50 protein-coding genes (2 of these 50 running past the window's edge) are annotated in these 57,671 nt (G+C 36.5%); 34 read left to right on the top strand and 16 right to left on the bottom strand.

Translation table 11 applies throughout. The features are described from left to right. The 14 genes from ACL9RH_RS15950 to ACL9RH_RS15885 form a co-directional block, all read left to right on the top strand. A protein-coding gene (locus tag ACL9RH_RS15950) for a patatin-like phospholipase family protein (RefSeq protein WP_422694355.1) crosses the window boundary here: on the top strand, positions 1-711 show its 3' portion. It extends 327 nt beyond the left edge of the window; only the last 711 of its 1,038 coding nucleotides appear in the window; the start codon falls outside the window, past its left edge; the stop codon is at positions 709-711. Between the two features lie 159 nt (positions 712-870). Then, the gene (locus tag ACL9RH_RS15945; RefSeq protein ID WP_422694354.1) at positions 871-1,116 is read left to right on the top strand and encodes a hypothetical protein; all 246 of its coding nucleotides are present in this window, start codon (positions 871-873) and stop codon (positions 1,114-1,116) included. A gap of 310 nt (positions 1,117-1,426) precedes the next feature. Next, positions 1,427-5,509, top strand: coding sequence for a hypothetical protein (locus tag ACL9RH_RS15940; RefSeq protein WP_422694353.1), 4,083 nt, complete (start codon positions 1,427-1,429; stop codon positions 5,507-5,509). A gap of 21 nt (positions 5,510-5,530) precedes the next feature. Further along, the gene (locus ACL9RH_RS15935) at positions 5,531-5,893 is read left to right on the top strand and encodes a hypothetical protein (protein ID WP_422694352.1); all 363 of its coding nucleotides are present in this window, start codon (positions 5,531-5,533) and stop codon (positions 5,891-5,893) included. Next, the gene (locus ACL9RH_RS15930; protein ID WP_422694351.1) at positions 5,886-8,519 is read left to right on the top strand and encodes a hypothetical protein; all 2,634 of its coding nucleotides are present in this window, start codon (positions 5,886-5,888) and stop codon (positions 8,517-8,519) included. Before ACL9RH_RS15935 ends, ACL9RH_RS15930 begins: the two co-directional genes overlap by 8 nt. 8 nt (positions 8,520-8,527) lie before the next feature. Further along, entirely contained in the window at positions 8,528-9,061 is a 534-nt protein-coding gene (locus tag ACL9RH_RS15925) for a hypothetical protein (protein WP_422694350.1), read from the top strand. A gap of 50 nt (positions 9,062-9,111) precedes the next feature. Next, positions 9,112-9,624, top strand: coding sequence for a hypothetical protein (locus tag ACL9RH_RS15920; RefSeq protein ID WP_422694349.1), 513 nt, complete (start codon positions 9,112-9,114; stop codon positions 9,622-9,624). A gap of 80 nt (positions 9,625-9,704) precedes the next feature. Continuing rightward, on the top strand, positions 9,705-10,043 hold the full coding sequence (locus tag ACL9RH_RS15915; RefSeq protein WP_422694348.1) for a hypothetical protein: 339 nt from the start codon (positions 9,705-9,707) through the stop codon (positions 10,041-10,043). Between the two features lie 155 nt (positions 10,044-10,198). After that, complete coding sequence (locus ACL9RH_RS15910; protein WP_422694347.1) at positions 10,199-10,417, top strand: hypothetical protein; 219 nt, start codon at positions 10,199-10,201, stop codon at positions 10,415-10,417. Between the two features lie 9 nt (positions 10,418-10,426). Next, a complete protein-coding gene (locus ACL9RH_RS15905) occupies positions 10,427-10,738 on the top strand; it encodes a hypothetical protein (protein WP_422694346.1) in 312 nt (103 codons plus the stop codon). A gap of 33 nt (positions 10,739-10,771) precedes the next feature. Next, positions 10,772-11,110, top strand: a complete 339-nt coding sequence (locus ACL9RH_RS15900) for a hypothetical protein (RefSeq protein ID WP_422694345.1) — start codon at positions 10,772-10,774, stop codon at positions 11,108-11,110. Positions 11,111-11,291: 181 nt separating this feature from the next. Then, entirely contained in the window at positions 11,292-12,212 is a 921-nt protein-coding gene (locus ACL9RH_RS15895; protein ID WP_422694344.1) for a helix-turn-helix transcriptional regulator, read from the top strand. Between the two features lie 53 nt (positions 12,213-12,265). Further along, positions 12,266-12,886, top strand: a complete 621-nt coding sequence (locus ACL9RH_RS15890; RefSeq protein ID WP_422694343.1) for a hypothetical protein — start codon at positions 12,266-12,268, stop codon at positions 12,884-12,886. An 81-nt stretch (positions 12,887-12,967) separates the two neighbouring features. Further along, entirely contained in the window at positions 12,968-13,399 is a 432-nt protein-coding gene (locus ACL9RH_RS15885) for a nucleoside deaminase (protein WP_422694342.1), read from the top strand. Positions 13,400-13,549: 150 nt separating this feature from the next. On the opposite strand, the gene ACL9RH_RS15880 is transcribed toward ACL9RH_RS15885, so the two are convergent. Further along, a complete protein-coding gene (locus ACL9RH_RS15880) occupies positions 13,550-14,083 on the bottom strand; it encodes a GNAT family N-acetyltransferase (protein ID WP_422694341.1) in 534 nt (177 codons plus the stop codon). 71 nt (positions 14,084-14,154) lie between these two features. Next, positions 14,155-14,913 carry a type III pantothenate kinase gene (locus tag ACL9RH_RS15875; RefSeq protein WP_422694340.1) on the bottom strand — a complete coding sequence of 253 codons (759 nt, stop codon included), beginning with the start codon at positions 14,911-14,913 and terminating at the stop codon, positions 14,155-14,157. A 197-nt stretch (positions 14,914-15,110) separates the two neighbouring features. On the opposite strand from ACL9RH_RS15875, the gene ACL9RH_RS15870 reads away from it, so the two are divergent. The 3 genes from ACL9RH_RS15870 (at position 15,111) to ACL9RH_RS15860 (ending at position 18,571) form a co-directional block, all read left to right on the top strand. Next, complete coding sequence (locus ACL9RH_RS15870; protein WP_422694339.1) at positions 15,111-15,713, top strand: hypothetical protein; 603 nt, start codon at positions 15,111-15,113, stop codon at positions 15,711-15,713. A gap of 416 nt (positions 15,714-16,129) precedes the next feature. After that, on the top strand, positions 16,130-18,139 hold the full coding sequence (locus ACL9RH_RS15865) for a hypothetical protein (RefSeq protein WP_422694338.1): 2,010 nt from the start codon (positions 16,130-16,132) through the stop codon (positions 18,137-18,139). Between the two features lie 15 nt (positions 18,140-18,154). After that, positions 18,155-18,571, top strand: a complete 417-nt coding sequence (locus ACL9RH_RS15860) for a hypothetical protein (RefSeq protein WP_422694337.1) — start codon at positions 18,155-18,157, stop codon at positions 18,569-18,571. Positions 18,572-18,660: 89 nt separating this feature from the next. Here ACL9RH_RS15860 and ACL9RH_RS15855 read toward each other — a convergent pair whose 3' ends face one another. Both ACL9RH_RS15855 and ACL9RH_RS15850 read right to left on the bottom strand, forming a co-directional pair. After that, positions 18,661-20,499, bottom strand: a complete 1,839-nt coding sequence (locus ACL9RH_RS15855; RefSeq protein ID WP_422694336.1) for a M1 family metallopeptidase — start codon at positions 20,497-20,499, stop codon at positions 18,661-18,663. 202 nt (positions 20,500-20,701) lie between these two features. Then, positions 20,702-21,172 carry a DUF1572 domain-containing protein gene (locus ACL9RH_RS15850; RefSeq protein WP_422694335.1) on the bottom strand — a complete coding sequence of 157 codons (471 nt, stop codon included), beginning with the start codon at positions 21,170-21,172 and terminating at the stop codon, positions 20,702-20,704. 167 nt (positions 21,173-21,339) lie between these two features. Between ACL9RH_RS15850 and ACL9RH_RS15845 the strand changes: the two genes are divergently transcribed. Continuing rightward, positions 21,340-21,975 (top strand): hypothetical protein, encoded by a 636-nt coding sequence (locus ACL9RH_RS15845; RefSeq protein WP_422694334.1) that lies wholly within the window; start codon positions 21,340-21,342, stop codon positions 21,973-21,975. Positions 21,976-22,065: 90 nt separating this feature from the next. On the opposite strand, the gene ACL9RH_RS15840 is transcribed toward ACL9RH_RS15845, so the two are convergent. Next, a complete protein-coding gene (locus ACL9RH_RS15840; protein ID WP_422694333.1) occupies positions 22,066-23,757 on the bottom strand; it encodes a DUF6909 family protein in 1,692 nt (563 codons plus the stop codon). 330 nt (positions 23,758-24,087) lie between these two features. Here ACL9RH_RS15840 and ACL9RH_RS15835 point away from each other — a divergent pair, with 330 nt between their 5' ends. From ACL9RH_RS15835 to ACL9RH_RS15800, 8 genes are all read left to right on the top strand, one after another. Next, positions 24,088-24,453: a hypothetical protein gene (locus ACL9RH_RS15835; RefSeq protein WP_422694332.1), complete on the top strand. Its 366-nt coding sequence runs from the start codon at positions 24,088-24,090 to the stop codon at positions 24,451-24,453. Between the two features lie 148 nt (positions 24,454-24,601). Next, positions 24,602-26,797, top strand: a complete 2,196-nt coding sequence (locus tag ACL9RH_RS15830; protein WP_422694331.1) for a glutamine synthetase III — start codon at positions 24,602-24,604, stop codon at positions 26,795-26,797. A 168-nt stretch (positions 26,798-26,965) separates the two neighbouring features. Further along, complete coding sequence (locus ACL9RH_RS15825; protein WP_422694330.1) at positions 26,966-27,658, top strand: response regulator transcription factor; 693 nt, start codon at positions 26,966-26,968, stop codon at positions 27,656-27,658. Further along, positions 27,655-29,007 (top strand): sensor histidine kinase, encoded by a 1,353-nt coding sequence (locus ACL9RH_RS15820; protein ID WP_422694329.1) that lies wholly within the window; start codon positions 27,655-27,657, stop codon positions 29,005-29,007. The genes ACL9RH_RS15825 and ACL9RH_RS15820 overlap by 4 nt, the downstream gene beginning before the upstream one ends. 79 nt (positions 29,008-29,086) lie before the next feature. Next, positions 29,087-30,478: a TolC family protein gene (locus ACL9RH_RS15815; RefSeq protein ID WP_422694328.1), complete on the top strand. Its 1,392-nt coding sequence runs from the start codon at positions 29,087-29,089 to the stop codon at positions 30,476-30,478. A 32-nt stretch (positions 30,479-30,510) separates the two neighbouring features. Further along, positions 30,511-33,780, top strand: coding sequence for an efflux RND transporter permease subunit (locus tag ACL9RH_RS15810; protein ID WP_422694327.1), 3,270 nt, complete (start codon positions 30,511-30,513; stop codon positions 33,778-33,780). Between the two features lie 27 nt (positions 33,781-33,807). After that, positions 33,808-34,914: an efflux RND transporter periplasmic adaptor subunit gene (locus tag ACL9RH_RS15805; protein ID WP_422694326.1), complete on the top strand. Its 1,107-nt coding sequence runs from the start codon at positions 33,808-33,810 to the stop codon at positions 34,912-34,914. A gap of 306 nt (positions 34,915-35,220) precedes the next feature. Continuing rightward, positions 35,221-35,931 carry a C40 family peptidase gene (locus ACL9RH_RS15800; protein WP_422694325.1) on the top strand — a complete coding sequence of 237 codons (711 nt, stop codon included), beginning with the start codon at positions 35,221-35,223 and terminating at the stop codon, positions 35,929-35,931. A gap of 188 nt (positions 35,932-36,119) precedes the next feature. On the opposite strand, the gene ACL9RH_RS15795 is transcribed toward ACL9RH_RS15800, so the two are convergent. The 6 genes from ACL9RH_RS15795 to ACL9RH_RS15770 form a co-directional block, all read right to left on the bottom strand. After that, positions 36,120-36,695, bottom strand: coding sequence for a pentapeptide repeat-containing protein (locus tag ACL9RH_RS15795; protein WP_422694324.1), 576 nt, complete (start codon positions 36,693-36,695; stop codon positions 36,120-36,122). 102 nt (positions 36,696-36,797) lie between these two features. Then, positions 36,798-38,027 (bottom strand): rod shape-determining protein RodA, encoded by a 1,230-nt coding sequence (gene rodA, locus ACL9RH_RS15790; protein ID WP_422694323.1) that lies wholly within the window; start codon positions 38,025-38,027, stop codon positions 36,798-36,800. Then, a complete protein-coding gene (locus ACL9RH_RS15785) occupies positions 38,024-40,069 on the bottom strand; it encodes a penicillin-binding transpeptidase domain-containing protein (RefSeq protein WP_422694322.1) in 2,046 nt (681 codons plus the stop codon). Before ACL9RH_RS15785 ends, rodA begins: the two co-directional genes overlap by 4 nt. Further along, positions 40,066-40,572: a rod shape-determining protein MreD gene (locus tag ACL9RH_RS15780; protein ID WP_422694321.1), complete on the bottom strand. Its 507-nt coding sequence runs from the start codon at positions 40,570-40,572 to the stop codon at positions 40,066-40,068. The genes ACL9RH_RS15785 and ACL9RH_RS15780 overlap by 4 nt, the downstream gene beginning before the upstream one ends. Then, positions 40,565-41,419 (bottom strand): rod shape-determining protein MreC, encoded by an 855-nt coding sequence (gene mreC / locus ACL9RH_RS15775; RefSeq protein WP_422694320.1) that lies wholly within the window; start codon positions 41,417-41,419, stop codon positions 40,565-40,567. Before mreC ends, ACL9RH_RS15780 begins: the two co-directional genes overlap by 8 nt. Positions 41,420-41,447: 28 nt before the next feature. After that, the gene (locus ACL9RH_RS15770; RefSeq protein ID WP_002982450.1) at positions 41,448-42,473 is read right to left on the bottom strand and encodes a rod shape-determining protein; all 1,026 of its coding nucleotides are present in this window, start codon (positions 42,471-42,473) and stop codon (positions 41,448-41,450) included. Between the two features lie 491 nt (positions 42,474-42,964). On the opposite strand from ACL9RH_RS15770, the gene hemA reads away from it, so the two are divergent. The 5 genes from hemA to ACL9RH_RS15745 all read left to right on the top strand — a co-directional run bounded on the left by hemA (position 42,965) and on the right by ACL9RH_RS15745 (position 47,226). After that, complete coding sequence (hemA, locus tag ACL9RH_RS15765) at positions 42,965-44,239, top strand: glutamyl-tRNA reductase (protein ID WP_422694319.1); 1,275 nt, start codon at positions 42,965-42,967, stop codon at positions 44,237-44,239. After that, a complete protein-coding gene (hemC, locus tag ACL9RH_RS15760) occupies positions 44,226-45,134 on the top strand; it encodes a hydroxymethylbilane synthase (RefSeq protein WP_422694318.1) in 909 nt (302 codons plus the stop codon). Before hemA ends, hemC begins: the two co-directional genes overlap by 14 nt. Before the next feature lie 78 nt (positions 45,135-45,212). Further along, positions 45,213-45,896, top strand: a complete 684-nt coding sequence (locus ACL9RH_RS15755; RefSeq protein ID WP_422694317.1) for a uroporphyrinogen-III synthase — start codon at positions 45,213-45,215, stop codon at positions 45,894-45,896. 45 nt (positions 45,897-45,941) lie between these two features. Beyond that, positions 45,942-46,973, top strand: coding sequence for a uroporphyrinogen decarboxylase (hemE, locus tag ACL9RH_RS15750; protein WP_047376227.1), 1,032 nt, complete (start codon positions 45,942-45,944; stop codon positions 46,971-46,973). A 127-nt stretch (positions 46,974-47,100) separates the two neighbouring features. After that, a complete protein-coding gene (locus tag ACL9RH_RS15745; protein WP_422694316.1) occupies positions 47,101-47,226 on the top strand; it encodes a GNAT family acetyltransferase in 126 nt (41 codons plus the stop codon). A 56-nt stretch (positions 47,227-47,282) separates the two neighbouring features. Here the strand turns inward: ACL9RH_RS15745 and ACL9RH_RS15740 are convergent, their stop codons facing one another. The 5 genes from ACL9RH_RS15740 to ACL9RH_RS15720 all read right to left on the bottom strand — a co-directional run bounded on the left by ACL9RH_RS15740 (position 47,283) and on the right by ACL9RH_RS15720 (position 53,305). Next, entirely contained in the window at positions 47,283-48,503 is a 1,221-nt protein-coding gene (locus ACL9RH_RS15740) for an aminotransferase class V-fold PLP-dependent enzyme (RefSeq protein WP_422694315.1), read from the bottom strand. Positions 48,504-48,768: 265 nt separating this feature from the next. Beyond that, on the bottom strand, positions 48,769-49,416 hold the full coding sequence (locus tag ACL9RH_RS15735) for a 50S ribosomal protein L25/general stress protein Ctc (protein WP_422694314.1): 648 nt from the start codon (positions 49,414-49,416) through the stop codon (positions 48,769-48,771). A 56-nt stretch (positions 49,417-49,472) separates the two neighbouring features. Next, complete coding sequence (locus tag ACL9RH_RS15730; RefSeq protein WP_422694313.1) at positions 49,473-50,411, bottom strand: ribose-phosphate pyrophosphokinase; 939 nt, start codon at positions 50,409-50,411, stop codon at positions 49,473-49,475. 85 nt (positions 50,412-50,496) lie between these two features. Further along, positions 50,497-52,059, bottom strand: coding sequence for a G-D-S-L family lipolytic protein (locus tag ACL9RH_RS15725; protein WP_422694312.1), 1,563 nt, complete (start codon positions 52,057-52,059; stop codon positions 50,497-50,499). Positions 52,060-52,069: 10 nt separating this feature from the next. Beyond that, positions 52,070-53,305, bottom strand: coding sequence for an OmpP1/FadL family transporter (locus ACL9RH_RS15720; RefSeq protein ID WP_422694311.1), 1,236 nt, complete (start codon positions 53,303-53,305; stop codon positions 52,070-52,072). A gap of 466 nt (positions 53,306-53,771) precedes the next feature. Here ACL9RH_RS15720 and ACL9RH_RS15715 point away from each other — a divergent pair, with 466 nt between their 5' ends. The 3 genes in view from ACL9RH_RS15715 to ACL9RH_RS15705 are tightly spaced (each overlapping or abutting the next) and all read left to right on the top strand, a layout consistent with a single transcriptional unit that may run on beyond the window. Further along, entirely contained in the window at positions 53,772-55,166 is a 1,395-nt protein-coding gene (locus ACL9RH_RS15715) for a PSP1 domain-containing protein (RefSeq protein WP_422694310.1), read from the top strand. Next, positions 55,159-55,656 (top strand): gliding motility lipoprotein GldH, encoded by a 498-nt coding sequence (locus ACL9RH_RS15710; protein WP_422694309.1) that lies wholly within the window; start codon positions 55,159-55,161, stop codon positions 55,654-55,656. The genes ACL9RH_RS15715 and ACL9RH_RS15710 overlap by 8 nt, the downstream gene beginning before the upstream one ends. After that, on the top strand, positions 55,625-57,671 hold the 5' portion of the coding sequence (locus tag ACL9RH_RS15705; protein ID WP_422694308.1) for a penicillin-binding protein 1A. It continues 332 nt past the right edge of the window; the window shows 2,047 of its 2,379 coding nt (coding positions 1-2,047); it begins with the start codon at positions 55,625-55,627; the stop codon falls past the right edge of the window. The genes ACL9RH_RS15710 and ACL9RH_RS15705 overlap by 32 nt, the downstream gene beginning before the upstream one ends.

Raw genomic sequence — 57,671 nt, 5'->3', positions numbered from 1 at the left:
GAAGCTCTTGAGAAAAACTTAAATGATTTTTTTGGAAATTTAGAATTAAAAGAATTAATAAAACCATGTCTAATAACAAGTTATGATATAGAAAACAGAAGAGCAAAACTTTTCAACTCATGGGAAGCCAACCTCAGCACTGATAATTTTTATGTAAAAGATGTTTGCAGAGCGACTTCCGCAGCACCTACTTACTTCAGCCCGGTTCAGATCAAATCTATGTATGGGCAGATATTCAGTTTGATTGATGGAGGAATGTTTGCCAATAATCCGGCATTATGTGCCTATGCAGAAGCAAGAAAGATCCCTTTCGCAGAAGTATTGAAAAATCATCAGAAAGCAAATCATCCTGGTGTAAATGATATGATCATTATTTCCATAGGAACAGGAATCGAAGCACGCCCTTATCCTTTTAAAAGATTGGAAAAAGCGGGGAAAATAGGTTGGGTAAGTCCAATCATTGATATTTTAATGTCTGCCAATGCAGAAACAGTAGATTATCAACTGGGTCAGATGTTTCAGACTCTGGGACTTAGAAATCAGAAAAATTATATCCGACTGAATCCTTCTCTTAAAAATGCCTCTCCCGCAATGGATAACGTAAGAAGATCAAACATTGAAAACCTGATCCAGGCAGGACTAAGCTATATTGACGATAACAGAGAAACATTGAATCAAATTGTTCAGAAACTCATCAAAAATAAAATATAAGCTTTTAACCTTATAAATAGATAATATAAGTTCTAAAGATTATATTAAAAAAAATGGAAAACATTTTTTAACACGTCAAGTTTTGACGCTTCGCTCCACTACCTTTGGAGTATCAAAAAAGACACAAAATAGCAATCTATAAAAACTTTTAAAACGCCTTTGAATTCACCATTCACCTATGTTGAACAGCATGAAATATGTTCAAACTATAACCAAAATCTCACAACACATACTATGGAAACGCCCAATCAAAAAACAGATCACCTCTTCGATGAAGATCTCTATACTATAGAATGGAGCGACATTGAAAATGCAGAGATAGACTATGAAAACTATCTGAACGACATTGAAAACTTCTTTCGAGAAGATTTTGATAATGATATCCTGGAAGAAGACTCATTATAAAATAAAAACTTAAAACACGACAAGTTCTGCCGCTGTCTGACATACCTCTTGAAACCTTTATAATATACGCTCAACAGTCTCATTAAACATTCTCAACACCTTTGAATTCACCATTCACAAAATGTTGGACAGCCAGAACTATGTCTGAAAAATTAGACAGAAATATCAATATATAAAGTTGGAAATCAAAACCAAAGGTGGATATCTCTTGCCGGAAACCACCGAAAAAAATAAGGTAAAACCAAGAAAAAACTCTATTGAAAAGAAATTCTCAATCAATCTTAATTAAAACACTTAACAAAATTACAAAATGGACAATACTGAAAACAAAGCAGCTAACTCATCGGCTGATAACACTCCATCACAAACACTTTTTAGGTTTGTAAACCTGAGAAGTCCTCAATTACCTGATGAAGAAAACAAAAACGAAAAATTCATCACGATTCCGGATAGCTTAAAAACCGATGATTCTTTCTATAGACCGGTAGCCGCAAGTTCTTCTAAACAAAGAGTATTAAAAGAAAGAGCTGAACTTTATAAGCAAAACAGCAATTTTATTCCAAATGCTCAAACTTTGAAACAAGTATATGCAGTAGTATATGACTATGCTTTATGGCTTGCTAAAAACAAAAACACATGTTCTTATAATCAATTCAATGAGAAAAAGAATCAGGTAAAATTTTCCTCTTCTTATGTATTTCCAAATCTTATCAATTTATGGAATAACTTAATTTACCAGATTGTTACTCAAAAAGACTTTTATGTTAAAGAGGGATTGATGCAGCTTTTATTAGCGGCCCATACTCTTGATCCTAAAAATTCAGCCCCAGGTGGAGATGAATACAAAGATCTATTATCTGCAAAAGTTGTAATTCCTAAAGAATTAATGCTGGATACTCCGGATGCTAATCCTATTGGTATTGCTTCAAAAATGGCAGAAAAAGAGTCTGGAGCAGAAACCGCGCCTTCAGCTTATATGGAAAAGCAACAAAAAATCCAGGAAGCCCAAGCCTTATTGAGCAGATACAATGTCTTAACTAAAGAACTTTCTCTTATTGAAACACAATACAAGAAAGAATATGCAAAACAATATAAATCTGAAGAAAAAGAGTACAATAACGCCAATCAGAATATTATTGATGATTATTATGCTCGTGTAGAGGAAGCAAGAAGAAAATTCTGCGAAATCAGAAAACCTGATCAGCCTTATAATCCACTTGACCCTTGCCAAAGGCCAGAAGAAATTCCTTATCCAAAACTTGATAAATTCGATTTCTCATTCCGTTCTGAAATTGATGGAAAAACACTTGCAAATACTTTAAAACCAGATAGTGTTGATACCGTGCTATCACTTCTAGAATATGATTTTTCAGGGAGAGACAAAGGAAGAATTGATAACAGCGGAATGATCGACAGCTTATTAGCAGGCAGAAATACCTTCAATGAGGTAAAAGATCTTATCTCAAATGCCTCTGAAAAGGCCAATAGAATCATCCTGGACAATATGATGGATAATTCTGAAGCCTACACAAGCATTGGTGGAGTTATTCTTCCTGTTTCAAGAGTAGAAACCATTCCTTTTACCTATCAGCTATGTCCGAAATTTATCATGAGATTCACCTCTCTGGATCTATCTATTGATGTACCTGATGCTTCATGGAATGTAGCCAGCATGAGCTATACTTTTTACACCAACGCAGGCCCTATTTCCGGAACTTATTTTGAAAAAAGCCGCGTCGGAAATAAAATCTTTTTAAGTAAATTATTAGCAAGCCCAACAACAGACGGTGTATACATCACTCAGACAGAAAACTTTACAATGGATGTTAAAATTACATTCACCAACGGTAAAGTAACTACTTTCCAACCAAGGATTATTACGATGAAATCCTGCTACTCTTCATCTTTTGAATTGGTAAATGAAGTTAAAGACCCTGTTGAGCAACCAGATGATTCTTATATCCCTTCAGGATTCGGGTTCAAGCAGATCGGTATTGCAGATTATCTTAAAGTAGAGCAAACTACCCATGCCTATGTAGAAGGAGAAGTCGCTCACATCGAAAATGTAATGGCACGTGAATATCGTGAAAAAGCGACCAGAAGATTAAGAAGAAGCGAAAATACAAGCACTACTTCTTCAGATACTGAAAGAGAAAAGCTTACAGATACAACTACTGCTACAAGATTTGAAATGCAGAGTGAAATCGCCAAAATGCTTCAGGAATCCAGAGATACCAATGTACAGGCACATTTCGATGCCAAATGGGAAATGACCGGAGGAGCTTCATTTAGCACAGGAGTCGCAGGCGGATATGCCAACCATTCTTCTAAAGAGGAAAGTACAAGACAGGCAGTAACTCAGGCACAGGATATTACCGCAAGAGCATTAGACAGAGTGGTGACCAAAGTTCATGAAGAAAGAATTGAAAAAATCATTGAAGAGTTTGAAGAAAACAACAAACACGGATTTGATAACACGAAAGGAGACAAACACGTTGTAGGAGTTTTCCGTTGGGTAGACAAGCTCATGAAAAACCAGATCTATAACTATGGAAAACGTCTGATGTTTGAATTCATGGTTCCTCAACCTGCTAAACTTCATACATTGGGAATGACATTGGATAGCTCTCCAACAAAAAGTGATCTTGTAAAGCCTGAAGACCCAAGAAAAGCAAGCACTCTGACCATGGAGAATTATGCTTCTTTAAATAATGATGCTACCTTAAAACACTGGGTAAGTAAATATAATGCCGAAATTGATGAAAGACCAGCAGATGCTTTTGCGATCAGTAAATCATTCAGTGGGCGTGACGGGAACTTCGGAGGAAAAGATGATGACAAAGTTCAGATCGTCAACGGAAACGGAGAAGTAGAAGTTCCAGAAGGTTATTTACTGAAAACTGTTGACTACACTTTCCAGACTTATCCACATGGCTTCAAAGGAGCTCACCAGGCCTTCATGACTATTGGAGGACAGGGAACCAACTGGATTACTTCACCAAACAGCACTCAGATAAGCGGAACAACGACAACGCTAAATATCAAAAATAAACTGGAATTTAGTTTTGCAACCGGAGAAAGTCCAATTATGCAGGGAACGTTAAAACTGAACCTGGAATTAACTACTGAAGCAAGAAATGCGTGGTTACAGAAAACATTCAAAGCAATTATTGACAGCTATGAAAAAGCATTAGCCATCTATGAGCAGAAAATAGCCGAAGAAAAAGCGACAGGCATCCAAATCAAAGGAACCAACCCTGGATTCTACCGTCAAATCGAAAATACAGTGCTTCGTAAAAACTGTATCTCCTATATGATCAACAGAGCAGCCAATTCTACCCATGGATATGGTATGGCAGGATTAACTACAGGAAGTACCTTTACAGACTACGAAACAGATTTATCTTCAACACTTGATAAATATACAGCCTTCCTGAAATTTATGGAACAGGCCTTCGAATGGGAGAATCTTTCTTACTATCTGTATCCTTACTATTGGGCAAACAAAACAGAATGGGCAAATCTTTACCAGGCTGAAGATGTAGATCCTCTGTTCAGAGCATTCTTACAAAGTGGTATGGCAAGAGTTGTTGCCACAGTTCGTCCAGGATTTGAAGATGCAGTACAATTCTATATGGCAACCGGAAAAATCTGGAATGGCGGTGAAGTACCTGTAATTGGAGATTCACTTTACATGTCTATTGTCGATGAAATGAAGCAGCCTAAAGGAGTAAAACAAGGAAAAGCTTGGATTACAAGACTTCCAACTCCATTAAACATTTTACAGGCAGAAAGTATCGGCTTAAAAGTAGGTCACGCTTTACCTTTCACGGCTGAAGATCCTAACGAATTTGAAGTTCCGGGAGATGTGATCACTGAAAGTAATTTCGTAAAAGATAATTCTTTAATGGGAACTAAATCAAGCACTAAGCAGATCCAGTTTTCACTAAAACAGTTAGACAGTACGGGATCCTATAATACTATTAGTGATCTTGATGATGCCAATGAGTTTCCTAGAAAATATGAGTGTATGGGACAAACCATTGAAGTCGTAAGAGATGCAAAATGGTCTAAAACAGATTCTCTGGTGAAACTTTATGGCGATTTGGCTGGTGGTCTTTCCAGAATAGAGGGTATTGAAGCATTTGCCAATCCAGAAAATGGAGTTACAATCCGAGTAGATATAGACAAAATCAAAAACTTCAAATTTGTAAAACCTCCGTATTCAGAAATGTCAGACACATTAGCCTTTACAACGGATGGTATTAATTTCCTAAAGTTTGCGGATGATTTCTTCACAGGTTCATCAAACCGACTTTTTGACAAAGATGACAGACTCGTTGAATCTCAAGAATATACTGAAAAGCTGCCTCTATCAAGATTCTTAATTTAATTCTCTAAAAACATACAAACCATGAGTCGAGTAAAACTCGAGGCTATTTGGCAGCACGATCAAGTGCTGCCTTATATCCTCACAACCTTAAAGGAAAAGATTGATGATATTACTGCTGTTGAGAAAATATTTCTTTTCGGAAGCAGAGGCCGAGTTCCTTTTGATGAATGGGATACTCTGGAAGGAAAAGATTGGGATGTTCTGGTACAGGCTAAATGCAAACTTAAAAATGCCTATGTATTAATTGATCAAGATTATTATCTGGATCTTCTCGTACTGGATGAAGAGACGATAAAGGAACATTACTCCAACAATAAACTTACAATGATTTTTCCCGAGAATGAATTATCATCCATAAACTCTAAAACCAACAATAATGGCTGATTTCGAACAAATTATTGAGTTTCTCAGACTCTATCGAAGGTCTGAAGAAGCCGCGCAAAACGCACTACCTCCCACCGAAGTTTTGTTAACAACTTTAGATGATGGTGAAGCTTATAATGTCAATAAAAATACTTTCGAAACAGATTTTAGTAAATACAAACGAATTTTCGGTATTCTTGATAACCATCATGCTGAAGCAATTTATCTGTTGAAAGACAATGGAAACAATAAATATTATGTAAAGAAATCCACAGGAGAATATGTCAACCTTTTAGATGAAACGACAGAAACAATACCTGATGAATGGCTTATAGAATTTCCTATAGAATTTGGAACAAGCTCGTATATTTATGATACTGTTAAAAACTTAGTAGTCATTTATGCTGAAAGTTTAAAAGCAGTAGCCATTTTCCCAGACAATATATATTATGATCCTAAAGGGAAATATCTGAAAGATATAGAAACTGACACCTACACTTATGATTATACCGATCATGTGACCACTTTTGGAAAAATTATAAAAATATTATTTGAGGATGCACAATATATATGGAACAATCCGGAAAAGAAAGTTCAGGTTCTTAAATCCGAGAAAGAAGGCAGAATGACTTTAATTCCCTTTCTTCAGATAGAATACGGACTGAAAAACTTCATCCTCAAATACAGATATTATGAAAAAGGATATAGACCAAAATTCCTTCTGCCTGACGATGAATGCTCCATTATATTAAAATTCACAAGTATTGGCGGAATACTGACTTTCTTAGATCAGACTTTATTTAGCGAAGGATTTTCTTTACAAAAAGGAGAAAATAGCAATCCCCAGAGAGATTCTTTCAGAGATCAGTTTATGAATCAGGTTATTCATAAAATAGAAGACAGCATCAAAAGTAAAAGTACACTGGCTTACTATGATGCCATGAAAACCTTGTTCTACTTGCCTGAGTCTGTAGCAGCAATGTTTAATGAAAACTTCCTATGGACTCTTATGGAAATGGCGATGAGTAGAGACAGCCTTACCAATACAAGAAATCTTGCCGAAGAAAATATTTTTATAAAACTCATAAAAATTATTCTGCAAAAAGAAGGACAGGAAGTAAAACTCATGAATTGGTTCCTTGAAAGGATAAAAGACGGCGACAAAAATATTTCCAAGTTTGAATTTATTTATGACAGGATCAATGGAGATAATTTCATTGAATTTGCAAAACTAATCAGCCAGGTATGGAAAAAATCAAGATTCATTTATCCTGATACAGAAAAAAATCCTGAATTTGCAACTACGGACGGACTTTTATTCCTTCCTTATTCTTCTGAAAAAGCTCTTGGGTTTTATTTCAGCAATGTAAGTATGACTTTTGATACCCATCAGCAAAAAGGAAGGTTATTAAAAACATTATACGATACGGGGAAAACCACCACTGAAATGAGGCCAGGCTTGAAAACAGATAATTTGGTGCCTACACAGGTCCCAATTATAGATCAATTCTGGTATCATCCTTTCTACCCTATTTATCTCAAAGATATTGAAAACCAGGAAACAGAACTGAAACTGGATTCTGTGGTCCCTGCCTTTATGCTAAAAGCCAATCGTGATAAGCAATTCTGGAGCAATGTCATAACAACTGCAGAATATGCCGCAGATATTCTAACCACCGTTTCCGGAGTCGGGAACATTGGAAAATTCAGATATCTGGCAAAATTTGCAGCAAAAGCAGAAAAGCTTAGCTTTGTAAGTAAAGCAGGAAGAGCCGTAGCCAATGTAAGAAAGGCTGTAGCAGCAACGGCAGCTATAGTAGAAATTACAAGTGGTACAGTAAACACCTTACTGAAACTTTCCGGAGCACGAGATGCTGCTTGGAGTAAGTCATTATCTGAATATTTATTTTGGCTGGAATTATTATCTTTATCCGGAGAATTGAGTGTCGCTATCCATAATGGATTGAGAAAAAGTGCCAAAGAAATTCTTGAACACGAAGATGACATCAGAAAATCGGCTAAAAATGCTGATGAAGCCAAAGAAATCGATGACATTATTGAAGAGCTAGAAAGACTAGCTGGACGCTCTGTAGCCGAAGGAGGTGGGTCAACAAAATACGTTATAAAAGCAAAACATCTTGATGATACAGGAGCTTTGGAAGGTATTTCAAAAATTGAAAAGGAAATAATCGAAGAGCCAGTAGAATATGGAGCCTTTGTCAACCATGAAGGAAAAGTAATTAGTGAGAAATTTACCGATAACTCACCAAAAGGATTAAGTATTCCAGCAATGCTAGATTTAAGTACTAGAAAGTATATAAGAATATTTACCCATAATCACCCAACAAGTACTCCCTTAAGCTCTTTTGACATTATGACTTTTATTAAGGGAAATATGCAGGAAATGCGAGCTGTTTGTAAAAATGGAGATATTTATGCTCTTATCAAGAAGGGAGATCTTCCTTCTGAAGAAAACACTTGGAGCCATTTTCTTAAAGGTGTTATTAAAAGAATAAAAGAAGAGAATGTAGAATTAATAATTAAAGCTCAAAAAGATGAAAATGCTAAACTATTGTATGATCAAAAAATAGCTGACACATTTATAGATGAACTTGGGGAATTAGTAGAATATATTAAATATCAATAATCAATATTATGAAAAGAGAAAGTTTAGATTTTGAAGTCTTCTATTACGTAGAGCCAATGAAGATAATAGATGATCCTATAGAAAGCATCAACGAACTTATGAAATATGACAACGAAAAAACAGAAATAGAAGTATTTTTAAAAAGTTGTAGTTTAAAAGATTTTATCAGTCTCATTATTAGCATCTTTAAAGATAAATATGCAAATGGGTCGTTATTAAGTGCTCTTATTTCCCATACAATACAAAAACAAAAAAAATCGGAGGGTATATTATATACAAAAACATTTCTATACAGAAGTGATCTAAAATCTCTTAAGTTCAAATATAATAGGAATGATCATTTCGAGTATATTGAATTTAATATGATAACTCCTTTTACACAGATTAATCAAACTATTGAAGAATCTTTAGCGGGAAAAAACTATTCAAAAAATGGAGATAAGTATATATTACATTCTAGTAGTGGAATAGAATATTTGGAAGCCACTCCTACCTTTTTTAAATTAGGTGCAAATATGAAAATATCAAAAAAATTCCATTGATAATTATAACCACCTTAAGGTGATTTTTTATTTCTGCCTAAATAAAAAACATGGAATACGAAGGAACAAACCTAGGATTTTTATGGAATGACATCAATGAAAAAATATTAGATGGACCCAATCCCTTTGATATTATTAAATACGGAGATTTCAATAAAACCGGACCCTTAGAAAAAGTTTTAGAGCTATTGATTATAGCTTATAAAAATGATTCCCCAAGAGATTTTTTTTATATTGGTAAAAATGGGGATGCTATTTATAAAGATAATGTAACGATCCAATTGAAAGAACATCTTTTAAGAACAGATATAGAAAAAATTACTGAAACTCAAAAAGATCCTGACGGGTTAGCAATATATTTAGAAAGGTTTTTCGAATTTACGCATTCTCATGATTTCATTCCCATGGTTGAAAAAACATTGAAAGGCAAAGATTTCACAAAAACTATCCAGGAGAATAAAACGATATTTACCATAAACAATAGCCCGATTGACAGCATAGAACTTACTCCGAAAAGCTTCAGGCTTAAACTTAATGATCAAATTTACAAGTATAAATATTAGCTTTGAATAACAATTTAATTAATATAACAAGAAGCCGCACTATCAATCCCTAATCACTATCTTTTAAAAAAGAGTAAAATATGTTAACAGACAAAGAAATGCTACAAATAGCAGAACGTTTTATAAAAAAAATAGTTGCAAAGAATATTGAGACGATGATTATTCCTAATGCCACTTTAAACAAGCCATATGGCAATATTTATTTTTTCAATTCTAAAAAACATATTTTAAAAGGAGATCCTACCGCAGCTCTTGTGGGTTCAGGGCCTTTTATAGTGGAAAAAGAGATGGGAAGAGTCGTAAATTTTGGTTCTTTGGGAACTTTAGAGGACAAGATAAAAGCCTATGAAAATGGAACAATGAAACGAAGTTTAGATCGTTATTGGTACCCAGACGAAGACCGTTTTGACTACAAATAATCAAAGTACTTTACAAAAAAAAACACAGGAAGTAAAAACTCTTGAATGAAACAGCAGTAACTTTACTGCTGTTTTTATTATTTTGCTCATTAGAAAGCATATCTTATATGGGTTATATAGTATCAACTCATTTTAATATATGCAACTCGATAATCATGAAACATACAGAAGATCAAATCAGAAAAATCATAGCAAAAAAGGTTTATAAATATTTAAAATTAGATCATAATGAACAATATTCCATAAAATTAAACTTTTGGAAAAAAGACGATCCAGACAATAGATTTAATATGGATTACTGGTCTGGAAAATATGATTATTCAAAAGGATTTTCCTCTGATGGAATGTATGAAAATTATATAATCTCCATTTAAAGAATAAATATGAAAACAAAAATTATAGAAATTGTTCAAGGAATTAGAAATAAGCATGTGAATGACCCTACGGTTTCGGAAGACAAAGATCAGATCGTTAAAATATTACTTTCAAATGTAAAAGAGTCAATAAAAACAATAAATACCCTTGATGAAGATACTTTAGAATGGATATCTTCAAGATTCGAAGACATTTCTTATAAACTTCAAAGTAAAGAATTTATTGAGTGTTTAAAAAATCTACTTATTAAATTTCCTGCCAATTTAACACTCAAAGAAGATGTTGAAGATGCTATTGAAGCATACTATGGAGATGAATAAAAATCTAGTTAAGCTTTTAAGAAAGAATAAATTATGTTAACAGACAAAGAAATGCTACAAATCGCAGAACGTTTCATAAGAAGAATAGTTGCAAAAAATATTGAGACGATGATTATTCCCAATGCTACTTTAAACAAGCCATATGGCAATATTTATTTTTTCAATTCTAAAAAACATATTTTAAAAGGAGATCCTACTGCAGCTCTTGTAGGTTCAGGACCTTTTATAGTGGAAAAAGAAACGGGAAGAGTCGTAAGCTTTGGTTCTTTAGGAACTTTAGAGGACAATATAAAATCTTATGAAAATGGAACAATGACACCAAGTTTAGACCTTTACTGGTACCCCGATGAAGACCGTTTTGATTACAAATAGTCAAGATATTATATACAAAAAAACACCAGAAGTAAAACTTTGGGACAAAAGCAGCAGCAACTTTACTGCTGCTTTTATTATTTCATTGAGATCCTCATTGCCTATTTTTAATGACATAAAAAATAAAACACGACACCTTTTGTCGCATTAAGCACATATATTTGTCTTACAAAACTTTACTATGAAGAAAGACTTTTATCTGACGAGATATGCCTTAATTATTAAAAGATTAGAAAGTTCTCCCGCTACCTATTCCCAGCTGGAAGACTATCTTTTAAACTCTTTTGAATTCCAGGATGCGGATATCAAGAGCTACTCTATTCGTACCCTGCAAAGAGATATCCGTGAGATTTCCGACCTTTTCAATCTTTCCATTCACAACAAAAAAAAGGGTGACAACCGTTATTATATCGAAAGTCGCCCCATTATGGAAGTGGATGAATACAACCAAAAACTATTAGAATCTTTTCAGGTAAGCAACGCCATGAATACCCATCCGGATTTTGCCAACTTCATCTTTTTTGAAAGCAGAAAACCAACCGGAGTGGAGAATTTTTATGACCTATTTTTTGCCATCCGTAATAAAAGAATTGTTTCCTTCGAGCATTACAACTACAAAAACAAGCTGATGACCTCCCGCAAGGTTCATCCTCTTGCCCTGAAAGAATCCAAAGACAGATGGTACCTCATCGCTATTGATACCAAAGATAAAGCCCTGAAATCTTTCGGACTGGACAGGATCAATTACCTCGATGTAGGCAAAAACCAATACCGCGAAAAATACAAATACAACTTCAGAGAACATTTTAAGAATGCTTTCGGTGTCATGAATCTGACAGAGCAGAAACCCGAAAAAATTGTTTTAAAGTGCAGCCGACATCAGGGAGAATACATCAAAAGTTTTCCGCTTCATCAGTCTCAGAAAGAAACTAAAGAAACGCCGGAAGAGATCTATTTTGAGTTTTTCCTCCACCCTACTTACGACTTTATGCAGGAAATTCTTTCCTATGGAAAAGAAGTTACCGTACTGGAACCTAAATGTTTAGTTGATGACATCCGCAATCATCTGCAAGAGTCTCTGAATCGCTATCTTGAGAATTGATAGATAATCATTCTGTCTGATATTTTTTGTTATATTTACATAAATATACCTTATTGAAAACTTTATTCATCATCCTCTCCTGCTTTATTTCTTCCTTTTGCCTGTCACAGCAGAAAGAAGAATTCAGGCTTGTGAAAAACTATTACAACCAGCACAGAAGTATGCTGAGTAAAGAATTTAAGAAAAAATTTGACGCAGAATCCAATACGACAAAGAAGACTGAAATAAAAGGAGATTTCCTTTTTTTCATGAAAAAAATGGACAGCATTGAAAACACCGCCCTTATTGGAGCTTTACTGCGAGTAAGAAATCTGGAAGACCTTCAAACCCTCAAAAAGGTAAAAGAAAACGTCTCCGAAAAATCTCTCAATCCGCAAAAAGCAGCCGACTATCCCGGCGGACTCAATTCTCTGAGACAGGAAGTGGTAGATCTTCTCTACGTAGACGGAGTATATTCTAAAGAAAAAACCATAAAGACCGATGTAGCATTCATTGTAGAAAAAGACGGAAGCATCAGCAACGTACATGCTCAAGGGGATAATTTTACGTTCAACAGACAGGCGGAAATTGCGTTGTACTCACTGGCCGAGAAATTCTCACCCGCCACATTCAACGGAGATCCAACCTCCTATCGGTTTAAGCTTCCTTTAACTTTAACGATGGATGAAAAATAAAGAAGAGCACCCTGGTGTTTACCCTTCTATTCAATGGATAAAAAACATTAACGACGATTTCTTATACTAGCTTTTAATTCAATGTTTACGGACGAATATTATATGAAAATGGCCCTGCAGGAAGCACAAGCCGCTTTAGAAAAAGATGAGGTTCCTATCGGATGTGTAGTCGTATCCAACAACAGGATTATCGCAAGAGCCCACAACCTTACTGAAACCTTAAATGATGTCACTGCTCACGCAGAAATGCAGGCAATCACCGCAGCTGCTAACTTTCTGGGCGGGAAATATTTAAAAGACTGTACTCTATATGTAACCATGGAGCCTTGTGTGATGTGTTCCGGGGCGTTATCCTGGTCGCAGATCTCCAAAGTGGTAATAGGCGCAAGAGATGAGCAGAGAGGGTTCATCAACAAGCACCTCACCCTGCATCCAAAAACAGAAATCATCACAGGAATTATGGAAAGTGAATGCTCTTCTATTGTGAAAGATTTTTTTAAAAGTAAGAGATAATTTCATCCTTATTTTATCATTACAGGCAAAGCTTATCTTAAAATCTTCACAGTTCTTCCGTTCAGGAATGATTATAAAAGAAAAAAGTCAGAAAATACCGGGATATTCTCTGACTTTTTATTGTATTGTAAGACTATTCAGATCAATAGACTAGTCTCTGTCATTAAAAACAGAATACATCGTAAGATCATAATACTCCCCGTCTTTCTTTATATGCTGCTTCAAAACGGCTTCCTTTTCCATTCCTATTTTCTCCATGATTCTTCCCGAAGCAGGATTATGAGGAAAATGGGTAGCAAAAATTTTATTGATTTCCAGCTCTTTAAAGCCAAAATCCACAATAGCTTTTGCCGCTTCCGTTACGTAGCCTTTGTTCCAGTAAGAAATTCCGATCCAATATCCCAGCTCTGCCTTATCATCTTCTCTGTCGTGAAGTCCGATAGCACCAATAATATGATCTTCCTTATCGCGAATGGCAAAAGTATATCCGCTATTGCTTTCAAAAGCTTCTCTGGATATTTTCAGCCAAAATTTCGCATCATCCTCTGTATAGGGATAAGGAATATTGGAAGTAAGATCAGAATAAATCCTATGCTGAAGGTATTCAACAATAAAAGGAATATCCTTCTCCTGCAGTTGGGAAAGAATAAGTCTTTCTGTTTCTATTGTAGGGAACTTTTTCATGACAGTGAAGGTTAAAGTTGAGAATATGATGCAGTCTCATTTTGAGAGAACCTCATCTTCATCTGATAAATTTATAAATCTTTTCCCAGAAAATAAAGACCTTTCAAGGTATGAAGCCTGTCCATCAGGTGAATTTTATTCGTCAATGGCTTATAAACATGAGAAACACCTCCGGTAGCTATCACAAAGCAGTCATCATTCACTTCCTCGTTGATCCTGTCGATAAAGCCTTCTACCATTCCTAAGAAACCATATACCATACCACTTTGCATGCAGCTTACAGTATCCAGTCCAAGAACCGTTTTAGGTTTCTTCAATTCAATTTCCGGAAGTTGGGCAGTCTGGCTGATCAGAGAATTCAGAGAAGTAATAATTCCCGGAGCGATAATTACCCCTAGAGATTCCCCCGTTTCAGAAATGCAGCTTGCAGTAAGCGCTGTTCCAAAGTCCAGTACTATTTTCTTCTTTCCCGGGTAAAGCATATGTGCTGCCACAAGGTTTGCAAAAATATCGGTTCCTCTGGATTTGGATTTGGCCTGAACAATGGAGGGCGTGCTACTGTCTACAATCACAGGAGTCATCCCGTGGATCTTTCTTATGGCCGCACTCATCACTTTAGTAAGCTGAGGTACTACGGAACCTATAATTACTTTTTGAATTTCGCTGGGTTCAATTTTGTAGGTTTGATAAAGCATCAGCATCTGAACATATAACTCGTCTGCAGTTCTGTATGGCTTTGTATTGATTACCCACGATATATCACAATTGTCATCATCAAAAAGACCAAATCGGATATTGCTGTTTCCTACGTTGATTACGATTGAATTCATTCACCTATTTTTCAATTCAATTTCCGGTCGTTCTGTAATAGAAAGAATAGAAATTCTCTGTTATTTTGCTGCCCTAAAATTAATCATTTTAGGAAAATAATCTTTGATTATAAACTAAATTACCATGTTCCTCTCATTTCTTTTTTCTTTCTTGGAACAAATACCTATATTTAAACAGAAAACTTTAGCAACCCATTATGAAAAATCTGATTCTGGCAATTTTCTTATGCTTCAGCTTCTTTGCTTTTGCACAGTCAGGTCCACAAATAAAAGAAACTTTTCAGAAGATAAAAAGCCAGACGGCTATTGATGCTAACGATAAAACCGTCTACGATCTGATGGATGAGTTTTACCAAAAAAGCCTGCAGGCGGATGATGATGAAATGACCCCGGAAACGGTGCATAAGATTGAGAAAACTTTTTCTGATCCCAATACGAAAAACCTTCATCTTCTTTTTCTTTTTCTGATGTATCAGCAGCATATCAGCCAGACTGTAATGGCAGGAAGACCCTCCAATCCGGAGTTCCAGATAGAAACTATGACTCTGCTGGAAAACGAGGCTAAAAGTGTATACGGAAAGATTCCTGCAATTATTTATATCTATAAAACAGAAGCCCTAGATGCCGGTCAGAAGAAAGTGGAAGCCCAGGCTACCGTTACCAGCGGATTAAAGGAATACCCGGACTCCATTCCTTTAAAAGTATATGGCTATCTGCATACCAAGGATGAGGTGTTGAAAAAAGACCTTATCAAGAACCATCCTCATCACTGGATGGTACAGCAGTTCGGTATCCAGTAATTTTTAAAGAAAGCTATCGTAAAGAATTCTCTATTTTTTCCTTATTTAAAACAAGACTGTTTGTAACCTACACAACTCCTCCGGAAGTTACAAACAAGGTTGATTCTCTCTTCCGGAGATATCCGGAGGTTTAAAACAGACTTGTTTATGAGTTCCGGAGGACTCCGGAAGTCTTCTGCAACTTGCGGGAAACCAAACAAGGGCTCCGTTGGTTTCAAACAACATTGGGTGTAACCAAACGACTATTATTTTTCACTGAAATAGACTTATTTCAAAAACATCACATTCACAATAAAACCCTTTATTAATTGAATATTTACGACACATTAAGGATATTTAAAAACATTTTTATTGAAAATCAATAAAATATTCGCAGAAAAACTCTATACTTGCGAAAATAATAACCCTTAAAAACCATGAAAAAACTCAAACTTCTAATGTTATTCACATTAGCCTTTCTCACGTTGGGCTGTCGTGAAGAATTAGATTACGTCAATTCAAACAATCCCAGCCAAAATCAGAATGTCTTCACGAAAGATAATATCGTAACGAAGCGACTCTTTAAGCACGATTATGAGACCAAATTCGGACTTAAAACAAATGTAGAGGCGGTAAATGATTTCTTAAAGCAAACGAATCTTTCTTCGTCGGTAAAGAATACTTCAAAAAGTACCATCATCAATGGAATTGAAGTATATACAGATGTTTTTGAAGAGGTAGATTATTTGAATGCCAAGTATTATTCTTTTTATATTCTGGGAATAGCTCCTACTGACTATGAACAGAAACTGGTATTAAAATATGTAGATAATCAAATTGCAGAAAAGCATATTATCAAGTACAAGCGACTTCCGAATATGCAAATTGATCCCAAGTCTTATCAACTTGAAAAGCTGGTTGAAAATACAGCAGGAGGAGGCCTGAATTCTAAAATAATGTATGTAGATACATTTTCTGTAGGATGTACCACCTACATGATCACGACGTTCAACTGCGGGCATTCCGGTAACCATACCAACGGACAGTATTGCGATGTAGAAAACTCTTATATGCCTGAGGATATTGTAGTTTCTTATAATAACCCAAACTGTAACGCTGGCGGCGGTGGCGGTGGCGGCGGAAACCCAGGAAGTCCTGGTGGCGGAGACGGATCTCCGGGAGGGGGCAGCGGTGGCGGTGGTGGCATCGGTGGTGGCGGAATAGATGATCCTTCCACTCCTACCACTCCTGTTGTTATTACGATCCCTACGGTTGCACCGATATACAGTATTAAAGGCATCAAGACCGGTACTGTAAAGAATCCGCCTGATTTTAACCCACTAGGTCTTAGTACAGAAGAGATCACTCAAATAAACAGTAATGATCAGTTCAGATTAAAGATCTACCAGTTTTTAGCCGTGAAGCAACTTTATCCTCTTAATTTCTTTTTAAATGAGGAGCAACAAACTTTTGTGAAAGCAACTTTAAAATATATTAAAGATAATCCTAGTATTCAGGTGAATGATTTAGGCCATGAATTCTTAAATATGGTATATGAGTTTCTGCAATCGGATTATATTGATATTGATTCTCCGTTAGAAATATTCCAGCGTTTTAAAACTCTCGATAATGCGGTTACACAAAACCCGAATCTGCTATTGGACATCCCTTGCAGCCAGTTACCATTCTGGCAGGATGTAGCCACTCACCAGGTTCCTCAAAGTGTAAAGTCAAAACTTGAAAATATTAAAAACCAGACCAGCTGGTGGAGCAACTGGAAAATCACAGATCTGGATGATGCTGCAAGTGCCAGAGTCAATATGGATTTGTTCCCTGTTAAAATAAGCAACTTACCTAACAAGCCTAATAGTAATGAGAAATATACTCCTGCAGAGTTTTTCAACTTTTTCAGACTTAACATCAATTTATTTGCAGAGAAGTTCACCCCAATCGTGGATAGTAATTATGGTATAGATGATACTGCTTTATGGAATTCTTCCAATCCTTTAGGAGCTCTTATCCATATTGAAATTCCTATAGATGACGGAACTGTGGTGTGCTCAGGGGTAAGCAGCAATGCATGGATATTTTCCACAATAAAAGCTCCGATGGGCATGGATTATGATGGTATACATCCGGTAGCAGGAAACAGACTTTTCAGTTATTATATGGAGGGAAACACCATGTATATTTACACCAGAGGAGTTGACAGGGTATCTAAGAAAGTTACAGATACGCCAAACCTTGCCAACTATATTATGGAAGCGACTGCTTTTCTGGGAGCCGACCAGCTTTGGACAGGAATGCAGGATAAGTTATCGGCCTATGTCAATCAGAAAGGAGGCTCTGCTTCAAAAGTACCAGAAATTACCTATAGACCGAAATATTCGAAAATAAGAGACTATCTTAGAAATAAAGTACCATTAAGTTCTTTAGGATGTAATTAATTATTTGTAATGATTATGAAATTCAGTAAAGCCATTCCAAAATTAATAGGAACAATGTACATTTTTATATTCTTTAAGAATATATTACAATTGTTGTTCGGGTATCTATTCAGTGAGAATACGGATATTAAGTTTTATAAAATTTATGCTATTTCAAAAACTCCCTATGGTTTAGATTTTATTCTTCTGTTGGTTCTCACTTATGAATGTCTGCTGTTTGCTCTGATCTATTTCTGTGTTTTCAGTATTCTGTATTTTATTACAGTAAAGTATGGTAATACCCTATGGATACACATTGTTTATTTCATGAGCATCTATTCTGTAATTGTTTTGGCCACCCATACTGAATTCGATATTTATTTTTCTCTAATCATGATCATTTCAGGAATATTAAACTGGTGGCTATTTAAGAAATGGATTAAAGAACCTTAGAAAGGATCGTATTCTCCAAAGAATATTAAAGAATTTGATAACAAAAAAACCGCAACGTTGTTGCGGTTTTTTATATTTTTTCCGAGAAATTATTTCACTTCTACGAAGTTGTCTTCCATATTTACATCAGCAAGTCTCTGGCTGAAATCTATTCCTAATACAGATAACTGAGATTTTGTATAAGGAACCGTAATGGTATACTCTTTCTGAGTCCAAGGCCAGTAAGGCATTGTTTTGAATTCTCCGTAAGCATCTTTTTCTTTCCAGGTATGTGTCATATTAAGAGGAATCTGATAAGTAACGACCTTCTTATCTTTTGTCAGCACACTGAAATCAATTGGCATTGGAACCTGACCTTTATTGATCAATGTAATGGTGGTAGAATTGGCTTCATACTTCACATCTTTGATTCCGTAATCGATCGTTTTGGTTGTATTAATCCAATAGTTCTGAAACCACTTCAGATCCATCCCGGAAACTTTCTGAGCAATATGAAGGAAGTCTCTGTCTGAAGGGTGCTTCATGCTCCACTGATCGTAATATTGTTTCAAGGTTTCTGCCAGTTTCTCCTCTCCCATAATATATCCTAACTGAACAAGGAACAATTCTCCTTTCACATAGGAAGCGTAGGTGTAAGCAGTTCCGTTATCGTGGTGATCTCCCAGCCATACTGCAGGCTCTTCAATTCCCTTTTTAACAAATTTCCTGTAGGCATCCAATCTTTCCATAAAAGGATTCGGTAATTGCTCCGGGAACAGCTGATACATGGTATATCCTTCTGCATAGCTCGTAAAACCTTCATCCATCCACGGGCGCACCGATTCGTTGGTAGCAAGCATCTGCTGATACCATGAGTGAGATCCTTCGTGAGCCATTAATCCTAAAAGGTCTTTAACGCTTTTCGCTTCTCCAAGGATCATGGTACACATCCCATACTCCATTCCGCCATCACCACCCTGAATGAAAGCATAGGTTGGATATACATATTTCCCAAAGTGGGAGTTCATGATTTGAAAGTATTTCGTAACGTAAGGCTGTGCTTCTCCCCACGCTTTTGTTTTATCATTCTTCTGGTAAACGAAATAAACTTTCGGTCCATCCGGAACATTGAAGCTTTCTACAGAATAGTCTCTGTCTGCACTCCAAGCGAAATCCAGGATGTTTTTAGCCGTCCATTTCCAGCTTACTTTTTTATCTTTTTCTGCTTTTATTTTAGCGTTGGCATCGTATCCTTTTACCTCAGAAGGGTTTTCAAGGATTCCTCCTGCTCCTACTACATAGTCTTTGTTGATTTTAATGGTAACATCAAAGTCTGAGAATGGTGCATGGAATTCTCTTCCCAAATAATCAAAAGTTGCCCAGCCGTCATAATCGTACTCTGCAATTTTCGGGTACCATTGCGTCATGGTCATGTCTACTCCTTCTTTGTTATTTCTTCCGCTTCTTCTGATCTGCTGAGGGATAACAGCATCCCAATCCATCGTAAAGGTCGTTGTTGAATTGGGTTTGATAGGTTCAGCCAAATAGACTTTCATGATGGTTTCCTGAACTTCAAATTTCAGGTCTTTGCCATTCTGTTTAATCCAATGGATATTTTGAGCTCCTTCCTGATCTTTTGGAATGGAAGCCAATCTTGAAATTCCGTCTTTTTGTAATCTGGAGTCTCCGTTTTTTCCCTGGGAAGCCACTCTCTGGTCCATCATGGAATTGGGTTTAAAAGCGTTCCAGTATAAGTGGAAATACACGACATTCAGCTCATCCGGTGAGTTGTTGGTGTATTCTAAAGTCTGTTTTCCCTGGTAGGTAAATTTTTCAGCATTAACATCAATATCCATCTTGTACTTCGCAGCCTGCTGATAGTAAGCTCCTTGCTGAGCCTGAAATTGTGAAATGATAAACGCAAAAATGATTGCAGCCGATTTTCTCATTTAAAATTTTATTTTTTCTAAAGGTAGGTAATTTAAACAAAACCCTCAAATGTGGAGTTATAAGAGGGTTTTTATTCTTTTTTATAGGGTTTTAGATGAATTTAAATGTGGATTGTTAAATTATTTTTTTCACCACAGATGACACGGATTCTCGCAGATGATTGGGGATATTTTTTGAGAGGGGAGAGAAAAACTATAATCGTTATGGGGTTTTGAGAAGTTTTTTGATTAGGGTGATTTGTCCCAGATGGTAGTAGCAGTGTTCGATCATTCCATCGATGTTTCTTCTGTAGTTTCCGTATTTTTCGTCAACGAAAACCTCATCGAGTTTGGAGTTGGGCATCTGTTCCAGTAAGGATGCAAATTTTTCGGAATCTTTCCAGAGCTTATTTAAAAGTGTTTCCCATTGTTCCTGAGATTCTATAGCAGGGAGATCAAAACTGAATTTATCTTTTATTTCAAGGGCTCCTCCTTCAAAAACATTTATGAGCCCCGCTATATAATAATCAATATGAAAGGTAAGCATGGCAATAGTATTTAAAGAATCTATTTTGGTGACAGCCTGCTCCCAGGTAACGGCTGAAAGTTGATCTTTAAAATTGGTATTGGCGATCCACAGACCATCCAACATAACTTCTCTGAATCTTTTTGATAATTCTGATACTGAACTCATAAGTCATTATTTTTATTTTTCAAGAGTCACAATATAAGATTTTTTCAGCAAGATTTTGTGATCCTTGTCAAGGTTTAAAACCTTGACAAGGATAAAAGAAGAAAGCGAAAAAAATCGTTCCTATTATATTAATTTATATATTTTAGTGAAAATAATTCATAATCCTTTTGAAAACATTTATTTACTATACTCTTATTTTCTGTTCTTGCATTTCCTGTACAGCGAAAAAACATATTTTATCTTCACATGATAAAGCTATCATAGAAAATGAAAAACTTAATATTTTATACAGAGGCGTAAAGAATCCTCTGACAATTTATATCCCTAAGTCTGATAGTATTAAAGTAAGTGGGCCTGGAGTTTATAAAGAAAGTGAAAGTAAGTATTTCATTACTCCAGGTACAGGTTCTTCTATGGAAATTACAATAACAGGTTTTATTAAAGGGAAAGAGATCGTTGATAAAAGAGAATTCCGAATACTAAACATTAGCAATCCTTTTGTAAGTATTAACAACAAAATTGAAAAAATTTCTTTGTCAAAAGAGGAGCTTGCTAATTCTAAAATAGAATTTTTCATCCCTCAATTAGTTATGGAGCTAGGAAAGGTCTCAAAATTCCGTTATCAAATCAACGAGGGAAAGCCAATACTTAATTATGGTAACTCGTTTGATCATATTGCTAAAGAAAAGATTTATAATCTGAAATCTGGTGATTATATGATTATTGATGAACTCAAATCTGACGTAGAGTTAGATAATGTTGATTTAAAAAAAGTAACGGAATTGATAGTATATATTAAATGACAATTGTGGTTTACTATTATTAATTGGCTTATCAAAAAAAACCTCAGATGCCAATACATCTGAGGTTGATATTATAATTTTACATTACAATTATTTTTTAGCTGAAGCTTCTTTTTTTCCGCTTCTTAAAATCTTTTCAAGGATTCTTAAGGTGATCAGATAAGTTGGTTTTACTCCTGTAAGTCCTAATCCTCCTGAGGATAATGTACTTCCTGTTTCCAACGGGTTATCCGATGCATAATACGCGTAGCATACAAACAGATCCGGTGAAATGTGATGTCTGATCTTAGACGCAACCTGAATGGCTTTCTGATAGTGTGCTCCTTCCATTTCAAGACCAATGGCCTTCCATGAAGTATTCATAAAGTAGGAAAGGATATCTTTATTCTGAAGGGATGTTCCTAAAACGGTAATCATTGGCCCTTCAAAAGCTTTCAGTTCATCATCTTTGAAATCTTCCAGCTTTAATGCATTTTCAAAAGGATAGTTATCTGCCGTACCTTCAAAAATATGAGAGGTAGGAATCATAATATCTCCTTTTTCTCCTGTAAGAATACCTGCTTTCCCCATAATGGAAACAGATTTTACATGCATCATATATACTTCTCCTTTATGCTCGAAGGGTCTTAGTAATTCGTCCATTACTTCGAAAGCCTGTTCTCCGAATGCATAGTCGAAAACCATTACCACATCATCTCCTCCAAATTTGCAGTCTGCGAATGGTGTATTCTTAAGGTCTGTTTTGCTGAGGTCTATGATCTGTACATCGATATTACTTCCGCTCTTGTCGGCAATATGGATCATACCTTCATCCAAAGCATATTTCAAGACTTTATCACGAAGTTCTTTTTTGTTTGAAATTTCTTCGTACAGTTTGTAATCTACCTCATTATGCTGCTTCTTTTTAAGTGCATTATTGGAATACAGCATATTTTTCACCGAGTGCATATTGGCAGAAATAATGTGTAGCGGACGCATATGAAGATTGTTTTCAAATAAAACTTCCTTCACTTTGTTGGCCCATTTTTCTCCAAAATAGTGGTGTCCTACTCTTTCTTTTAATATAGAACTGAAATGAATTTCTCTTTCTCTACTTCCTTTCGCATCATCAAGACTTACTTTTCCTAAGTTGTAGATGATTTTGAATAAACGGTCAGGATTCTGATCATCTCCAAAAGTATTGTAAGCTCTTAGCGTTTCATCAAAAGATCTTCCTATAAGGGAGGAAAGGTGAATAAGCGCCACCTCTTTTTCTTTTCTGCTGAATTTTTTCTCTCCTTTTACTACTTCTTCGATAATCTTGAAAGCACGTGTCGGCTTCCAGTTTTCATCCTGAATGAATGCCAAATTACGGATTTTATCGGCTTCTATAAATAAGAAGGTAAGGTGGGTAAGAATGTCATAAATTTCGGAACGGCCCAAAAGAACCTCAATATTCATCTGGTGTTCGTCTATTCTATAACAGTTTCTTCTTCTTTTCTTCGGAACAATAGGTTCGAAACTTCCTTTATCAAACCCTTCATCGGATGTAAGATGAATAAAAGCACACTCCTCAATCCCTTCCGGAAGTCTGTCTAAAACATACATCAACCCGTCAAGTTCCAATTTGCTTGGAATATTCATGGTTCCGTAAATTTCCGGATTGATGATCTTCAACAAACTTCTGATACTTTCTCCTGAAACCCCTCCCGGCTTGAAAAATCCTCTATAAAATAAATGTCTCATAGAGATGTATAATCTTTCAATAGCCTCTGTGGTTTCTCTTGCTCTAGAATTTGTCATAAAATAAATTTCACACAAATATACAAAATCTCCGTTCAACTTATTTTAACTATCTTTTAATAAGTTGTTTAATAGCCATGGATAAAGCAAACTGAACAATAAGACAGAGCATTAGTTTTTCTTCTGTTCCGAATAATAACTATTTCTTTTTTTAATCTTATATTTATAGAACCTTAGTTATAGGATTTGAGATAAAAAGGCAGTTCAATTCAAAGAGCCATAGTCATGATATTATCAAGAATATTGAGCCAGATAAAATACAGGGTACATCAAGTTTCTCTTTTTTGGAAGGTATGGATCTGTCATATTCTGCTTTATTTCTTAGTGCTTATGTTTTTTTTAATTATAAAAGAAGGGAATTCGGATGACAATATTCTTCGTGACAATATCTTTCTATTGCTTCTAAAAAGTTCTGTTATAGGATTGTTTGGTTTTCTGGACGGAATAGGTCCTTTGATCTTCGTCTCTGTGACAGTTATGTATCTGATCAATTTATATTTCCGAAAGCTCTATATAAGTTATATATTATCCTTAGCTTTAACGTATCCTGTTTTCATGCAATTTTGTAATGAGGGATATGGATCCAATACTATTACGGTGATGAGTCTAGCGATTACAGTAATCATTACTATGATTATTTTTAGAAAAAGCATTCATACCAACCCGGTTCAAGAGGATGAAGAAACCATTTTCTGATTCAGTATAAATAGAGAATGACCCCTCTTACAAATAAAACCATTGTTTAAATTTTAGTTAAAATTCGAAATACCCCTAAAAAAATTAGGGGTAAAATATTTTCAATTCATTTTTTTTGTAAATTTGCCCTGTAAAAAATCACCCAAATATGTCAACCTTAAGATTCAAAGCATTAGAAACCCTACCATTTAAGGATTTCAGAAAAGACAACTCTGTTGAAATCCCTGCAAAATTATCTGAACTGTTCTGCAAAAATGTTTTCTCTGAAGAAACGATGAGAGAGTATTTAACAAAAGAAGCATTCGGTTCTATTATGGATGCGATAAAAAAAGGAACTAAAATCCAAAGACACATCGCAGACCAGGTAGCGGTAGCAATGAAAGACTGGGCAATGAGCAAAGGTGTAACACACTATACTCACTGGTTTCAGCCTTTGACAGGAACCACTGCAGAAAAGCACGATTCTTTCTTTACGCCAATTGAAGGGGGAAGAGCCATCGAAAGATTCAGCGGAAATATGCTGATCCAGCAGGAACCTGATGCATCATCTTTCCCGAACGGAGGAATCAGAAACACATTTGAAGCAAGAGGATATACGGCTTGGGATCCAACTTCTCCGGCATTTATCATGGGAACTACACTTTGTATTCCTTCGATCTTTATTTCTTATACTGGAGAAACTTTAGATTATAAAGCACCTCTTTTAAGAGCTTTGAATGCTGTAGATGAAGCTGCTACGAATGTAATGCAGTATTTTGACAAAAACGTAACGAAAGTAACTCCTACTTTGGGTTGGGAGCAGGAATATTTCCTTGTAGATTCAGCATTATACCAGTCTCGTCCAGACCTTGTATTAACAGGTAAGACATTATTAGGACATTCTCCGGCAAAAGGACAACAGCTGGATGACCACTATTTCGGTTCTATTCCAACAAGAGTAATGAACTTCATGAAAGAGTTGGAAATTGAGTGTATGAAATTGGGTATCCCTGCAACAACAAGACACAACGAGGTTGCTCCTAACCAGTTTGAGCTTGCTCCAATGTTTGAAGAAGTAAACGTTGCTGTAGATCATAACTCTTTATTGATGGATATCATGGCAAGAGTAGCTCACAAGCACCACTTCCATATCCTTTTCCACGAAAAACCTTTTGCAGGTGTAAACGGAAGTGGAAAACACAACAACTGGTCTTTAGCAACTGATACCGGTGAAAACCTTTTAAGTCCAGGAAAAAATCCAAAGAAAAACTTACAGTTCCTAACATTCTTTGTTAACACGATTAAAGCGGTTCACGAATATGCGGATCTATTAAGAGCAAGTATTGCTTCTGCAAGCAATGATCACAGATTGGGTGCTAACGAAGCTCCACCGGCTATTATCTCTGTATTCATCGGGAGTCAGTTATTCAGTGTTTTAGAGGAACTTGAAAAAGTAACGAACGGAAAATTATCTCCAGAAGAAAAAACAGAATTAAAATTAAATGTAGTTGGAAAAATTCCTGAAATCCTGTTAGACAATACAGACAGAAACAGAACTTCTCCATTTGCATTTACAGGAAATAAATTTGAAATCAGAGCGGTAGGTTCTTCTGCAAACTGTGCGGAGTCTATGACCGTAATGAATACTATTGCTGCAAAACAGCTTAATGATTTCAAGACAGAAGTTGACGCTTTGATTGAAACAGGTCTTAAGAAAGATGAAGCGATCTTCAATGTATTAAGAGAATACATCAAACAGTGCAAAAGCATCATGTTTGAAGGTGACGGATATTCTGATGACTGGGCGAAAGAAGCTAAGAAAAGAGGATTGAACAACCTTAAAACAACTCCGGAAGCATTAAAGCAGGAAATGGATAAAAAATTCTTAGATCTTTATGAAGAAATGGGAATTTTCAACCACAGAGAAGTTGAAGCAAGAAACGAAATCAAGTTAGAAAAATATTCTACTGTTATCGATATTGAAGCAAGAGTGTTAAGTGATATCGCAAGAAACCACATCATTCCTTCTGCTTTAAATTATCAAAACAGGTTAATTGAAAACGTAAAAGGTCTTAAAGAAATCTTTGGTGACAAAGAATTCAAATCTTTAGCGAAAGAACAAATGAGCTTAATTACCAGCATTTCTGAAAATGTTTCTAAAATTAAGCTTGGTGTTGAAGATCTTCTTAAAGCCAGAGAAGCTGCAAAAAGCATATCAGACAGTCAAAAACAGGCAGAAGGCTATTGTAATACAGTAAAACCATTATTTGATCCTATCAGAGAAGCTTCTGATGCATTGGAAATGATGGTAGATGATGAGCTTTGGCCAATGACAAAATACAGAGAAATGTTATTTACAAAATAACGTCCTGTAAAGTTCCATATTAGTTTAAATTCCCCGGTTTTCCGGGGAATTTTTTTGATTCAAATGGTTTTTAAATCATTTAAAAGATTTTAACTTAAAATATTAATAGACAAAGACTTCAACAACTTCAAAATTGGTACAGAATTTAATTATAATTTTGCATCAATTATGAAAATCCTGATCATAGAAGACAACAGAGAACTTGCTCAAAGTATGGAATTTTACCTTGAAGGCGAGAACTATATCTGCGAATGTGCTTACAATTATAATGAAGCTCTGGAGCGACTTACTTTCAATTCTTATGACTGCATATTGCTGGATATTATGTTGCCCGACGGAAACGGATTAAATATTCTGAATTACATCAAAACCGAAAAAATCAGCAGCGGAATTCTCATTATTTCCGCTAAAAATGCATTGGACGATAAAATCAACGGATTGGAAAAAGGAGCTGATGATTACATCACCAAACCCTTTCACCTTCCGGAACTGCACGCCAGACTAAGAGCGGTTTACCGTAGAAAAAAAATGGATGGTTACAACGAGGTTAAATTCAACGAAATAGCCTTAAATACAGATACCTATGAGGCTATCATCGGTAACACGAGATTAGAAGTTACTCAAAAAGAGTTTGAACTACTGCTTTATTTTCTTGTGAATAAAAACCGCGTATTATCGAAGCAATCCATTGCCAATCATCTTTGGGGTGATTATACGGACAATTTAGCTAATTTTGATTTCGTTTATCAGCACGTTAAAAATCTAAGAAAAAAAATCGGGGTTGCGCAGGGAAACGATTATATCGAAACGATCTACGGTTTAGGCTACAAGTTTAATGCTTTAAAATATAATGGTTCATGAATTTATTGAATAAAATATCAGTCTGGTTTATTGCCATTGTATTGCTTGTAACGCCTGTCAGCATGTACATCTCGTACAGCAGTATAAAAAAGCGTATTGATACTTTTGAGACCGAAAGACTGAAAAACGTCAATAATTACGTTATCAATCAAATAGAAAAAGGAGAAGCACCTGCAAAAACGACTCAGGGCCTACCCATTTCTATCGGCTTATTTAATGGGAAAAAGCTTCCTTCCCAACCGGAGATTTTCCATACTTGCCTACAAGACAAAGGAGTTTCTAAGAATGAGTGTAAAATTCTGGTTAATTCTTACGCAAAGGTTAATGATAAAACCTATAAGATATCATCATACGGCTATATTACAGCCAGCCATCAGATTATTGACGGAATGCTTGTCGCTTTTGTGTGGAAAGTTCTTCTAATCACAACGATTGTTTTAATTACAGCAAGAGTTTTGTCAAAATTTATCTTAAAACCTTTTCATCACGCCATTAATGAACTTCAGCAATTCAGTATTCAGAAAAAAGAACGCCTACAGCTTTTACCAACAAGTACAAAAGAGTTCAAAAAATTAAATGAATTTCTGAAAACAATGACAGATAAAGCATTGGAAGATTATGCCTCCGTTAAAGAGTTTTCCGAAAATGCCTCCCATGAAGTTCAGACTCCTTTGGCCATTATCCAAAGTAAAATAGAATTGTTGGCAGAAACAGAAATCAATGAACGTCAAGCGATTCTGTTAACTGACATTCAAAATTCCATTGATAAGTTAAGCAGAATCAACCGTTCATTAATTCTTCTTACCAAACTGAATAATAATGAATTTCCAACCAAAGATGAACTAAAATTCTGCCGTGTAGAAAGAGAAGCGTTATGTATGTATGCCGATCATCTTGCACTGAAGAACATCACTTTAAACAGAACCTGTGAGAAGAGCGTTTATGTAAAAATACACCCAACATTGGCGGAGATTCTTTTGAGCAATCTTCTGTCTAACGCGATTCGGCACAATTTGGAAGGCGGGAAAATTGAAATCAATTTAACACACAATTATTTTCAGATCAACAATACGGGATTACCACCTCATGTTCCGACGCAGGAACTTTTCAAAAGATTTAAGAAAAACAATCAGTCGCAGGAAAGTATCGGGCTGGGCCTTTCTATTGTAAAACAGATCTGCGAAGTCAATGATTTCGCTGTACATTATGATTTTAACGATGGATGGCACAGCATCACCATCTATTTCGACAATACCGAAATGCACGAGTCGTCAATCAGCGAAAAGATATGCTCGGAAAACGCAGTTCTATTTGAACCTGTAGAGCAGGTGATTAATTTTGCTAAATAATTGATTTCTAAATTATTTTTATAACTTCAAATTTGCTTCAAAATGTATTTTTTACTTTGAAAAAAGAAAAATACGTTAGATGCTTTCAAGAGTTTTTATCCTCGCATTATTATCCGTTTTTTTTGTCAACACTACGAAAGCACAGCAAGTTCTCACACTTCAGTCTGCGCTGGAAACAGCCGTTCAAAACTACGGATCTATCAAAGCCAAGGAGTCTTATCGTTTATCATCGAAAGAATCCATAGAACTGGCAAAACGGCAATACCTGCCTAATCTTAACATCAGCCTCCAACAGGATTACGGAACCGTCAACGGACAAAATGGTCCTCTGTATGGTTTCGGAGGATATGGTGTCGCTTCATCCGGGCTTCCCCTTCCTGACCAGAACTGGAATGCTTCTTTCGGAGCCCTGTATCTGGCCAATGTCAACTGGGAATTTTTCTCTTTTGGAAAAGCCAAACAAAGAGTAAAAGTGGCTGAATCTAAAAATCAGAGAGACACCAAAGATTTATCTGATGAAATTTTCCAGCACAAAGTGAAAGTTGCGGCTGCCTATCTGAATGTTTTAGCAGCCAACAAATTAAAACTTTCCTACGCCCGAAATCTGGGAAGAACCGACACCATCAGACGAATTGTTGAGGTGAAAGAACGAAACGGAATTGTTCCTGGTGTTGATTTATCACTGGCAAAAGCAGATTACGCCAATGCCATGATTACTTACACCAAAGCAAAAGACAATGAGCAGGAGCAGGAAAACAAACTTGCCCAATTATTGGGAATTCCCGCTCAGGAGTTTGTACTGGACAGTACTTTATTAAAAAGAATTCCAGATGAATTTCCTTCCGAAAAAAGTTCTTCTTTAGACAGTCACCCTTTATTAGCTTTATATAAAAGCAGGATAAATGTAAGTGAACAGGAAAAACAGTTTCTGAAAACCCAATATTATCCTTCATTTTCAATGGTAGGAATCTTCCAGACGAGAGGTTCAGGATTCGGGAACAGCTATGCACAGAATCAAAATGATTACTCTACCTCTTATTGGGATGGAATTCATCCTACAAGAAGTAATTACCTGGTAGGGCTTGGTGTTTCATGGAATTTCACTCAAACCTACAGATTATCAAAGGAAATAAGCGCTCAGGATTATGTAAGCCAGGGTTTACAACATGAATATGATCTGGCAGAACAACAGCTAAAGGCTCAATTGAATCTATCTGATAATAAATGGAAAAATGCCATTACTGTTTATGATCAGGTTCCTATTCAGCTGAAATCTGCTACTGATGCTTACATTCAAAGGTCTGTTCTTTATAAAAACGGCTTAACCGATCTCGTTGATTTATCTCAGGCCATTTATGCATTAGTAAGAGCAGAAACCGACAGAGATATCGCTGTAAGCAATGTTTGGAATGCTTTACTATTAAAAGCAGCTGCATTGGGTGATTTTTCTGTATTTGAAAACGAACTCTAAGATTAGTATCAATTATTATCAACATTATCTCAATGAACCTAATAAGATTTGCATTAAGAAAACCCATTACGATTTTAGTGATCGTTGCCGGTCTGTTCTTCTTTGGAATACGATCTGTAAACTCCATCAAAGTCGATATTTTCCCTAAACTGGATTTACCCGTGATCTATGTTTCTCACCCTTTCAGCGGATATACCCCGCAACAGATGGAAGCATTTTTCGCCAAACAATACATCAATATTTTCCTCTTTGTGAACGGGATTAAAAGTATTGAAACCAAAAACATTCAGGGACTGACTTTAATGAAAATTAATTTCTATCCCGGAACTGACATGGCCCAGGCTGCGGCAGAATTAAATTCCTTTTCCACAAGGATTCAGGCCGCCTTCCCGCCCGGTTCCAATCCACCATTCATTATACGTTTCGACGCATCTACCCTTCCGGTCGGACAGCTTGTTTTAAGCAGTGATAAAAGGTCAAACAACGAGTTGCTGGATCTTGCCAATGTATATGTACGTTCAACCTTCACCTCTATTCCAGGGATTGTTTCTTCTCCGCCTTTTGGAGGAAATATCCGTACCGTGGTTATTAATGCTAATCCAGATCTTCTGCGACAGCACAATATGACCCCGGATCAACTTGTTGAAGCATTACGTCTGAACAATCAGACAGCTCCTTCCGGAAACGTAAGAATCGGAGATAAATACTATATCACTCCAACTAATACGATGATTAAAAACGTAAAAGATTTTGGGAATATCCCGCTGTATAAAGGCAGTGTTCAGAATCTTTATCTGAGAGATGTCGCCACGGTTACAGACGGAGCAGATATGACTTCTGGATACGCATTGGTTAATGGCCGTCGCTCCGTTTACCTGAGTATTGCCAAAAGTGCCGATGCTTCTACTTGGGACGTTGTTCAGAATTTGAAAAAACAATTGCCACAGATTCAGTCTAACCTTCCGGATGATGTAAAAGTCAGTTTTGAGTTTGACCAATCGACCTATGTAATAAATTCCGTTAAAAGCTTATTAAGTGAGGGAACTATTGGAGCCATCCTCACCGGGCTGATGGTAATTTTATTCCTCGGAGATATCAGGGGAGCCTTAATTGTTATTCTCACCATTCCGACCTCTATTATTTCTGCCGTTCTCTTTTTAAATCTTTTTGGGCAGACGATCAATATTATGACCTTAAGCGGACTTGCTCTCGCCATCGGAATTCTGGTGGACGAAAGTACCGTTACTATAGAAAATATACACCAGCATCTGGACATGGGGAAACCAAAATCTCTTGCCGTCTGGGATGCCTGTAAGGAAATTGCGTTTCCAAAACTCTTAATTTTATTCTGTATTCTAGCCGTTTTTGCTCCCGCATTTACAATGGGAGGAATTCCGGGATCACTGTTCCTTCCTCTTGCTTTGGCTATTGGATTCAGTATGATTGTTTCTTATTTCCTTGCACAAACCTTCGTTCCGGTAATGGCCAACTGGATCATGAAAGTAAAGCATCATAAAGCAAAAGACGGTCATACCCTTACAGACTCTGAAGAATTGCAAGCCGCGGGATTAAGTGACGAAAATGACACCTGGAGCCAAAAAGAGATCCTTCTTCAAAATGAAGACAGTAACCGTGACGGGAAAGTAAGCCTGTTTGAAAAGATAAGATTCCGATACCTTAAATTTTTGGATAGAATTATGCCATATCGAAAAATATTAGTGACTGGTTATATATTACTGATGATGGGAATGGTGGCGTTGTTCTTAAACAGTATCGGAAGAGATGTTTTACCACAGGTAAACGGAAGTCAGTTCCAGGTAAGAATGCGTATTCCGGATGGTACCAGAATTGAAAAAACAGAACTTCAGACTCTGAAATTATTAGATGGAATTAAAGAAATTGTCGGAAAAGATAATGTTTCAATTACGTCCGCCTATGTTGGAACCCACCCTACTCTTTTCTCCGTAAGCCCTATCTATCTTTGGATGGCAGGATCTCATGAAACGGTTTTACAGGTGGGCTTAAATGAAGAATATCACACCAATATGGATGATCTGAAGGATAAAATCAGAGAAAAGGCAAAAAGCATTAATCCTGATATGAAATTATCCTTCGAACCTATTGAACTGACAGAAAAAATTCTTAGCCAGGGCTCTCCGACACCCATCGAAGTAAGATTATCAGGAAGAGATAAAAGCCTTAATGAGGCATATGCTAAAAAAATTGAAGAGCAGCTTAAGAAAATTCCATATCTGAGAGATGTTCAGATTGGGCAATCTATAAAATATCCTGCTCTGGATATCAATGTTGATCGTGTTCGCGCTGCTCAGTTGGGTATTGATATGTCTGATGTTTCCCGTTCGTTAGTGGCTTCCACATCATCTTCCCGATTCACAGAAAAGAATATCTGGACCGATGAGAAAGCAGGATATAGCTACAATGTACAGGTTCAGATTCCTGAAAATAAAATGAACAGCAAAGAAGAGATTGCCGGAATTCCGTTACAAAAAAACTCTAACAGACCGAATCTTGGTGATGTAGCTACTATTAAAAATAGCTTTACCTACGGGGAAACAGACAACCTTGGAGCCATGCCTACACTTACTGTTACAGCTAATCTTAATCATACCGATTTAGGAACCGCATCAAGAGACGTTCAAAAAGTCATTGATAATATTGGAGAACTTCCAAGAGGTCTTAATATTCAATTGATTGGTTTAAGCCAGACTTTAAATGAAACTCTAAGCAGTTTGCAGAGCAGCTTAATTATTGCTATTGTTGTTATCTTCCTGATGCTCGCAGCTAACTTCCAGTCTTTCACCGTTTCTGGTGTTGTATTGGTGACTGCACCAGCTGTTTTAGTAGGATCTTTAGCATTACTGATCATCAGCGGATCTACGCTTAACCTTCAATCCTATATGGGAATCATCATGTCTGTAGGGGTTTCAATTTCCAATGCCGTATTATTGATTACCAATGCAGAACAGTTAAGAAAACATAATGGTAATGCTCTTTTATCCGCAAGAGAAGCCGCAGCGCTGAGGTTAAGACCTATTGTAATGACCGCACTGGCCATGGTTGTGGGAATGGTTCCAATGGCATTGGGACTGGGAGAAGCTGGAGATCAGGTTTCACCTTTAGGAAGAGCCGTTATCGGTGGTCTTGTAGCCTCTACATTTGCCGCTCTATTCATTCTTCCGTTAGCCTTTGCATGGGGACAAGGAAAAGCAACTACTCAAAGTGTATCTCTTGATCCTGAAGATGAAGAAAGCATTCATTTCATGCCTGAAATTGTTAAATAAATAACCTTAAGCTATTAATAATAAAATATGAATCGATTATATAAATATCTAATTCCGGCGGTCCTGATTTTCAGTTTACAGAGCTGTGGACACGAGGAGAAAAAGGAAGCAAAAAAGTCTTCCGAGCCTTCATCTCCGGAAATTGAAACGGTAAATCCAAAACAGGAAGATTTTTCTTCATCAACAACTATTCCAGGGGAATTGCAACCTTATCAGAAAGTGGATGTATATGCTAAAGTCAGCAGCTTTGTTAAAAAGTTGTATGTAGATGTTGGAAATGAGGTAAAAGCGGGCCAATTATTGGCTACTCTGGAAGCTCCTGAGATCAATTCTCAGCAAAGTGCGGCTTCATCAGCCTTAAAATCAAAAGAAGCATTATACATTGCCAGTAAGGCAAAATACGACCGTTTAAAAGAAACCAGCAAAACCCCGGGAACCATTTCCGCTCTTGATCTGGAACAGGCTTTAGCAGCACAAAAATCGGATTTGGCACAATTGGAGGCTGCAAAAGCATCTTTTCATGAAGTGGCGGATGTTAAAAATTATCTGCAGATCAGAGCCCCGTTCAGTGGTAATATTGCGACCAGAAATGTAAGCGCTGGAGCTTATGTGGGACCTTCTGGTAAAGGGTCTGATCTCCCAATGTTCAGTCTTGTACAGCAGGACAGATTGCGTTTGGTAGTGAATGTACCTGAATCCTACACCGGATTACTCAATAAAAACGGAGACATTAAGTTTTCCATTCAATCTATTCCTGGAGAGACTTTTAATGCTAAAATAGCAAGATTTGCCGGAGCTTTAGACAATAAGCTTCGCTCTCAGTGGGTAGAAATGGATGTTTACAATAAAGACAAAAGACTTCTCCCGGGTATGGTGGCGAATGTGATTCTTCCTTTAAGCGAAAACAACAAATCATTGTCTGTTCCAAGTACCGCTGTACTGAATTCTACTTTAGGAATCTTTGTCATTAAAGTGGAAAAAAATAAAGCGCATTGGGTTCCTGTAACTGCAGGAATTGCTAATGGAGAAACGACAACAATCATTGGACCTGTATCTCCAAAAGATGTAATTGTTAAGAATGCAACTGAGGAAATTCGCGACGGACAAAATATCGCTGTAAAGACCTCTAAATAAGCTCACAATCAAACAATTATTAACAAAAATTATAATTCCATTTCCTGATGCGGAAATTTGAAAAACATCCAGAATCAGGATAAATGGAAATAATTTTGTTAAAGACTCTTAATAAAAAAAACCGCACACATGCCAAAAACAGGCTGTTGCGGTTTATTTTTCTTTAACATATGTAAATAATATGTTAAAATGTGTTAAAATAAGATCCTGATAATTATCATAACAAGGGTCTTTTAATGGGAATCTCTACTTTTGTAATGCTTTTGAAAATAAATATCCCTTTTTAACACGGTTAATCAAATATATATGAAGAAAAGAGTTTTGTTTTATTTAGTTGCTATAGTTACTACAGTGTCAATGCAATCGTGTGCTACAAATTATGTAGTTTCAAAACCAGCAACTTACACAAAAGAATACAAAACAGATGCCAAACTAGCTTCTATAGATAACAAAAAAATGGAGCAGGATAAGCAGAAGCTTATTGACTCTTTCCTAGCTGAAAAAGCGGCGTCTATAGCCAATGCTAAAAAAGCTATTAAAAATTCTGAGATTGCCAAAGCAATCAAACATAATAAAACCATCGACGGTATCCTTACAGAAGCTGAAACATACCTTGGAACTCCTTACAGATATGGAGGAACTACAAGAAACGGTATAGATTGTTCAGCTTTCGTTCTTTCTGTATTTGGAGCAGCAGCAGGTCTTAGCTTACCAAGAGTAGCAGCTTCTCAGGCTCAGGAAGGAGAAAGTGTTGAAAGAGGAGATTTACAGAAAGGAGATTTAATTTTCTTTTCACATGGAAGAAGAATTTCTCACGTAGGTATTGTAGAAAGCGTTAGTGAAGAGGGTGAGATTAGGTTTATCCATGCAGCAACATCAAAAGGAGTAATGATTTCTTCGCTGAATGATTCTTATTGGGGACCTAAGTTCAGATTTGCAAAAAGAATGATTAACGCAGAAGGAGCAGCTTATAATAACTTAGCAGCAATCACTCCAGCTACACCAGCAAATTTTTAATTTTATAAATAATTGATTTAAATAATGAAGCCATCAGATATCTGATGGCTTTTTTATATGAGTTATTATTATTCGTTTGAAAAAGAATATACATTGAATGAAAAGTAAGGTTAAAACGAACTCTTTTCCACTTTACAATTGATTGTTTCGGCTATGGTATATTCTTCTTTTATTTTCCAGCTCAAAGGCTAGCTGTTTTTATCAATCTCTATATCGAGCTTATACAAGAGACCATATATTTCTGATAAGGAAAATTTGGCCTTTTTTAGCCTGTTTACGGCCGGATCTATTGAATAGTGGTAAGATGTTCTAAAATCAGCCTTTTCAAGGTTTGTATTATCGAAAACAGCTCCTGACAGATCACAATTGTTAAAGAGTGTATTGGATAGGTCACATTCGGTAAAATCTACTTCAATCAATTTAGAATTTTTGAAAACAGTTTTCTTAGCAGAGGTCTGATAGAATACGGAATTATTCAGAACACTCTCTTCAAATCTGAAGGAAAGACCAAATGCATTACAATCATTAAACTGGAGGCCCAAAAGTTTACATTCTTTAAAAATCACATCATGAAAAGCTGTTTTAACCAGTTTTGCCATGCTGAGGTTACATCCGATAAATTCACAATCTGAAAAACTGAATCCTGATACGTCACCATATTCAAAATTGCAGTTTCTGAAGGTGCAGTTTTCATACTCTCCTTTTTCCAATTGAGATAAGTCTGTGCTTTCAAAATTCTGATCCAGGATATAAGCTTCTTTCATAATGGTTATGGTTTATCAATAGCAATACAGTCTGCCGTTTGACAGATTTTTTAACAACTATAAAATTAAGATTTTTGTAATAGTATTCTTCCTTCAATATAATTATACCAAACTGTTCTTATCGGAATAATTGAGCTTAAAGAATATAAAAGTCATCATAGAGAACGCAAGCAGCGAACTTCCACCATAACTGAAATATGGCAACGGAATACCTACCGTAGGGAAAAGCCCCATAACCATCCCTAAATTGATGGAAAAGTGCATTAATAGAATAGATGCAAAGCAATACCCGAATACGCGGTTAAAAGTAGATTTCTGCTTTTCTGCCAGATAGTAAATTCTGCCGATGTATATCATGTAGCATAAAATCAGAATAGCACTTCCTAAGAATCCCCATTCTTCACCTACTGTACAGAAAATATAATCGGTTTCCTGCTCTGGAACAAATTTCCCCTGGGTAACAGATCCTTCACGGTATCCTTTCCCGAAAAGTCCTCCGGAACCAATCGCAGTTTTAGAATATAATAGGTTGTATCCTGATGTATCTCTAAATGCTTTTTCTCCTTTATAAAGAACCTCAATTCTTTCTCTCTGGTGCTTTGGTAACTTTTCTAAAATATAAGGAGAACCGAAAGCCAATCCACAAAGCAAAAGTATAGATCCAGCAATTCCTGAAATGGAAATAACATCCCAGGACATTCTATGATAGTTCATAGCAATAAGTACTCCGGCAATCAGTAAAACCGCAACCGCAACATACACTGGAGGAATGGCTAATGCAATTAGGAATACTCCGGCAAAAATAAATCCTATCCCAAATAAAAGACCACTCAACCCTTCTCTATATAATGCAATGAAAAACGCAATAAATACAAGCATTGATCCTACATCCGGAATGGCCAAAACTACTGCTGCAGGAATTCCTACGATGGCTAAGGTCGTCCACAGAGACTTCTTATTTTTCAGATTAAAATCCGGTCCGGAAACATAATTGGAGAGCATAAGAGCAGTTCCTATTTTCGCAAACTCTACCGGCTGCATGGTGAAACTTCCAAACTTGTACCAGTTCTTCTGTCCGAGGATTTCTTTCCCGAACGGGAAAAGTCCTATCAATAGTAGAACACCTCCAATGTAAATGATACCGGCCATGTTTTCAAAGAACTTACTTCGGCTAAAGAAGATAATCAATCCTACGAATAGAGAGATTCCGAAAAACATTAATTGCTTTTCTCCCAGTTTCTGGTCTACACTGTAAATATTTGCAATCGCAAAAATGCAAAGCAGGAAGTACAGCCCAAGGCCCAGTTTATCTATTCCTTCCGTCCATTTCATTGCTTCACAGGTTTTTTAGCAGTGTTATTATTTTTGGTTTCTTCTTCTATTTTCTTTTGCAGCTTGGCTTTTTGTTGCTTTACCTCCTCCAGACTGTCTTTTATTCTTTTCTGTTTGATGGAATCAGGCTTAGGATCTTTATACAAACCTTTACGTTTAAGATCTGCAATCCACTGTCTTTTATATTCAGGCATAAAGCTTGCGCCAATCATTTTTTTATAGAGATTTTCTCTTTTTAAATCACCTGTAATATATTTTTCAGCAATCACCGTACAAGCCGGACCTGCCCACGTTGCTCCAAATCCTGCATGCTCCATTACTGCAACGACAACAATCTTTGGTTTATCTGCCGGAGCAATGAGTACAAAGATGGAGTTATCTTTTCCTTGCGGAACCTGTGCGGTACCCGTTTTAGCTAATTGCGTAAAATCATTGGATTTCAATCCTCTTGCAGTTCCTCTAAGAACCACAGCTTCCATTCCTTTTAAAACAGGTTCAAAATGTTTAGGATCTACCAAAGTCTGGTGTTTCACTTTAAATCTTGGATCTGGGTTTGGCTTTCCATCAATCGCTTTTACGATATGAGGAGTATAGTACCATCCTCTGTTGGCAATGGCTCCTACATAATTGGCCAATTGAATAGGGGTTACCAAAACATCTCCCTGCCCCATTCCGTTATAAATGGCTCCGGTTGACATTTCATCCCAGTTCTTAAAATCAGTTCTTTGGGAACCACTGGCTTTCATGATGGCTTTAAACCTTTTTTCATAAAAATCTCCGGAAGGGATTCTTCCTCTTGCTCCTACGGCAAAGTCATTATTCAAGAATTCTCCTACTCCAAAGCTACTCATGATTTTTTTCCATTCATCAACACCTTTCGAAGGATTTCCTGGGTATTTTTTGATGATGGCAATAAATGCGTAAGTAAAGAAACAGTTACTGGAAACCTGAATAGAAGGAATCAACGGATCTGCTCCACCGTGCCCTTTTATTCTTTTACCTTTATAGAAGAATCCACCACCACAAGGGAAAATTGTTTTTTCATCCATAACGCCCATCTGCATAGCAGCTAGAGCCGTTAACAGTTTGAAAGTAGATCCTGGAGGATAACCTGCCTGTAAAGAACGGTCAAAAGTAGGTTTATTTTCGTAAAGCGTATCTTTTGACAACGCATATAAGTTTCTTGATTTATTCGCTCCGGTGAAAAGATTCGGATCAATATCCGGTCCGGTTGCTGCCACTAAAACTTCACCATTATTAGGATCTAAAGCTACAATTGCACCGTGCTTGTTGACCAACATTTCTTCGGCTGTTCTCTGAAGGTCATAATCGATCGTTAATGTAATATCTTTCCCTGTAACAACATCTCTATCTAAGGCTCCATTTTTATAAGAACCAATATTTCGGAGTCTGATATCTTTTTGGATGTATTTTATTCCTTTTATTCCACGAAGTTCCTTCTCGTAAGATTTTTCAACTCCTGTCTTCCCGATAAAGTCTCCCGGTAAGTAATACACAGAATCTTTTTTAATATCTCTTTCGTTTACCTCACTTGTATATCCTAAAAGATTTCCGGAGGTGGAAACTTCGTACTGACGTTGAGGACGCTGTACAATATTAAAGGCAGGATATTTAAAGATAATTTCCTGAACTCTTGCAATATCTTCCCTGCTCAGATCCTTTAAAAAAGTCATCGGAGTCAGTTTGGAATAATATTTTTCTTTTTTAATAAAGTTGATTCGGTTGATAAAGTCGTTTTTACTGATCTTCATCAAGCTACAAAATCCAAGAGTATCGAAATCCGGCTTCATTAAAGCCTGAGTAAAAGACACTTCATAAGCAGGCTGGTTTCCTACCATGATCTTTCCGTTCCTGTCAAAAATAACTCCACGCTGCGGAATGACATACTCCGTTTTAATGGAAGTATTGGCCGCATTTAAAGCGTAACGGTCTGTAAATAATTGTAAATAAGCAAGCCTCACCACAAAAATAAGGGCGATAGTGACAAGTATGGAAAAGATTTTTAAATAACGTGTGTTCAAACTTTTTGTTTGATTTTAAATATTAATGCGTAGATGACTATAAATATAAAGGAAATTACACTTGTTACCAACACATTAAATAATATTTCAAAAAATCTGCTGAACTTAAAGAACTCAATATACTGTACTAAAAGCTGATGCAGAAAAATACTTGAAAATAAAAACAGCAAAAACTGCGCCCATTGAAGGGACTGAAAAGAGAAAAAGTCTGTAGACGTATCAGTAGAAGTCCTGAAAATCAACGTTCTGAAATAAGCAATCAACGTTGTTGCAAATGCATTAATCCCCCATGAATAAAGAAAACCGTCAATAGACAATCCTATCAGAAAGCTTAATGCCAGGAACTGAAATTTATTTCTGAAGAATGGGTAGAACATGACAAACACGGGATATAATACCGGAGTATATTTCCCAAAAAGCATAATCCTGTTCAATACAAATATCTGTAATGCCACAAGAAAAATCATGATCAATATGTCGGTAAATAAAGTTCTGCTAATCATTTTCTTTTTTTATTACAGCCTGCATAGTATCCTGAATCTTCTGCACTTCTGCTTTCTTCAGATTCTTCACTACATACACTTTATTCAACGCTCCCATTTTTTCACTCAGCTCCACGGAGATATCCCAGAAGCCGGTTTTATTATCTACAGAATATCCGGCGATAGTACCAATAGTCAGCCCTTTTGGAAAAATAGCAGATTTACCGTCTGTAACAACTGTATCTCCTACTTTTAACGCAACATACTTAGGAATATCGGCAAGGTGCATCACCCTAGAGTTATCGCCGTTCCATGTTAAAGTACCAAAGTATCCTGAATTTTTAAGGGCTGCATTAATTCTGATCTTGTTTACACTTAAGACCGACTGAACTAATGCGTAACCGTCTGTAGAATTGATAACAATCCCCGCAATACCTCTTGGCGCCATTACTCCCATTTGAGGAAAGACACCGTCTCTTCGGCCACGGTTGATTGTAAAATAGTTATTTCTTCTGTTGATACTGTTGAAAACAATTTCTCCGTCAACAAAAGTATAGATTTGCCCACCACCAATGGTATCATGAACTTTTCTGAAAACAGGATTTTTGGCTCCGTCTTTTCCATAAAGTTCAGTCATTAGGGCTTTATTCTGAACAACAAGATCTTCGTTGATCTGTTTTAGCTTCAGATAAGAAACTCCTTCATCTATATATCCGGAAACCCAGGAATTAAACGCAGCCGTTTGACCCGCAATCCAGGATTGTTGCATGGCATTTCTGGAGAATATCAAAACCAGAGCAATAATTTGCAGGAATATAAAGAAGACGAAAAGAGTGTTCTTCGAAAATAATCTCAGCAAAAATCCCATTCAGATATATAGTCGTAAAAAGTTAAAATTATTTTATTAAGAAATTGAATTTATCCATATTCTTAAGAGCAATACCTGTTCCACGAACAACTGCTCTTAACGGATCTTCAGCTACAAATACAGGAAGACCAGTCTTTTTGTGGATTCTGTCTGCAAGACCTCTCAATAATGCACCACCTCCAGCAAGATAGATACCTGTTTTGTAAATATCAGCTGCCAATTCCGGCGGAGTAAGAGAAAGGGTTTCCATTACAGCATCTTCAATTCTGATGATCGATTTATCTAATGCACGTGCAATCTCTTTATACCCAACCATAATTTCTTTAGGCTTCCCTGTGATAAGGTCTCTACCTTGTACCGGGATGTCTTCGATGTCTACATCAAGATCTTCTACTGCAGAACCTACTTCAATTTTGATTCTTTCAGCTGTTCTTTCTCCGATGTAAAGGTTATGGTGAGTTCTTAAGTAATAAGCAATATCGTTGGTAAATACGTCTCCGGCAATCTTCACAGATTTATCACATACGATACCTCCAAGAGCCACGACAGCAATTTCTGTAGTACCACCACCTATATCGATGATCATGTTCCCTTCAGGTTTCTGTACGTCGATCCCTACTCCTATTGCAGCAGCCATTGGTTCATAAATTAATCGAACTTCTTTTGCGTTTACTTTTTGAGCAGAGTCTCTTACCGCTCTTTTTTCAACTTCAGTGATGCCAGAAGGAATACAGATTACAATACGTAATGCCGGTTGAATGAATTTACCTTTGATCCCAGGAATTTTTTTGATAAATTCTTTGATCATGTGTTCAGAAGCGTGGAAATCAGCAATGACACCGTCTTTCAATGGACGGATTGTTTTGATATCCTCGTGAGTTTTACCTTGCATATGTTTAGCCTGCTCGCCCACAGCAATGGGTTTACCCGAAGAACGTTCAATCGCAACAATTGACGGTTGATCTATAACAATTTTATTATTATGGATGATAAGGGTGTTAGCAGTTCCAAGGTCTATCGCAATTTCTTGCGTAAACATATCAAATAAACTCATATTTTTCTTCTGATTTTAAGTTTACAAAGATATAAATTTAACACTACTAAAGAAATTTCCCACCAACTTAATTTGGTTAAAGTTTTATTAAAATTTATAATTCTTTATTAACTTTCAGTTTAGATGTTTACAGAGTTTGAGTTCAACTAAAATTAATGGAGCTCCGAAAAGGTAAAAAAGTGAAATTACAAATATGTAAAACGATTAGGAAAACAAAGGTAACAGAGAAGGCAAATAAGAAAAACAAAGGTTACTTTTCAAATAATTATGATAAATTTATTTAAATCTTAAAAAACTGAAAACCAAATATTAAACAACCTGTTTTCAGAAAAAAACCAACAATAAAATCAATCATATTCACTGATTTTTTTAATCTTTTACATATTGCTTACTGTTTATACCTCTCATTGCTCTTATAGTTTTTTACGATAATTATCATATATACTATCAGAGGGGGATTAATTAAAAAAAGCGTAAATTTGCGACTGCTTATGTTACAGTATTCCAACATTCATCAGACATCTAATTTTGCCGTGCTTTCCATAAGCTACGAGAAAGCTGATGTAGAAACGAGAGGAAAATTTGCATTCTTTGATGAAAACATCAAAAACTTTGTTTCCAGAGTCCATCAGGAAGATCTTGGAGATGCATTTGTGGTTTCCACTTGTAACAGGACCGAAATTTATACTACTTCTCCCAATTATCTTTTAGTTGCAGAAGAATATTGCAAAACTATTGGAGTTAATATTACAGATTTTCTTCAGTTTGCGAATATTCTGACGAAAGAGGAAGCTTTAATTCATCTTTTCCGAGTAGCTGCTGGCCTTGAAAGCCAGATTATCGGAGACTTTGAAATTATCGGTCAGATCAAAAAAGCATACAACCGCTTTAAAAAAGAGAGACAAAACTCAAATCCTTATCTGGAAAGAGCCATCAATGCGGCTATTCAGATTTCAAAGAGGATTAAAAATGAAACAGGGATTTCGAATGGAGCTGCTTCTGTTTCTTACGCAGCGGTTCATTATATTCTCAACAGCCAGAAAAGAATTACCGAAAAGAACATTCTTCTTTTGGGAGTGGGTGAAATTGGACAGAATACGGTTGAAAACCTGGTAAAACATGTGTATCAGCCAAAAATCAAAATTGCCAATAGAACTCAGGATAAAGCTGAAAAAATTTCTCAGAAATATAATATTCCCCACGTTGATTATTCTGATTTTGACAAGGAATTAAAAAATACTGATATTCTTATCGTAGCAACAGGAGCCAAACATCCTATTGTAAACCAGTCTCATTTCCCTAATGGAAAAGAAACACTAATCATCGATCTTTCTATTCCTCATAACGTGGAAAAGAATGTTACCGAAAATGAAAATGTAACACTGATTGATGTGGATGAACTTTCTAAACAGATCCAGGAAACGATTCAACAGCGGGAAAAAGAAATCCCAAAAGCTGAAAAAATCATTAAGGAACTGATGAAAGATTTCATTGAATGGGAGAAAAAAAGAAAGCTGGCTCCAAACATTCATCATTTCAAAGCGGTTTTAAAGAATATGGAACGCAACGAAATGCACAATTTTTATAAAAAGAATAAATACATAAACATCACGGACATGGAACTTTCTGAGAAAATGATCCAGAAGATCACCAACCGTTTTGCAAAATATATCATTGATAATCCCTTGAAAGCCGAAGAAATTAGTAAATTAATGCACGAAATATTAGTTGAACAACCAAACAACGAATTCAATGAAAAGCATTAGAATCGGAACGAGAAATTCCGCACTTGCACTTTGGCAGGCTAGAGAGGTTGCGAGGCACCTTCAGAACAACAATTATTTAACGGAAATTGTTCCTATCGTCTCTTCTGGCGATAAGAACCTTAATCAGCCATTATATTCTTTAGGCATTACCGGGGTTTTCACAAGAGACCTTGATATCGCTCTATTGAATGATGAGATTGATATTGCCGTACATTCTTTAAAAGATGTTCCTACACAATTGCCTCATCATATTGAGATGATTGCTTACCTGGAAAGAGATTATCCACAAGATATTCTGATCAGAAAAGAATCTGCACGCAATAAAGATTTTCATGAACTGAAACTGGCAACCAGCAGTTTAAGAAGAAGGGCTTTTTGGTTAAGAAATTATCCAAATACAGAGTTTTCTGACATCCGTGGAAACATTCAAACCAGACTTCAAAAATTGGAAGACGGGAACTTTGATGCCACTATACTTTCTTTAGCCGGAATCAAAAGAATGAAAATGGAGATCGATTATGAGATGCTCCCTTTAATGATCCCCGCTCCTTCTCAAGGAGTTATCGCGGTGGCAGGACATTCTGACAAACCGGAAATCAATGAAATTGTACGCCAGATCAATCACCAGTCTACACAGATCTGTGTGGAAATTGAAAGAAACTTCCTGAGCACTTTAGAAGGAGGCTGTACAGCACCTATTGGAGCTTTTGCAGAAATTATGGGCGATCAGATGCGTTTTAGAGCTGCACTTTGCTCTTTAGATGGTAAAAACTGTATTGCTATAGACGAAAACTTCGAGTACAATTCTACTGAAAATTTTGGCGAAAAGTTTGCAAAAGTTGTTCTTGAAAATGGCGGAAAAGAATTGATGGCGGAAATCAAAAGCCAGATTTAAACTACTCTTTTTATAATTGTAGTTGCAAATTCTAATTTTCTTTTACCCTTACTTTTCATTTTATCACCTTATACAGACATGAAAATCTTATTTACCAAAAATATAGACCAGAACATTATATCCAAAGAATTAGGAGAGGATATTCTGGTTGACTGTATTGAGGTTATTAAGACCAAACCTATTCTGATCAGCCCTTTTGAGTTGAAAAATTATTCCCTGATTTTTACCAGTGTAAATGGGGTGGCGGCTTTTTTCAAAAATAAATTTAAGCCCAACGAAAATTTTACGGCTAAAAATTATAATAAGATTTACTGTGTAGGAGAAAAAACGAAAAGAGCATTGAGAAAATTTGGGTTCGGAACTTTTAAGGTTTTGAAAAATGCTGAAACACTTTCCAGATTTATTATCGGAAACTGCCAGCACGAGCAATTTCTTCATTTCTGTGGCAACCTTGCCATCAATGTTCTGGACAAGGATTTACCTTTGCAAAACATCAAGTACAAAAAGATCACCATATATAATACGGAGGAAATCAACCCTTTAATACCTGAAAAATATCATGCTGCAGTATTTTTTAGTCCGAGCGGAGTTCGTAGTTTTGCAAGGCGAAATTCTTTGGACAATATGAAGCTTTTTTCAATTGGGGAAACCACTTCTTCCGAATTGAGAAATTATACTCAGGAAAAAATTTTTACTTCCGAAGGAAATACGCTGACTTCCATCTTTGAACTATTAAGAAAGGAAATCGGAAGCCCAATATAGAATATCTTTTACCGATAGAAACGGTAATATTAGTTTAAATAGATTATGATTAAAAACGACCTATATTTAAAAGCACTTCGCGGAGAAACCGTTGAAAGACCTCCTGTCTGGATGATGAGGCAGGCTGGAAGATATCTGCCGGAATTCATTGCTTTAAGAGACCAGTATGATTTCTTCACAAGATGTCAGACTCCTGAACTTGCTGCTGAAATTACCTTACAGCCAATCCGTAGATTTCCGTTGGATGCTGCGATTCTGTTTTCTGATATTTTGGTAGTTCCACAGGCAATGGGAATCGATTTCAAAATGAAAGAATCTGTAGGCCCTTGGTTGGATACTCCTATCAGAACAATGGAGCAGGTTCAAAATATTGAAACTCCGGATGTAAATGATACTTTAGGCTACGTTTTTGATGCTATTGAACTGACTCTTCAGAAATTGGACAATGATATTCCATTGATCGGTTTTGCCGGTTCACCATGGACGATCTTATGCTACTGTGTAGAAGGTAAAGGAAGTAAAGCATTTGATATTGCAAAATCTTTCTGTTTCCAACAGCCGGAAGCAGCTCATTTATTATTGCAAAAAATTACCGATACTACGATTGCTTATTTAAAGAGAAAAGTAGAAAAAGGAGTTTCTGCCGTACAGGTATTTGACTCTTGGGGAGGAATGCTTTCTCCAACAGATTATCAGGAATTCTCATGGCAGTACATCAACCAGATTGTTGAAGCATTGAGCCCCCTTACTCACGTAGTGGTATTTGGAAAAGGATGCTGGTTTGCACTGGAAGATATGACAATGTCTAAAGCTTCTGCTCTTGGTGTTGACTGGACTATTAAGCCAGAATTCGCAAGAACATTGACTAACCACACCATGACGCTACAGGGGAACTTTGATCCAGCAAGATTGCATTCAACTCCTGAAACGATCAAGAAAATGGTGAATGAAATGATCAACCGTTTTGGAAAAGACAGATATATTGCCAACTTAGGCCACGGAATTCTCCCTAATGTTCCTGTTGAAAATGCTGAGGCATTCATCAGAGCAGTAGTGGACTGGAAACCGAACTTATAAGATCTTTTCTTTTAATAATAGACAAGCCTTGTTATCAATTAACAGGGCTTTTTTATGTCCGTTAATTTTTTCAGTAGTCTTTTGTTTATTTCTTTATCTTTGATTATTAACACCTTAAATCATTATTATGAAAAAACTAAGCAAAGAAAAATTGAAAAGCATTGTAGCAGGAGGAGAAATCTGCCTGGAATGTGCAATCGGATATCAACAGGTCATTGTGAATGGTCGATGCTACTGTGTTCCCATGGATTAAAAAAAGCAGCTTAATAGCTGCTTTTTAATTTATATAATAATAAGTATCCTTATTGATTAACTTAACATTCTCTGAGCTTTCTTAACTCCTTCTACCAATGCATCAATTTCTTCAAAAGTATTATAAACAGCAAAACTCGCTCTCACTGTTCCTGCGATATTAAAGAAGTTCATGATCGGTTGTGTACAATGGTGACCTGTTCTCACAGCAATGCCCAATTTATCAAGGATCATCCCTACATCTGAAGCAATACCTACTCCTTCAAGATTGAATGAAACCACTCCAGTTCTGTTGGCTTTTTCACCATAAATTTTAATCCCTTCAATTTCCAGCAACTGTCTTTGTGCATATTCCAGAAGAGCATTTTCATGATTCTGAATATTTTGATGCCCTACTTTATTCATGAAATCTACAGCAGCTCCTAAGGCAATATTTCCTCCTACATTAGGGGTTCCCGCTTCATATTTAAAAGGAAGTCCTGCATAGGTTGTTCCTTCAAAAGAGCAGGTCGCAATCATTTCCCCACCACCGTGGAAAGGAGGCAATGCTTCAAGTATTTCACGTTTTCCGTATAGAATACCTGTTCCCATTGGTGCATACATTTTATGGCCTGAGAAAACAAAGAAATCACAATCCATTTTCTGCACATCTATATTGAAATGAGGTGCAGACTGAGCTCCGTCTATCACAACATAAGCATCGGTATTCTTTCTTGTTTTTGCAATAATCTCATCAATAGGATTCACAATTCCCAATGCATTGGAAACCTGATTTACAGAAACAACTTTAGTTTTTTCACTTAAAAACTGATCAAACTGATCCAACTGAAGGATCCCGTTTTCATCAATAGGAATAACACGAAGTTTGGCTCCGGTTCTTTCACAAAGCATCTGCCATGGAACGATATTGGAATGGTGCTCCAGATAAGAGATAATGATCTCATCATCTTTTTGCAGTTTCTGTGTTAAAATATAAGCGATAAGGTTCAACCCTTCTGTTGTTCCTTTTGTAAAAATAACTTCAAAATCATGTTCAGCATTGATGAATTTCTGGATCTTTTTTCTTGAAAGTTCCATTTCTTCTGTTGCTAACTGGCTCAATGTATGAATTCCTCTGTGAACATTGGCATTAAGCTCTGTATAATATGCGTGACAGACTTCTAAAACCGAATTTGGCTTTTGCGACGTGGCTGCATTATCCAGGTAAACCAAAGGCTTACCATTCACTTCTCTGTCCAATATAGAAAACTGGCTTCTTATTTCCTGAATGTCAAACATTTATTTATTTTTTAAATTAAAACGTTCTTATTTAGAACACTTCAAATTTACGGCTTTTTTTCTGAAAGGAAGCATGAGGAAGGAAGGTGATCGTTGTGTGTTGATAGAAATATTCAATTGTAAAGGGTGAAGAAAGTTTATGATTGGGAAAATACTAAGATCATCATACCTGGAACCTGCAATTCAACCTATTAAGCAACGTTTTGTTTCATAAAAAAACCCGCCAAAAAATGACGGGTTTTGATATTGTGTAAATAAGTAATTCTTATTCTGCTGCAGATTCTGCTGCTTCAGGAGCTGCACCTTCTTCAGTTGCAACTTCTTCTTCATCTTCATCATCTTCCATTGCAGCTGCACCACCTTTCATTGCATTTCTAGACATCTTAACAGCTACAACAACTGCATTGTCTGGGTGAACGAAAGAGTAACCTTCTGTCTTGATTCCTCCTACATAAAGTTTGTTACCGATTCTTAATGGAGTAACGTCTACAACGATCTCATCTGGCAAGTTAGCAGGAATAGCTTTTACTTTTAGCTTTCTGAAAGACTGACGTAAAACACCACCAGCTACAACACCTTTAGAACGTCCTGTAATTCTTACTGGAACCTCCATGATAACTGGCTTATCGTCAGCTAACTGATAGAAGTCTACGTGAAGAATTTTGTCAGTAATTGGGTGGAACTGAATATCCTGAAGAACAGCTGGAATTGTTTGACCATCAACCTCAATAGATACCGTGTGTGCTTCAGGAGTGTAAACTAATCCTTTGAAAGCTTTCTCTTCAGCAGAGAAGTTTAAAGGTGCTTCACCTCCATAAACAACACAAGGAACTAATTCAGCATCACGTAAAGCTTTTGTAGACTTTTTGCCCACGCTTTCTCTTTTTGTACCTTGAATTGTAATAGATTTCATTTATAAAAAATTTAAAAAATTGTTCTAATATTAATTTGCAAATAGCTAAAAATCAATTAAATAACAAATTTACTACTAATTGATTTATGCTCATGAACCATTGTCATAACATCCGCAAATAATGGGGCGCAAGATAGCACTTTTATTTTAGATGACAAATTATTTTTAACAGGAATTGAGTCAGTTACAATAACTTCCAAAAGTTTTGAGTTCTCAATATTCTCGTAAGCCTTTCCTGAAAGCACTCCGTGAGTTGCCATTGCTCTTACGGTTTTTGCTCCTTTTTCAATAAGGATATCCGCAGCTTTGCAAAGTGTACCTGCAGTATCAATCATATCATCGATAAGGATTACGTTTTTACCTGTTACATCTCCGATAAGGAACATTTCTTCTACAACATTTGCCTTTTTTCTTTCCTTATAAGCAATTACTACTTCAGCACCAATGTGACCTGCATAGTTTTTCGCTCTTTTTGCACCTCCCATATCCGGAGAAGCAATCGTAAGGTTATCAAGATTTAGAGATCTGATATAATCTACAAAAATAGTAGAAGCATAAAGGTGATCAACCGGAATTTCGAAGAATCCCTGGATTTGATCAGCGTGAAGATCCATTGTCATGATTCTTGTTGCTCCTGCTGCAGTAAGAAGGTTAGCAACTAGCTTAGCACCGATCGGCGCTCTTGGTTTGTCTTTTCTGTCCTGTCTGGCAAGTCCGAAGTAAGGAATTACAACGGTAATGCTCTTTGCAGAAGCTCTTTTTGCTGCATCAATCATTAGAAGAAGTTCCAAAAGATTGTCTGCAGGAGGGAACGTAGATCCGATTAGGAAAACTCTTCCTCCTCTTACAGATTCATCTAAAACAGGCTCAAATTCCCCGTCGCTGAACTCCTGAAAGTTGATTTTTCCTAATTCTTTCCCATAACTCTGGGCAATTTTCTCTGCCAAGTCCCTGCTGGTTCTTGTACAAAATAGATAACTTAACTGATCGGCCATTTTTACTTTTTAAAAGATTTTGCAAATTTAAAAAAAAACCACAAGATTTACTCCTGTGGTTTCTAAGTTTTTATTTTATCAATTATTAAGGGAATTTAACTCCTGAATATTTGTTAGGATCTACCTGTGGAAGTGTAGATTTGTATCTAGCATTGATTGATTTAATAAATTCATTGGCAACAATACCGTACCCACGTCCTGTAAGGTGAACTCCGTCAAGAGAGAAAGCTCCACCTGTAACGAATTTAGCGGTGTATTTTACGCCATCAAACAAAATTCCTGACTGTCCGTTCAGCTCAACCATTTTAGCATTAGCATCTACAAATGCCAATCCATAAGCGTCTGCAAGTGATTTTATAGAACCATTATAAGCATCTATCGCTGTTTTTACATACCCTGCTTCTGTTTTTGTAAGCACATGCTGGTTTTGTAGCGGATAAGAAATTCCGTAAACATTTACCGGAGCAGGCGCATTTGGAGCATTAGTCCCAATTAGAGAACTTGAAGTCAGAAGGATGTAATCATCTTTTGTCGCCTGTCTTGCCTGTCCAAAGATTTGTCCGAAAGCAGCAGCTGTTGCTGGGCCCAAAGACGGAGTCAAAGCTGCAGTAAGCTGTGCGGAAAGATCCGCTAGAGCAACATCTTTTATTAGTACAGGATTTGAAGCAGTAGAAGAAAGTAAATTGATTCTATCTCCAGCCCCAAAAGCAGTAAGTGCCTGCTTTAATGGCCCGTATAAACTTGTATTAAGAGTCGTCAGATTAGCCCCTAATAACGCTGGTGTTAAAGGATTGTACGACACCGTTGTAAAGTAAGGAACAGAAGTAACATAAGGAATGTTGGCAATAACTCCTTTTGTTGTTCCAACACTTTTAAGATTATCAAGAATTCCTTTAATAGAACCAGCTACTACGGTTGGATCCGAAATATCATTCATCTTATAGGTAGCAGGGTTCATATTTCCTGTCTGAACTGTAGCGGTAGTATAAGTTGTTGTAGTTCCTACTGTCTGAGAGTTGGTTCCACCATTGGTGGCGTATAACAATACATCGTTATTTCCAATCCAAAGGGAGAAGAATGTTGGTTTCTGAATCTTAACATCATCCATAACACTCGCTGTTGCCGAAGATGCAAATCTCGCAAAGTAAGGATTCGCTGTTCCCAATGGAATACCAGCCTTGTCACCATAGTTTGGAGCAAGCAAATGATATGATTTAGCTCCCGGCACTCCCATATTCTGATAAGGTCTCCCTGCAGAAACATCATCTAAAGCCGCAGCAGGACTGCTTGGAACTGGAGTTAGAGATCCGTTAACCAGCTGAAGCGTCAGTTTTCCTGAGAAACCAGGGATACCCGTAAATCCTCCTACGTCATTAGGCATCAAAGGCTGCTTAAAAGCTCCTCCTCCGGCTAATTTCATTTGTCCGGCAATCATACTTGGATAAGATTCATTTTGGCCACTGCTATATAATGCTCCGTCACGATATCCTGAAGTAAGGGAATTTCCCAGCGCAACATATGTTGTAAAGTCTGCTTCCCCTTTCGTTACCGGAATATCTTTTACATCAGTATCAAAATCTGTTTTACAGCTTGTTACCGTAAAAAGAAGTGCAGAAACAGCAATTGTTGATATTATAATTTTTTTCATAGTCTTTCAATTAAAAAGGGTTATAAGATACACCTAGACCAAAGTAGAATGCTCTCGCTTTTGCCTGTCCGTAAAATCCTAGGTTAGCATTATTCACATCTCTGTATTTAGGCATTGCATAACCTCCCGCAATATCAACTCCAAACTTTTTCAGTTTAAATCCTACCCCACCTGTAACTACGAAAGTATCAAATGAAGGTGTTTCAGGAATAAAGTTTTCGTTAGTGTAAGGAGATTCATCATAATATGCTCCCAAACGTCCGTAGATCATATTCGTGAACGCATACTGAGTTCCCAATCTGAATGTTTTACTGTTTCTGAAGTTTTTAGGACTTACAAGAACTGTTGGATCTGCCTGATTTCCGATAGGCGCATTCTGGAAATCCAATACAAGTTTGCTGTATCTTTCCCATCCGTGATAGTTAAAGTCTGCAGAAACCTGCCATTTCGGAGTGAATTTATACGTCAAACCGATAGTATATTCTTCAACAAGCGGAAGTGTTGCAGAGAAGCCATCCTGACCTGCTGCATTTAATTTTAGCTGAGAGTAAATAGCCTGTGACGGAAACTGGAATGATGCAGTTCCGTTTTTAGCTTTCATATCTACCGGTGAGCGGTAAGCAATACTCACATCTAATTTTGGATCAGGTCTGAAATAGAAACCGAATCCATATCCATGACCGCTTGCTTTTGTATCTTTAATATTAACTTGTCCTCCAAATTGAGTTACTCCTTTATCCCAGTCTACAATACCTCTTGCATAGATATAACTCGCCCCAAAAGCCAACCATGGAGCTAGCTTTACGGAAACCATAGGCTGGAAATAGAAGCTTTTCAGCTCTAATTTCTGAACCATTTCTTTGCCTTCCCAGTTTTCTGGCCATTGGATTGTACTTCCAAAAGGTGTTGTTACACTAAGACCTACAGTTAATTTTTCTATTGGTCTATAAGTAACCGCAGCATAGAAAGGAGTCCCCAGTGGGTTATCCGTTGATGTACTGTTTAAAGTATTCAGGTTTTGAAAAGTAATTTTATTACTTGCACCAAACCCTCCTGCCGCTATACTCAGCTTAGAAGGGATAAATGACATACCCGCAGGGTTAAAGAATGTCACACTCGCATCTTCGGCATGAGCACTAGTATGCGCCATTGCCAATTGTTTTACCCCTTGCAATGAAACCCTGAAGCCTCCTGCGTAAGATAGAACACCAGCTAATAAAGCAGTTGATACTAATATTTTTTTCATAGACTATTATTATATAACCCAAATATAAAATTATTTTGAATACCTCTGTTAATATTTGCCAATATTTTAAACAATACATCCAAAGAAAACTATGTTTAAAATAACACTTGAAGAAAAACAAAGCATAAAATAAACATTGTTAAACATTTAAATAACCGCCACAAACAAATTATCACAACTGTTTAATATTAAACAATTGTTTAACAAAACGAATCTATCCTAAAAACAAAGTACAAAAAGAGTAAAGATTAGAAAAATGTTAAATTTTATCAAGAGTTTCATAAAATTAATAAATATCACTAACTCTGTTAAACATTGCGAAACTCAACAGTCCAATTAACAACTGATAAACAACACCTTATATAAAATACAGAAATGTTTTATCCCGAATTCAGGTTATTTAAGTATTTTAGAATTGCATAAAGATAAAAATACATAAATTTGCAAGATTATAAATAATAGTAATATGAGTTGTGGATGTAAAACATCCGGCGATTCTGCACATTCTTGTGGTCCTAAAAAAACCGCAAATGGTTGTGAAAATGTAAATACCTGCGGGAATAGTTATAAATTAAGTGTTTTTGACTGGCTTTCTAACATCAACAATCCGGCACCAAACAGGTGTGATTTTGTAGAAGTTAGGTTTAAAAATGACAGAAAATCGTTTTATAAGAATGTAAACAACATTCCTTTACATATAGGTAGCGTAATTACAGTAGAATCTAGTCCGGGACACGATGTAGGCGTAGTAAGCCTTACGGGAGAACTAGTAAAGATTCAGATGAAAAAGAAGAAATTTTCAGAAGAATCTGCACTTAAAATATATAGACAGGCCAACCAAAAAGATCTTGAGGTATGGCAGGAAGTAAGAAAAAAAGAGGACGGTGTAAAGCTTGAAGCGAGAAAAATCGCACAAAGAATCGGTCTTGAAATGAAAGTTACAGATGTAGAATACCAGGGAGATGCTTCAAAGATCACCTTCTATTACACAGCAGATAACAGAGTAGATTTCAGGCAGTTAATCAAAGATTACGCCGGTGCTTTCAGAACAAAAATCGATATGAAACAGATCGGTTTCAGACAGGAAGCAGCCAAAGTAGGAGGAATTGGATCTTGCGGACGTGAGCTTTGCTGTTCCACATGGCTTACAGACTTCAGATCAGTAAACACCAACGTAGCAAGATACCAACAACTGAGTATCAACCCACAAAAACTGGCAGGACAGTGTGGCAAGCTTAAATGTTGCCTCAACTATGAGCTAGACAGTTATCTGGATGCGCTAAGCGACTTCCCTTCTTCTTCAACCACTTTGGATACAGAAAAAGGAAAAGCATTCTGTATTAAAATAGATGTTTTCAAAAAGAAAATGTGGTTTGCTTACGTTGACAGTTCTATTGCATGGTACGATTTTGATATCGACCTTGTTAAGAAACTGATTGCAAAGAATAAAAGAGGTGAAAGAACACTTCCTCTGGAAGACCTTAAACAACCTGATTCTCCATCACACAGCATTGACCTTATTCAGGAAAATAATGTGGACCGTTTCGAAAAGAAAAACAGAGGAAACAACAGAAACAGAAATAATCAGAATAAACCTAACCCTAATAATAATCAACAACAGGGACAAGGGCCAAAGAAAAACAGACCGGAAAGGCAAGAAAGACCGGAAAAAACTGAAAGATCTGAGAACCCTAATGCTCATTCTGTAAACCAACCCAAACAGCAAAAACAACATCCACAGCAGAAAGTTGCTGTAGAAAAAACTGATGCTGGTTCTGATGCTGATAAAAAACCTCAGAGCAACCCTAGCAAGAAAAAATTTAAAAAGAAATATCCTCCAAAAAAAGATAAAAATGCGTAATATTTTAGGATTATTTTCCCTTATCCTTTTCTTTAGCTGCAACTCTTCCTCAGGAGGAGAAGTCACCATGAATTCCGTTGACAATAAGTGGAATAAGAAAAGTGAACAAAAATTTAATCTTGAAATTGCCGATCCGCAGAATCCTAAAAATATTATATTTGTCGTAAGAAACAACAACAATTACCCTTACAGTAATATAAGGTTTATTGTCAATTTCACCAATCTCCAGAACAAGAAAAAGGAAACCGATACATTGAACTATATATTGGCAAAACCTAACGGAGAATGGCTTGGTACAGGTTTTGGTGACACGAAGGAAACATTGTTTCAGTATAAATTAAATTACATATTCCCACAGAAAGGTAAGTATGAAATAAGTCTTCTACAGGCTATGAGAAACGACAACCTTCCAGGAATTGAAGATATTGGAGTAAAAATAGAAACCGTAACCATCAATAATGGAACAGAACAAAAAAAACACGGAAAATAGAGGGAAGACATTTCCTTTACCTCCCAAAAAAAAGAAAAATACCTCCTGGAGAAAATGGGTTTCATTTATCTGGATTGGATTTATTGCGGTAGTTTTGGGGATTTCAGGACTTTTCTTTGCCGTTTCTCAAGGTTTTCTTGGGGAAATGCCAGATGTAAAAGAACTTGAGAACCCGGATATCTTTGTCGCTTCTGAGATCATATCTTCAGACGGAGTTACTTTGGGCAAGTTTGAAAAAGAAAAAACACAGCCTATTGTTTATAAAGACCTTCCTCCTTACCTTATTTATGCTCTTCAGGCTAAAGAAGATGAGCGTTTCAAAGAGCACTCGGGGATCGACTTGTACTCTATTGCCAGAGCAGTTGCTTACGGAGGTAAGCGTGGTGGTGGATCTACCATTACTCAACAGCTTGCTAAACTTCTTTTCACTGGAAACGCTTCTCAGAATAAATTTGAAAGGGGTTTCCAGAAATTAAAAGAATGGGTTGTTGCTGTAAGTCTTGAAAAAAGATACACAAAAGAAGAGATTATCACTCTTTACTTCAATAAATTTGATTTCCTTTTCAATGCTAATGGAATAGAAATGGCCTCAAGAGTTTACTTCAACAAAAAAACTTCTGAGCTAACTCTACCTGAAGCTGCAACATTTGTGGCAATGCTTGAAAATCCAAGAAAGAACAATCCATACAGATATCCTGAAAAAGCAAAAGAAAGAAGAAATGTCGTATTGGATCAGATGCAGAAAACCGGATATATTGATGCCGCTACCTATGAAAAAGCAGCGAGTACTCCTATAGAAGTAGATTTCCACCCTATCAAAAGTATAACCGATGGATATTCTGCTTATTATAAATTCTACCTTAGAAAAGAGATCGACAAGTATCTTGAAGCGAATGAAAAAGAAACTGGCAAAAAACTTAACCTATACAAAGACGGTTTAAAAATATATGTTACTCTTGATTCTAAAATGCAGAAGTATGCAGAAGATGCTATCAAGGAACACTTAACAGATCTTCAAAAAAGATTTGATGCAGAGCAAAGAGGAAGAAAGAACAGACCTTTCTATTATCTTACTGACAAGCAGATTAATGATGTGATGCTTCAGGCAATGAAGAGAACCGGCCGATACAAATTGTTAAAAGCTGACGGTATGCCTGAGGATTCCATTATGATGGAGTTTAAAAAACCAATCAAAACTTCAAGATTTACTTGGAACGGTGAGGAAGAAGTTGAAATGTCTCCATGGGATTCTATCAGATACCACAAGCAAATTGCACAGGCAGGTTTAATGTCTATGGTTCCGGGAACCGGAGAGATCAAAGCTTGGGTAGGTGGTATAGACTGGCAACACTTCCAATATGACCACATCAAACAAGGTAAGAGACAGGTAGGATCTACCTTCAAACCTTTCGTATATGCAACTGCTATTATGAAACTGGGAATGACACCTTGTTCCACTGTTTCTAACGGAACATATGACCACAACGGATGGCATGTACCGGGAAGAGGAGGAATGATGACTTTAAAAGATGCATTGGCAAACTCTCAAAACCCCGTTGCGGCAAGACTTATTGAAATGACAGGTGTAGATGCCGTTATTCAAACTGCAAGAGACCTGGGAGTAACAGAAGATATCCCTAGAAACAATACCATCGCATTAGGTTCATCAGATATTACAATTTATGAAATGCTTGGTGCTTACAGTACTTTTGCCAACTATGGTAACTACAACAAACCGGAAATGATCTGGAGAATTGAAGATGCCAACGGAAGAGTTATCAAGGAAGTAAATGTAGAGCCTAAGGAAGTAATGAACCCAATGTATGCTTACACCATGATTGAACTGATGAAAGGTGTAGCACAATACGGAACCGCTTCCGGTGAACTTGGAAGAAGAGGAATCTCTAAAGCAGTAGAAATTGCAGCCAAAACGGGTACGACACAGAACAACTCAGACGGATGGTTTATGGGTATCACACCAAAACTGGCAACCGGAGCATGGGTTGGATGGGAAG

This window comes from Chryseobacterium sp. Mn2064 (genome assembly GCF_049319685.1).
GTDB lineage: Bacteria > Bacteroidota > Bacteroidia > Flavobacteriales > Weeksellaceae > Chryseobacterium.
Note: the sequence above shows the minus strand (reverse complement) of the source record. Positions and strands in the feature narration are given on the sequence as shown.

Excerpts from the sequence above, each read along its gene's own strand:
- ACL9RH_RS15805 (WP_422694326.1), top strand. The coding sequence starts at position 33,808 with ATGAATCGATTATATAAATATCTAATTCCGGCGGTCCTGATTTTCAGT.
- rodA (WP_422694323.1), bottom strand. The coding sequence starts at position 38,027 with ATGAAATGGACGGAAGGAATAGATAAACTGGGCCTTGGGCTGTACTTC.
- ACL9RH_RS15940 (WP_422694353.1), top strand. The coding sequence starts at position 1,427 with ATGGACAATACTGAAAACAAAGCAGCTAACTCATCGGCTGATAACACT.
- ACL9RH_RS15780 (WP_422694321.1), bottom strand. The coding sequence starts at position 40,572 with ATGATTAGCAGAACTTTATTTACCGACATATTGATCATGATTTTTCTT.
- ACL9RH_RS15820 (WP_422694329.1), top strand. The coding sequence starts at position 27,655 with ATGAATTTATTGAATAAAATATCAGTCTGGTTTATTGCCATTGTATTG.
- hemA (WP_422694319.1), top strand. The coding sequence starts at position 42,965 with ATGTTACAGTATTCCAACATTCATCAGACATCTAATTTTGCCGTGCTT.
- ACL9RH_RS15815 (WP_422694328.1), top strand. The coding sequence starts at position 29,087 with ATGCTTTCAAGAGTTTTTATCCTCGCATTATTATCCGTTTTTTTTGTC.
- ACL9RH_RS15745 (WP_422694316.1), top strand. The coding sequence starts at position 47,101 with ATGAAAAAACTAAGCAAAGAAAAATTGAAAAGCATTGTAGCAGGAGGA.
- ACL9RH_RS15885 (WP_422694342.1), top strand. The coding sequence starts at position 12,968 with ATGTTTACGGACGAATATTATATGAAAATGGCCCTGCAGGAAGCACAA.
- ACL9RH_RS15895 (WP_422694344.1), top strand. The coding sequence starts at position 11,292 with ATGAAGAAAGACTTTTATCTGACGAGATATGCCTTAATTATTAAAAGA.
- ACL9RH_RS15870 (WP_422694339.1), top strand. The coding sequence starts at position 15,111 with ATGAAAAATCTGATTCTGGCAATTTTCTTATGCTTCAGCTTCTTTGCT.
- ACL9RH_RS15930 (WP_422694351.1), top strand. The coding sequence starts at position 5,886 with ATGGCTGATTTCGAACAAATTATTGAGTTTCTCAGACTCTATCGAAGG.
- ACL9RH_RS15740 (WP_422694315.1), bottom strand. The coding sequence starts at position 48,503 with ATGTTTGACATTCAGGAAATAAGAAGCCAGTTTTCTATATTGGACAGA.
- ACL9RH_RS15935 (WP_422694352.1), top strand. The coding sequence starts at position 5,531 with ATGAGTCGAGTAAAACTCGAGGCTATTTGGCAGCACGATCAAGTGCTG.
- ACL9RH_RS15755 (WP_422694317.1), top strand. The coding sequence starts at position 45,213 with ATGAAAATCTTATTTACCAAAAATATAGACCAGAACATTATATCCAAA.
- ACL9RH_RS15735 (WP_422694314.1), bottom strand. The coding sequence starts at position 49,416 with ATGAAATCTATTACAATTCAAGGTACAAAAAGAGAAAGCGTGGGCAAA.
- ACL9RH_RS15875 (WP_422694340.1), bottom strand. The coding sequence starts at position 14,913 with ATGAATTCAATCGTAATCAACGTAGGAAACAGCAATATCCGATTTGGT.
- ACL9RH_RS15850 (WP_422694335.1), bottom strand. The coding sequence starts at position 21,172 with ATGAGTTCAGTATCAGAATTATCAAAAAGATTCAGAGAAGTTATGTTG.
- ACL9RH_RS15860 (WP_422694337.1), top strand. The coding sequence starts at position 18,155 with ATGAAATTCAGTAAAGCCATTCCAAAATTAATAGGAACAATGTACATT.
- ACL9RH_RS15830 (WP_422694331.1), top strand. The coding sequence starts at position 24,602 with ATGTCAACCTTAAGATTCAAAGCATTAGAAACCCTACCATTTAAGGAT.
- ACL9RH_RS15710 (WP_422694309.1), top strand. The coding sequence starts at position 55,159 with ATGCGTAATATTTTAGGATTATTTTCCCTTATCCTTTTCTTTAGCTGC.
- ACL9RH_RS15915 (WP_422694348.1), top strand. The coding sequence starts at position 9,705 with ATGTTAACAGACAAAGAAATGCTACAAATAGCAGAACGTTTTATAAAA.
- ACL9RH_RS15925 (WP_422694350.1), top strand. The coding sequence starts at position 8,528 with ATGAAAAGAGAAAGTTTAGATTTTGAAGTCTTCTATTACGTAGAGCCA.
- ACL9RH_RS15730 (WP_422694313.1), bottom strand. The coding sequence starts at position 50,411 with ATGGCCGATCAGTTAAGTTATCTATTTTGTACAAGAACCAGCAGGGAC.
- ACL9RH_RS15865 (WP_422694338.1), top strand. The coding sequence starts at position 16,130 with ATGAAAAAACTCAAACTTCTAATGTTATTCACATTAGCCTTTCTCACG.
- ACL9RH_RS15905 (WP_422694346.1), top strand. The coding sequence starts at position 10,427 with ATGAAAACAAAAATTATAGAAATTGTTCAAGGAATTAGAAATAAGCAT.
- ACL9RH_RS15810 (WP_422694327.1), top strand. The coding sequence starts at position 30,511 with ATGAACCTAATAAGATTTGCATTAAGAAAACCCATTACGATTTTAGTG.
- ACL9RH_RS15800 (WP_422694325.1), top strand. The coding sequence starts at position 35,221 with ATGAAGAAAAGAGTTTTGTTTTATTTAGTTGCTATAGTTACTACAGTG.
- ACL9RH_RS15835 (WP_422694332.1), top strand. The coding sequence starts at position 24,088 with ATGTTTTTTTTAATTATAAAAGAAGGGAATTCGGATGACAATATTCTT.
- ACL9RH_RS15920 (WP_422694349.1), top strand. The coding sequence starts at position 9,112 with ATGGAATACGAAGGAACAAACCTAGGATTTTTATGGAATGACATCAAT.
- ACL9RH_RS15715 (WP_422694310.1), top strand. The coding sequence starts at position 53,772 with ATGAGTTGTGGATGTAAAACATCCGGCGATTCTGCACATTCTTGTGGT.
- ACL9RH_RS15880 (WP_422694341.1), bottom strand. The coding sequence starts at position 14,083 with ATGAAAAAGTTCCCTACAATAGAAACAGAAAGACTTATTCTTTCCCAA.
- ACL9RH_RS15825 (WP_422694330.1), top strand. The coding sequence starts at position 26,966 with ATGAAAATCCTGATCATAGAAGACAACAGAGAACTTGCTCAAAGTATG.
- ACL9RH_RS15725 (WP_422694312.1), bottom strand. The coding sequence starts at position 52,059 with ATGAAAAAAATTATAATATCAACAATTGCTGTTTCTGCACTTCTTTTT.
- ACL9RH_RS15855 (WP_422694336.1), bottom strand. The coding sequence starts at position 20,499 with ATGAGAAAATCGGCTGCAATCATTTTTGCGTTTATCATTTCACAATTT.
- hemC (WP_422694318.1), top strand. The coding sequence starts at position 44,226 with ATGAAAAGCATTAGAATCGGAACGAGAAATTCCGCACTTGCACTTTGG.
- hemE (WP_047376227.1), top strand. The coding sequence starts at position 45,942 with ATGATTAAAAACGACCTATATTTAAAAGCACTTCGCGGAGAAACCGTT.
- ACL9RH_RS15840 (WP_422694333.1), bottom strand. The coding sequence starts at position 23,757 with ATGACAAATTCTAGAGCAAGAGAAACCACAGAGGCTATTGAAAGATTA.
- ACL9RH_RS15795 (WP_422694324.1), bottom strand. The coding sequence starts at position 36,695 with ATGAAAGAAGCTTATATCCTGGATCAGAATTTTGAAAGCACAGACTTA.
- ACL9RH_RS15910 (WP_422694347.1), top strand. The coding sequence starts at position 10,199 with ATGAAACATACAGAAGATCAAATCAGAAAAATCATAGCAAAAAAGGTT.
- ACL9RH_RS15770 (WP_002982450.1), bottom strand. The coding sequence starts at position 42,473 with ATGAGTTTATTTGATATGTTTACGCAAGAAATTGCGATAGACCTTGGA.
- mreC (WP_422694320.1), bottom strand. The coding sequence starts at position 41,419 with ATGGGATTTTTGCTGAGATTATTTTCGAAGAACACTCTTTTCGTCTTC.
- ACL9RH_RS15720 (WP_422694311.1), bottom strand. The coding sequence starts at position 53,305 with ATGAAAAAAATATTAGTATCAACTGCTTTATTAGCTGGTGTTCTATCT.
- ACL9RH_RS15900 (WP_422694345.1), top strand. The coding sequence starts at position 10,772 with ATGTTAACAGACAAAGAAATGCTACAAATCGCAGAACGTTTCATAAGA.